We start from the raw sequence: 56,555 nt of genomic DNA on the forward strand, positions 1-56,555 counted from the left end.
GAGCAAAACTATGCGCCGGGATTAACGGAACAGCAGCCTGAAGGTGAACGGGAGATGAACGGCGTATAACGGCTGGCGACGCACGGTAACTTTTAAACGCACAGCGCTTAAAGTCGTGGGGCGTGTGTTTCGATCGCGATGATGCCCGCACTCGGGTTCTCGGCCGAGAGGTGAACGACGCTGAATCCGCCGGTGTCGAGGCTCGCCGCATCCGTCAGATACGCGCCGTGCGTCGACCCGGTCGCGAGCGCGATCTCGCGCATGATCTCGGGCAGCACCGGTCCGTGGCTGCACAGCACGGCGGTCTTGCGCGAGCGGATGCGCTTGCCGATCACCGTTCGCACGTCGGCGGTGCCGTCTTCGAGGGCGTCCTGGCTGATCAACTCGGTGCGCTTGATCTCGATGCCGGTTGCTGCCGCGAGCGGGGCCACGGTCGTCACGCAGCGCGTCGCGGTGCTCGAGATGATGCGCTGGGGCCGCCACGCGGTGATCGTCTCGACGACGCTCGCCGCCTGCTTCACGCCGCGGTTGGTCAGCGGGCGACTGCTGTCGGGGCCGTCCCAGCTGCGCGGCACGGCTTTGCCGTGGCGCAGCGCGATGAGCGCGAAGGTGCGCGTCACCCCGGCGTCGACGAGGCGTTCGAAGGACTCGAGAATGTCCACATCGGGCTTGTAGCTCAGGTAGGTGCGCGCCTTCTTGATGGTCACCCATTCGATCGCGGCCACCTCGCCGTTGGGCACGAAGGTCGAGCGTTGGATCGCCTCCGGGCTGACCTCGGCCGCCCAGTAGTGCACGATCTTGTCGCGCCCGTCGCTCAGCGGGTAACGGCTGATGCCGAGCGGAACGCCGAGCGCGAGGTCGAGACCGGTCTCTTCCTGTACCTCCCGCACCGCGGTGCGCGGCAGGGATTCGCCCGGGTCGACCTTGCCCTTGGGAATGGTCACGTCGCCGTGCACCGTGCGGTGAATGAGCAGAATCAGGATGCGTCCCTCGACCAGCCGCCAGCACACGGCACCGGCGGCGAAGACGGCCGGCTCACTCATCGGCGGGCAGACGGGCGCTTGCGGCGGGAGATCTGCTGCATCAGCCGATTCTGGATATCGTCGAGCGGGGCGCCGTTGTCGTCCCTGTCGTGACGGGTCCACTGCCCGGTGTTGCCGTCGAGCCACCACGATGAGGTGCGCTCGTCCATCGCGCGGTCGAACAGGTTGTCGACCTCGGACAGGTGGGCCGGGTCGATCAGCCGAATCAGCGCTTCGACGCGGCGGTCGAGGTTGCGGTGCATCATGTCGGCACTGCCGATGAAGAGCTGCGTGTCGCCGAGGTTGTGGAACGAGAACACCCGCGAGTGCTCGAGGTACCGGCCGAGGATCGACCGCACCCGGATGCTCTCGCTCAGGCCGACGACACCGGGCTTCAGGCTGCAGATGCCGCGCACCCAGATGTCGATGGGAACCCCGGCCTGGCTGGCCCGGTACAGGGCGTCGATGATGTCCTCGTCGACCATCGAGTTGACCTTGATGCGGATGCCGGAGGGCTTGCCCTCGAGGGCAAAGTCCATTTCGGTCGCGATGTTCTTCAACAGCGCCTTGCGCAGGTGCAGCGGCGCCACGAGCAGGCGCTTGAACTTCTTCTCGATCGCGTACCCGGAGAGCTCGTTGAACAGCCGGGTGAGATCCTTGCCGACCTGGGCATCCGCGGTCAAGAGGCCGAGGTCTTCGTAGATGCGGCTGGTCTTGGGGTTGTAGTTTCCGGTGCCGACGTGGCTGTAGTGGCGCAGCACACCCTTTTCGTAGCGCACCACGAGGGCGAGCTTGCAGTGCGTCTTGAGGCCGACGAGCCCATAGACCACGTGCACGCCGGCCTTTTCGAGCTTGCGGGCCCAGGTGATGTTGGCCTGCTCGTCGAAGCGGGCCTTGATCTCGACGAGGGCGAGCACCTGCTTGCCGGCGTCGGCGGCAGCGATGAGCGCGTCGACGATGGGGCTGTCACCGCTCGTGCGGTACAGCGTCTGCTTGATGGCGAGCACGTTCGGGTCGGCGGCGGCCTGTTCGAGAAAGGCCTGCACGCTCGTCGCGAACGACTCGTAGGGGTGGTGCAGCAAAATGTCGCGCTGCGCGATCGACGTGAAGATGTCGGGTTCCGCGTTGGGTTCGCCCGGCAGCAGCTGCACGCTCGTGGTCGGTACGTGCTTGGCGTAGTGCAGTTCGGGGCGGTCGATGCGCAGCGAGAACAGCCCGCCGAGGTCGAGCGGCGCCGGCAGGTGGTAAACCTCCTGCTCGGTGACGTCGAGCTCGCGCACGAGCAGGTCGAGGGTGACCTCGTCCATGTCCTCGGTGACCTCGAGGCGAATGGGCGGGCCGAACCGGCGGCGCAGCAGCTCCTTCTCGAGGGCCTTGATCAGGTTCTCGGTCTCGTCCTCGTCGATTTCGACGTCTTCGTTGCGGGTGACGCGAAAGACATGGTGCTCGAGAATTTCCATGCCCGGAAACAGGTCGCCGAGCTGGTTGGCGATGAGGTCTTCGAGCGCGATGTAGCGGATGCTGTCGGGCGACTCCGTGCGGTCCACCCGCACGAAGCGCGGCAGCATGGGCGGCACCTTGAGGCGGGCGAACTCCTGCTTGCCGGTCTTGGAGTTGCGCACCCGCACGGCGAGGTTGAGCGAGAGCCCCGAAATATAGGGAAACGGATGCGCCGGGTCGACCGCGAGAGGCATCAAGACCGGGAAGATCTGGTTTGAGAAGTACGTGCGCAGAGAGCGGCGGTCGGCGTCGTTCAGACTCTGCCAGTCGACCACATCGATGCCGGCCTCGGCCATTGCCGGGCGAACGAGGTCGTGAAAGGCGAGGGCGTGGCGGGCCTGCAGCGCGTGAGCGTGGGTGGAGATGTCCGTCAGAACGTCTTGGGGGGCGCGGCCGACGTTGGTGGGCACGGCCAGACCGGTGAGAATGCGGCGCTTCAGCCCGGCGACGCGCACCATGAAGAACTCGTCGAGGTTGCTCGCGAAGATCGCGAGAAAGTTTGCCCGCTCGAGCACCGGCAGGGTGGGGTCTTCGGCCAGTTCGAGCACCCGCTGGTTGAACGCGAGCCAGCTCAGCTCCCGGTCAAGGTACCTCTCGCTCGGTAGTGCCGGGTCGAGCTTTCCGATCAGTGGGTCGAAATCATCATCAAAGTCTGTCCCGAGACCGGAGTCTGCCTGGGTAGTGTCGCCGTCCATTTGTCCATCCTTACACCGTGCGTCGTTCTCGTTAGCCGATCTGAGTGAACATCTCACTAACCCGTGCGGCGGTCGGTGCTCCGAAGGTACTGAACGTCGACCGTGAAGTCGGTGAATCCCAGAGACCGGTAGAGGTGCACCGGTCCGAGGCTGTCGGCCTCGACGTAGAGCGCGGCGTTCGTGCAGCCGCGCTCGCGCAGGCGGGCCAGACCGGCCTGCATCAGGGTGCGGCCGAGGCCCTGTCCGGCGGCTCGCGGATGTACGCCGATGACGTAGATTTCGCCGAGGTCCTGCTCGATCTTGAGCCAGTTGTAGCCGATCATGCGGCCGGAATCATCCCGCATGATCAGAAAGTCGTCGGCCTCGAACCACGACTCGTGCTGCCGGTCCGCGAGGTCGGTGAGGGTGAGGGCTCCCTGCTCGGCGTGCTCGGCGAAGACGAGGGCGTTGAGCTCGACCCAAGCGGCGTCGTCGGAGCCCGGGTGAAACGCCCCGATGGTCACGCCGGGAGCCGCACGGGGAGCCGCACCGGGCTGTACCTCGTTTTGGGGTGTCGACGCGGGGGCGGCGGCCGCGAGCCGGAGGCGCATCTGCAGCAGGGTACGAGCGGCCTCGAATTGGTAACGATTCGCGAGCGCTCGCGCGCCCGGATGGTCGCCGTGTGCCCACGCCGTGCTCACGGGCTCGATCTTAACGGGCGCGGTCTTACCGGGCTCGGTCTTAACAGGCTCGGCCTTACCGGGCTCGGTAACGGCCTCGGTCTTCTGGGCTTCGGCACCGTTCGAGCCCTGCCCGTCGAGCACCTGGCTCAGGATTGCCGTTGCCACGCCCTGGCGGCGGTGGTCGGGGTGCACCACCAGATCGAGTTGCCCGCCGCCGAGTACCAGGAGGGCGGTGTCCAGGGCAACGCCGTCAACGTCGGCGGTGGCGATCCACACGTCCCTGGTGCCGGCCGCGAGGTCGAAGAGTGCCTGCTCGTTGAGTGGGGCATAACCGTCGACGTGTTGCGCCGCGGTGGCGAGGTGGTGCACGCGGGCCGCGGAGGCGGCATCCGTGTAGCTGAGGGGGGTGAGGCTAAGCAACAGAGTGGGGAACCCGTTCGTCGTTTTCTTCGTGCAGGTTGAAGCGGTACCCCACGTTGCGCACGGTGCCGATGAGCGATTCCTGGTCGCCGAGCTTGGCGCGCAGGCGCCGAACGTGCACGTCGACGGTGCGGGTGCCCCCGAAGTAGTCGTAGCCCCAGACCTCACTCAGCAGCTGTTCCCGCGTGAACACCCGCGAGGGGTGCGCGGCGAGAAAACGCAGCAGCTCGAACTCCTTGTAGGTGAGGTCGAGGGGTTTGCCGTGCACCTTGGCGGAGTAGCTCGCCTCGTCGATGACGACCCCGGCGGCCCGAATCGTGTTGCTCGTCGAGGTCTGGGTCACCCGGCCCACGGCGAGGCGGATGCGGGCATCCACTTCGGCCGGGCCTGCCGTGTCGAGGACGACGTCATCGATACCCCAGTCGGGGGAGACGGCGGCGAGGCCGCCCTCGGTGATGACGAGCAGCAACGGTACCGTGATGCCGGTCGTGCGCAGAATCTGGCAGAGCGACTTTGCCGCGGCGAGGCTCATCCGGGCGTCAACCAGAATCAGGTCGGATTCGGGCGCGTTGATGAGCTGATCCGCCTGTGCCGGAATGAAGCGCGTGCTGTGTGAGAGCAGTGCAAGGGCGGGGAGTACGTCACTGTGGACCGCCGAGGTCAGGACTAAGAGCTGCGCCACGGGGCCTCCAAACGTCTTGACGTCATCCTAGCGTGCCGAAAATTCACCCCCCGGCAGGCACAATAGAAGGGTGAAGGTGCAGCAGAGCAACGAGCAGAGCAATCAGCGCAGACGTCAGCAGCGGAGTCAGCAGCGATCGATCGTGGCGGTCTGGCTGCTGGCCGTCATCGGCGCGGTGCTGACCGCGGTGCTGTCCGAACCCGGTGAACACCTCACCTGGATCGGCCTGACCATGGCCGGCTGTACCCTCGCGACGCTCAGCCTGCAGCTCGCGACCGGTGAAAAGGTCGGCTACGTCAGCCGGGTCACCTCGAGCCTGACCGGGGCGGTTGTCGTGCTCGCCGTCGCCACCGGCGTCGTCACTCTTCTGGACCTCGTCGCGTAGCCGAGCGCCCGTCGCACGCACGTCGCCCCGCGACGCCGGGACACCACTAGACTCCAAACATGTCGCTGCTCGCAATTGAACTCTTCTTCCTGGGTCTCCTCGCACTAGCCAGCCTGTCGATCGCCTGGGTTTCCGGCCTCGTCGTGGTCAAACTTTTCCGGGGGCAGCGGTAACGCACGATGCGTGAACTGCCTGTCGGCCTGCCGAGTGAGCTGGTCCCGCTGTCCTGGCTCATCGGAGTCTGGGAGGGTAGCGGTGTACTCGAGTACAAGATCGGCGAGAAGTCGGTCAGCCGTACCTTCGGTCACCGTCTGAGCTTCAGCCACGACGGCCTGCCGCACCTCAACTACAGCTCCTACACCTGGCTCGAGCCCGAAGAGCCCGCTGCGCCCGATGCCGGGGACGCGGCGACGGATGTCGCACCCGTCGACCTCGACGCCCGGCCGGCTTCGGCCTCGGCCGAGCAGCCCGACTTCGGCTCCGAGGTCGACAGCGACGGCAAGACCCCGCTCGTCACCGAGACCGGCTACTGGCGCCTGAGCCGCCCGCAGGGCGACGGTGACCCGGGCCCCGGCATGCTGCCGGCCCGAGGCGAGCGCCCGTTCACGTCGGCGGCTGCGGTCGAAACCCTGCGCAATCGCGACGGTGGTTTCGACATCGAGGTGTCGCTCGTGCACCCCGGCGGCGTCGTCGAGCTCTACCTCGGCCAGGTCAAGGGGCCCCGCATCGACCTGGCGACGGATGCCGTGCTGCGCACCGCCGGTGCCAAGCCGTATGTGGCCGCCACCCGGCTCTACGGACTCGTCGACAACCACCTGCTCTGGGCCTGGGACATCGCCGCCCTCGGTCAGGACCTGCGCACCCACGCCTCCGGACGTCTCGCCCGCACAGAATAATTCGCCCGACCCCCCTCGACTTTTCGCGAGTGAGTGGGTCGCCCTCACTCCACTGTCAGTGGCGCGGGGCAGAATAGAGGGGTGCCCGGGCCAGCGACAACCGGGCGGAAGCGAGCGTCATGACCGAGGCATCCGTCACCCCCACCGACAACAGCGGCAGCGCCGCCGTGTCACCGCTGCTGCAACTCGACGGCGCCGTGCAGGCGCAGGGCGCCGACGCCGGCGTCGCCGCGCACTACGGCAACCCCATGATCGAACAGCGCTCGCTGCTCGCCGGCACGGCCATCGTCGACCTCTCGCAGCGCGGCGTCTTGAGCGTGTCCGGGCCCGATCGCCTGACCTGGCTGAACTCCATCGCGAGCCAGGAGGTGCGCACCCTCGCGCCCGGCGTCGCGACCGAGATGCTGCTGCTCGACCCGTCGGGGCACCTCGAATACGCCATGCGGGTCGTCGATGACGGAGTTGAAACGTGGCTTCTCGTCGAAGCCGCCGAGCTGCCGGGCCTGCACGCCTGGCTTGACCGCATGCGTTTCATGCTGCGGGTGCAGGTCGTCGACCACACGCTCGCCTACGCCACGATCGGCACCATGGCGAGCGCGCCCGTCGCGGTGGGACTCACGCCGGCCGCCCCCAACGGCGTTCCGCTCGTGTGGACCGACCCGTGGATCGGCGTCACTCCCGGCGGCTACCAGTATGCCGAAGCGGCGACCCATCCAGGGGCGAGCTGGCACTACACCGAGCTGCTCGTGCCGCGCGCCACGCTCGGGGCGCTGCGCGACAACCTCGCGGCGGGCAACCTCGCCCACGAAGCCCCTGTCGTGCCCGCCGGTCTGCTGGCCCTCGAGGCTCTGCGCATCGCCGCGTGGCGCCCCCGACGAGCGATGGAGGTCGACGACAAGACCCTCCCGCACGAGCTGGACTGGCTGCGCACCGCGGTGCACCTGAGCAAGGGCTGCTACCGCGGGCAGGAGACCGTCGCGAAGGTGCATAACCTGGGGCATCCGCCGCGCCGACTCGTCATGCTGCACCTCGACGGCTCCGAGGGGGTGCTGCCCGTGCACGGCGACCCGGTACAGGCCGACAAATTGCGGCCGGAGGGTGAGGCCGAGCGGGTCGTGGTCGGGCAGATCACCTCGAGCGCGATCCACTACGAGCTCGGCCCGATCGCCCTCGCCGTCATCAAGCGCACGGTGCCGGCGACGAGCACGCTCTACGTCACGTCGCAGGGCGTGTCGATTTCGGCCGGCCAGGAGGTCATCGTGCCGCAGTCCGCGGGCAGTGTCGCCGACATCCCGCGCCTGCCTCGCCTCGGCCTGCGCCGTTAGAGAGCGCCGGGCCGTTAGAGAGCGCCGGGCCGTTAGAGGGCGCCGCTAGAGTGGGGAGCATGGCTGCTCCCTACACACTCATCCTTCTTCGTCACGGACAAAGCACTTGGAATCAGGAGAACCTGTTCACCGGCTGGGTGGACGTTCGCCTGAGCGAACAGGGGGTCACCGAAGCCAAGCGCGCCGGTGTTCTGCTGAAGGACGCGGGCCTGCTGCCCGACGTTCTGCACACCAGTGTGCTGTCGCGTGCGATTCAGACCGCGAACCTCGCCCTCGAAAGCGCCGACCGCATGTGGATCGACGTGAAGCGTTCCTGGCGCCTCAACGAGCGTCACTACGGCGGCCTGCAGGGCCTCGACAAGGCCGCCACCCAGGCCAAGTTCGGCCAGGAGCAGTTCATGCTCTGGCGCCGCTCGTACGACACCCCGCCGCCCGTTCTGGCCGACGACTCCGAGTTCTCGCAGGTCGCCGACCCCCGCTACGCCGGCCTCGGCGACGCCGTGCCCCGCACCGAATGCCTCAAAGACGTCGTCGAGCGGATGCTGCCGTACTGGCACGCGGACATCACCGACGACCTCCGCGCCGGTAAGACCGTTTTGGTGACCGCGCACGGCAACTCGCTGCGCGCGCTCGTGAAGCACCTCGATGGCATCTCCGATGACGCCATCGCGGGCCTCAACATCCCCACCGGTATCCCGCTGGTCTACAAGCTCGGTGACGACTTCATGCCGCTCGCACCGGGGGAGTACCTCGACCCCGAGGCCGCCGCCGCCGGCGCTGCCGCCGTCGCGGCCCAGGGCGCCAGCAAGTAGTATCCCGCCGCACACAAAAATCCCCGTTCTCGACGAGAACGGGGATTTTGTCGTGCGGGGCGAAACTAGTGCGTGTGAGCTTCGACTTCTTCTTGCTTCCATTCACCGGTGTACAGGTACTGCACCTTTTTGGCGATCGAGACGGCGTGGTCGGCGAAGCGCTCGTGGTAGCGGCTGGCGAGCGTGGCGTCGACGGTGTCGCTCGCCTCGCCCTTCCAGGTTGCGCCGAGCACGGCATCGAACACGCTCAGGTGCAGGGCGTCGACCTTGTCGTCCTCGTTGCGGATGATGTCGGCGAGCTTCACGTCCTGGGTCGAGAGCATCTCGGTCAGCATCGTCGCGATGACGACGTCGAGTGCGCCCATCTCGGCGAAGGTGCCGCGCAGGTTCTTCGGAATCACCTTGTCGGGAAAACGGTACCGAGCAAGCTGGGCGATGTGTGTGCTGAGGTCGCCCATCCGCTCGAGGGAGGCGCTGATACGCAGCGCGCTGACGACGATGCGCAGGTCGCGGGCGACCGGCTGCTGGCGGGCGAGGATGGTGATGGCGAGTTCGTCGAGCTCGATCGACAGCTTGTCGATCTGCTCGTCTGCCGTGATGGCCTCTTCGGCGAGGGCGACATCGGACTCGTTGAACGCCCGGGTGGCCTTCTCGATCGAGACGGTGACGAGAGCCGAGATCTCGGCGAGACGACGCTGAACCTCCGCCAGCTCCTGCTGAAATACTTCACGCATGGGTGTAATCCTTCCTGTGCGCGCACGACGTGCGAGCCTGTGAGACCCGCGGGCCCGAACGAGTCGGCGAGATCACATCCTGCCGACTAAAGCTTCTTACCGGCCAATTCTGCCGACTGGAAGTTAACAGTTGGTGCCGGGAATCTGAACAGTATCAACCGTAGTGTGCCCCAGCAGCAGGTGCTGCAGTAAGTCCCACGGAAAGATCAGTAATCTGGACTAATGGAATCGACGTGGCTGGTGCTGCTGCTATTGGCACTCGGACTGATCGTCGGCGCCGGGTTCGTCACGCTGCTGCACATGGCCGAACGCCAGGGCCGTCGCGCGGTCAACGTCGTGCGACCGATCGTGCCCGACGGCATCGATCAGGTGCTCGACGCCCTCGAGAGCGCCGGTATGGTGCTCGACCCGTCGAACAACGTCATCAAGACCTCACCGGGCGCCCTCACGATGGGGCTCGTGGTCAACCAGCAGCTGGTGCACCCCCAACTGACCGAACTCGTCGGCCGCGTGCGGCGCACCGGCGAGACCCTGTCGGAGGACATCGTGCTGTCTCGAGGGCCATTCGGCGACGGCAGCATGCGGTTTCGCGTGCGCGTCGCTCGGCTCGGCACCCGATTCGTGCTGCTGCTGGCCGAGGACCGCACCGAGTCTTTCCGCCTCGATGAGGTGCGCCGTGACTTCGTCGCCAACATCAGTCACGAACTCAAGACCCCGATCGCGGCCGTCGGCCTGCTCGCTGAGGCGCTCAGCCACGCGGCGGATGAACCGGTGCAGGTTCGCCGCTTCGCCACCCGGTTGACGACGGAGTCCGCCCGGCTCGGCCGCCTGACGCAGGAGATCATCGAGCTGTCCCGGCTGCAGGCGCAGGATGTGCTCGCCGAACCCGAGTATCTCTCGATCGATGACATCGTGACGGCCGCTGTCGACCAGAACCGGGTCGTCGCGGAGATGGAACAGATCACCATCGTGATCGGCAAGAAGTCCAAGGCGCAGGTCTACGGCGATGAGCAGCTGCTCATCGTGGCGATCCACAACCTCGTGGCCAATGCCGTGCACTATTCCGGCGAAGGGTCCCGCGTCGGCGTGGGCGTGCGCCGCAACCAGGGCATCGTCGAGATCACCGTCACCGACCAGGGCGTCGGCATTCCCGAGGCCGACCTCGACCGCGTGTTCGAGCGCTTCTTTCGGGTCGACTCGTCGCGGTCTCGGCACACCGGCGGCACCGGCCTTGGCCTGTCGATCGTCAAGCACGTCGTGCAGAACCACGGCGGCGACATTCGCGTCTGGTCGCAGTCCGGCAGCGGCTCCACCTTTACCATCCGCCTCCCAGAGGCCACCCCACCCGCTCCGGCGGCGACAGGAGAAACCCCGTGACACGCATCCTTTTGGTCGAAGACGAGAGTGCGCTCAGCGAACCGCTGAGCTTTCTGCTCGAACGTGAGGGGTACGAGATCACCGTGGCCGAAGACGGTCCGAGCGCGATCGCGGAGTTCGACCGGGCCGGCACCGACCTCGTGCTGCTCGACCTGATGCTCCCGGGCATCCCGGGCACCGAAGTGTGCCGGGAGATTCGCGGCCGGTCAACCGTGCCGATCATCATGCTGACGGCCAAGGACTCCGAGGTCGATATCGTCGTGGGCCTCGAGCTCGGCGCCGACGACTACGTCACCAAGCCGTACTCCACGCGTGAGCTGCTCGCGCGCATCCGTGCGGTGCTGCGGCGACGCCTCGATCAGGGCAGCGACGACGAGAACGTGCTGAGCGCCGGCACCGTGCGCATGGATATCGAACGGCACACGGTCGCCGTGTCGGGCGAGCTCGTCAATATGCCGCTCAAGGAATTCGAACTGCTCGAGTTTCTGCTTCGCAATGCCGGTCGGGTGCTGACCCGCGGTCAGCTCATCGACCGGGTCTGGGGCACGGACTACTTCGGCGACACCAAGACGCTCGACGTGCACATCAAGCGCATCCGCTCGCGCATCGAGGCCACCCCGTCAGACCCCGCGATGCTCGTCACCGTGCGCGGCCTCGGCTACCGCTTCGAGGCCTGACCCGCCCGGGGAGCCCGCGCCTGTATGACTCGGCGCGCGGTCCCACGAGTGGGCGCATAACGCCCCTTGGCGCGCAACGCGGTCCCGTGAGTGGGCGCATAACGCCCCTTGGAGCGCGACCAAGGGGCTATTCAGGCCCACTCGTGAGACGCATGGGGTTATTTGGGCCCACTCGTGCGCGCCCGTGCCGGTGCGCTCGGGCAGCGGATGCCGCGGGTCGACCCCGCAGGCGAGGTGGGCTCGCCGGCGAGGCAGGCTAGCCGGCGAGGCGGCCTCGCCGGGGCGCGGGCTACGGAGCGGTCGTGGCGGTCGGCGTCGGCGTAGCAGCGGGCGTCGCGGTCGTGGCGGGCGTCGCCTTCGGTTCAACGGGCACGAGCGTCGAGTACTCGGTGAGGCTGCCGTCGAGCACCGGCAGCAGCAGTTCGACGCCGGTCTCATCGCCGTACTGCATGAACACGGGGAAGAGCGCACCGGGCTGAGAGTCGATGTTTTCGAGCACGATTTCGGGCTCATCAGTCGAGCCGAGAGTCACGGTGGTCAGGGCGGCGATGGTCTCGCGAGCGGTGACCTTCTCGCCATCCGCTTCGTACTGCACGTTCAGCTGGATGGCCTTGTCGCTGAGGTTGACGACCGAGAGCAGCAGGTTGGCGGTTTCTCCATCGTCGGAGAGCAGAAGCGCGTTGCGTAGCTCGAGTTCGCCGACGGTTCCGCTGATTCCGTCGCTCGCGTCGTAGGCAATCGACGTGGCCTGGGTGGCGGTGAAGCCGCACCCGGCGGTGCCGAGGGCAACGCCCGCCATGAGAACAACGGATGCCGCGATTCGCGTCTTCACGGATCGAGTCAACACGGATCGAGTCAACACAGCTCGAGTCAACACAGAGAGACCTCCACAACCGTGCGGCGTTCGACCGGGGTGGCGAGGGCGCGACAGAATTTGATTTAACTGTAGCCTAGCGGCGCACGGCAGCTCGGAGCCAACCGCCGACACGGCCGGCACGGATGGTGGAGAGCGCACCTTACCATCTCCGGATGTGGTATCCTAGACGTCGCTGAAGGGATATCCATACATGCTGTTTGAGGTTGGCGAAACTGTCGTATATCCCCATCACGGAGCTGCGACCATCACCGAGGTGAAAACCCGCATCATCAAGGGTGAAGAGAAGTTGTACCTGAAGCTCAATGTCACTCAGGGCGACCTCACCATTGAAGTGCCGGCCGAGAACGTCGACCTCGTCGGTGTGCGTGATGTCATCGGCCAGGACGGCCTCGACAAGGTCTTCGAAGTGCTGCGGGCCCCCTTCACCGAGGAGCCCACGAACTGGTCCCGCCGGTACAAGGCCAACCTCGAAAAGCTCGCTTCCGGCGACGTGATCAAGGTGTCCGAAGTCGTGCGTGACCTCTGGCGCCGCGACCAAGACCGCGGCCTCTCCGCCGGCGAGAAGCGCATGCTCGCCAAGGCCCGCCAGATTCTGATCAGTGAGTTGGCTCTCGCCGAGAAGACCGACGAAGAGAAGGCCTCAACCGTTCTCGACGAGGTTCTCGCGTCCTGACCCGTTTCGTTCCCGTTTTCGCTGAAGGCGGCGCCGGAAGGTGCCGCCTTTTGCATGCCCAGCCCGTTCTTCCGCCCAGCTCGCCCCGCCCCAGCCCGGTCACTCCAACCAGATAGCCTCCCGCCATGACTGATTCATCCGCTCCGCTCGTCGCGGTCATTGTGGTCGCCGCCGGCAGCGGAACCCGGCTCGCGCTGGGCCAGCCGAAGGCATTCGTGCCGCTGCAGGGCCGCCCGATGCTGACCCACGCGCTGCAGGGCGTCGCCGGCATGCGTGAAAGCGCGCAGATCATCGTCGTCGTGCCCGAAGACCGCGTGGCGCAGGCCCGGCTGATCGCCGCTCAGGTCAGCGCCGAGTGCGCAGCGGATGCCCCAGCCCGAGCTTCCGCACCGGCCATCGAGATCGTCGTGGGCGGCAGCAGCCGTCAGGAGTCCGTGCAGCGTGGACTGGCCCGACTGCACCCGAGCGTCGAAATCGTGCTCGTGCACGATGCCGCCCGGGCGCTCACACCCGCGGCGCTGGCCGACGCCGTCGTCGACGCGGTGCGCACGACCGGCCACGGAATCATTCCGGGCCTCGCCGTGAGCGACACCATCAAGCGCGTTGCTGTCGCTGTCGCTGTCGCCGATGCCGTTCCGGGGGCGCGCCTCGGCACGGTGCTCGGCACCGTCGACCGCTCCGAACTCGCTGCCGTGCAGACACCGCAGGGGTTTCCGCGTCACGTGCTGACCGCCGCCGTCGCCGCGGCATCGCCCGAGATGACGGATGACGCGGCCATCGTCGCCGCCGCCGGCCACCCTGTGCGCGTCATCGACGGGCATCCGCTCGCCTTCAAAATCACGACCAGAGCCGACCTCAACCGCGCCGAACACCTGCTGGCCGCCGCTGGCGAACCGGCACCGGCCGCCGACACCACCCCACGCATCGGCACCGGCCTCGACGTGCACGCCTTCGACGATGCCTCACCGCTCTGGCTCGCCGGCCTGCACTGGCCGGGGGAGCGCGGCCTCTCCGGCCACAGCGACGGCGACGCGGCCGTGCACGCGATCTGCGACGCGCTGCTCGCCGCCGCCGGCCTCGGCGATATCGGCAGCATCTTCGGAACCGCCGACCCCCGCCTCGTCGACGCGCACGGCGACGTTTTCCTCACCGAAACCCTCGCCCTGGTGCACGCGGCCGGCTTTCGCGTCGGCAACGTGTCGGTGCAGATCATCGGCAACCGACCCAAGCTCAGCCCCCGCCGGGCCGAAGCACAGAACCTGCTGAGCGGCCTCCTCAAAGCCCCCGTCACCGTGTCGGCGACGACGACGGATGCCCTCGGCTTCACCGGGCGCGGTGAGGGCATCGCCGCCCTCGCGAGCGCGGTGCTCGTGCCGCGCGGCCCCGCGCTCTCCGTGCCCCGCGCGGCCGACGACCTAAACTTGGGCCTGTGACTATGCGACTCTACGATTCGAAGGCCCAGGCGCTTCGCGACTTCATCCCCCTCATCCCGGGCAAGGTCGGTATCTACGTCTGCGGTCCCACCGTGCAGTCGAGCCCGCACATCGGACACCTGCGCAGCGCGCTGGTCTACGACCAGCTGCGCCGCTGGCTCAACTACCGCGGCAACGACGTCACCTTCGTGCGCAATGTCACCGACATTGACGACAAAATCCTCGCCAACGCCGCCGGCAACGACAACGCCGCCGGCAACGACAGCGCCGCCGGCGGTGACAGCGAGAGCGGGTCAACCGAGCAGTGGTGGGCTCTCGCCTACCGTTTCGAGCTTGAATTCACCTCGGGCTACCAGCGCCTCGGCATTCTGCCGCCCACCTACGAACCCCGAGCCACCGCGAGCATCCAGCAGATGCAGGACATCATCGCGCGCCTCATCGAGCGCGGCCACGCCTACCCGGCCGCCGACGGGTCGAGCGACGTGTACTTCGACACCCGCAGCTGGCCCGCCTACGGCGAGCTCACCCGCCAGGGCCTGGACAACATGGAACAGGCCACGGATGCCGACCCGCGCGGCAAACGCGACCCCCACGACTTCGCCCTCTGGAAGGGCCACAAACCGAGCGAACCGGTCTCGGCCGCCTGGCAATCCCCGTGGGGCGCCGGCCGCCCGGGCTGGCACATCGAGTGCTCGGCCATGTCGGCCCGGTACCTCGGCGCCGAATTCGACATTCACGGCGGCGGCCTCGACCTGCGCTTTCCCCACCACGAGAACGAACTAGCCCAATCCACGGCGGCCGGCGACGGTTTCGCCCGCTACTGGGTGCACAACGGCCTCGTCAACGTCAACGGGCAGAAGATGAGCAAGTCGCTGGGCAACTCGGTGTTCGCCGCCGAACTGCTCGACCAGGCCCGCGCGATCGTCGTGCGCTACTACCTCGGCGCGGCCCACTATCGCTCCACGATCGACTACCACGACGGTTCCCTCGTCGAGGCAGAGGCCGCGCTCGAACGCATCGAGAGCTTTCTCGACCGGGCCGACCGGCGCCTGGCCGACACCCGCTTCGCCGGCTCCGGAGCGGAACGCGTTCCCGACGACTTCGCCGAGGCGATGGACGACGACCTCGCCGTGCCGCAGGCTCTGGGAGTGCTGCACGACACGGTGCGGGCCGGCAACGCCGCGCTCGATTCCGAGGACTGGCGCGAGGCCGCATCCGCTCGCGGGGCGGTGCTCGCGATGAGCGAGGTGCTCGGCATCAACCCACTGGCGCCGGGCTGGGCGGTCGCCACCGATCAGCCCGCGATGATCGCACTCACCGCGCTCGTGGAGCGACTGCTCCAGGACCGCGATACCGCCCGTCAGGGGCGCAATTTTCAGGCAGCAGACCGAATCCGGGACGAACTCGTCGCCGCCGGAATTACTATCGAAGACACCCCCTCGGGTGCGCATTGGAGTTTTGACTAATGAAGAACACAGACCGCAAGGCACGCACCGGGTCCGTGCGCAAGGGCAGCCGCGGCGGCCAGGTCGGCTCCGGCGGCCAGGGACGCCAGGCTCTCGAAGGCCACAAGCCCACGCCGAAGGCGGAGGACCGCCCCTACCACCCGGCCGGCAAGCGGAAGGCCGCCGCCGAACGCTTCACCGCGGCCGGCGGCACCCGCTCCGGCGGCGGCGCGGGCGGCGGCTCGTACGGCAACTCCGAGGGTTCAGGCGACGGCGGCAGCCGCGGCGCCGCACCGTCCAGAGGCTACAAGGGCAACGCGTCTCGCGGCGGCACCCGCGGCGCCAGCCAGGGTGCCCAGCGCGGCACCGGCAACACCGGTGGCGGCGGCGCATCCACTCGTCGCGCCAAGCAGATCGACGAGCACGAAATCGTCACCGGCCGCAACTCGGTCGTCGAGGCGCTGCGTGCCAAGATCCCCGCGAACACCCTCTACATCGCCGCCCGCATCGAAATGGATGAGCGTGTCAAAGAGGTGCTGCTCATGGCGACCAGCCGCAACATCCCGATTCTCGAGGTCATGCGCCCCGAGCTCGACCGCCTCGCCGGTCGCGACGCCGTGCACCAGGGCCTCGCGCTCAAGGTTCCGGCCTACGAGTACGCGCACCCGATGGAGCTGCTCGAACTGACCATCAGCCGCGGCCACAAGCCGCTGTTCGTGGCCCTCGACGGCATCACCGACCCGCGCAACCTGGGCGCCATCATCCGCTCGACCGCGGCCTTCGGCGGCCACGGCATCATCGTTCCGCAGCGCCGCTCCGTCGGCGTGACGGCGTCGGCGTGGAAGACCTCGGCCGGCGCCGCGGCCCGCACCCCCGTCGCGATGGCGAGCAACCTGACCCAGACGCTCAAATCGCTCAAGGAGCAGGGCGTGTTCGTGCTCGGCCTCGACGGCGGCGGCGACGTGCAGCTTCCCGAGCTCGGTCAGGGCTTCGCCGAGCGCCCCATCGTGATCGTCGTCGGCAGCGAGGGCAAGGGCCTGTCGCGCCTCGTGACCGAGACCTGCGACGCGATCGTCTCCATTCCGATCAGTGCCTCGACCGAGTCGCTCAACGCCGGAATAGCCGTTGGCGTCACGCTCTACGAGGTGTCCCGACTGCGCGCGCAGATCAAGGCCGCGAAGGATGCCGCCAAACTCGCCAAGTAGCACCAGCACCAGCACCAGCACCAGCACGAGCACCACTGGCCGGCCGGGTCTGTCCCGGCCGGCCGTGAGCCGATCAGGCCTGTGTCCCCGTGGGACGCATCCGTGTACCGACGTCAGGATCTACCCGTGAAAGCCCTTCGACTGTTCATCGATGTCATTCGGGGGGCCCTGATCGGCATCGCCGAAATCATTCCGGGCGTGAGCGGCGGCACCATCGCGCTCATCGTCGGCGTCTACGGGGTGCTGATCGAATCGGCCGGGCACCTGGTGCGCGGGATCGTGCGCGGCGTGCTCGACGGTCTGCGCGGACGCGGCTTCGCGGCCGCGAAGCAGCACCTCAGCCAGGTTGAGCTGCGGGTGCTGCTGCCGGTTGCGATCGGTATGGTCGCCGCGGTCATTGTGGCCGCTCGACTGCTCGCGCCGCTCATCGACGAGCACCCGGAAGAGACCAGGGCGCTCTTCGCCGGCCTGATCATCGCCTCACTCGTGGTGCCGATCCGCATGGTCGGTGGGCGCTGGAGCGGCCGTGAGGTGTTCGCTGCGGTGGCGGCGGCCATTCTGACGTTTGGGCTGACGAGCATTCCCTCGGCCGACACCGGTGACCCGAACCTCGTCGTGGTGGCTCTCGCCGCGGCCGTCGCCGTGTGCGCGCTCGTGCTGCCCGGTGTCTCCGGATCGTTTCTGCTGCTCACGGTCGGACTCTATGCGCCCACCCTGGACGCCCTCAACAACCGCGACCTGGCCTATATCGGCGCCTTCGCGCTCGGCGCCGTGATCGGCCTCAGCCTGTTCGTGTCGGGCCTGCAGTGGCTTCTCGAGCACAAGCACCGCATCACGCTTGCGGTCATGACCGGCCTGATGGTCGGTTCGCTGCGCGCCCTGTGGCCGTGGCAGGGGCAGACGGGCGAACTGCTGCCGCCCGGCGACAACGTCGGTCTGGCCGGCCTCATGTTCGCAATCGGCATTCTCATCGTGCTCGCGCTGATCGTGGTCGAGTCGGTGCTCGTGCGCCGCCGCATCGCCGACGGCGACGACGTGTTGGAGTCCCACGATCGGGACTCGGCTCGGCCGTCGGTCTGAGACCGGCCCGACCCCGGACGCGCCGGGCACCTCGGGGCTCGCGGCACTCGTTGCGCTAGCCGGCACTCCGTGCACGGAGTGCCGCGTGACCGAGCGAGTGCCGCGACCGACCTGACCGACCCGAGCGAGTGCCGCGACCGACCTGACCGACCCGAACGAGTGCCGCGACCGACCTGACCGACCCGAGCGAGTGCCGCGACGCACGCGCGAGTGCGGTTAGACCTTGAGCTTCCAGTCCTCGTCGGGGGTGGCGCCACCGATCACGTTGATGGGCATGGTGATCGAACCGGTCGGCGGATTCATCACGGTGGCCTCATCGCGTCGGTGACGCAGCACGTCCTGCACGTATGAGGTCACCGCCTCAGCCAGGGGGATGTCGCGGGACTGGTTCTGCGCCATGTACCAGCGGTGGTCGAGCAGCTGGTGAAAGACCTCGGCACGTTCGAGCTTGCCGCGCAGCTCAACCGGAATCGCACGCACGACCGGTTCGAAGACCCGCACGAGCCACTCGTGGGCGACCATTTCCTCGTCGCTGTCGGGCTCCCCGTAGGTGGCCCGGTAGGAGTCGAGGTCGTTGAGCAGGCGGCGGGCCTGGTTTTCTTCGGCGTCGAGCCCGGTCAGGCGCAGCAGGCGTCGCTGGTGGTGCCCGGAGTCGACGACCTTGGGCTGGATGCGCACCTTGGTGCCCGCATCATCCGTTTTGATCGAGAGTTCTTCAATGTCGAAGCCGAGGTCGTTGAGGCGATCCACGCGCTCCGCGATGCGCCAGCGCTCGGTGCTCGCGAAGGATTCCGAACTCGTCAGTTCCTTCCAGAGCAGCCGATAGGCGGCGACGATGCCGTTGCTGACCCGGATGGGGTCCAGCTCGTCGGCGACCCGGCCGCCGGCCTCGAGGTCCATGAGCTCCCCGGCAATGTTGACCCTGGCGATTTCGAGGTCGTTCTCTCGCTGGCCGTTCGAGAGGCCGCCGCTGTAGAGCTGGCCGGTCTCCGCGTCGACCAGATAGGCGGCGAAGGCGCCGGCGTCGCGGCGAAAGAGCGTGTTCGACAGGGACACATCGCCCCAGAAGAAGCCGATCATGTGCACGCGCACGAGCAGCACGGCGAGGGCGTCGACGAGGCGGGTCGCCGTGTCGGGCCGCAGGGTGTGGGAGTAGAGGGCGCGGTAGGGCAGCGAGAATTTGAGGTGCCGGGTGACGAGCACCGAGTTCAGCGGCTCGAGGTCTTCATCGCTGCGGTTGGTGATGAAGGCGACGGGCTCCACACACGGAATTTCGAGGTTCTGCAACCGACGCAACATGTCGTACTCGCGCTTGGCCATCTCGGCCGTGGTCTCTTTGATGGCCACGACGTGGCCGCTGAGGTGCGCGAACCGCACGAGGTGCCGGGAGATGCCCTTGGGGAGCGACGCGATGGACTCATTCGGCCAGGCGTCGAGCGGCAGGTGCCAGGGAAGGTCGAGAAGCGCCGAATCGGCCAGCGCTGAGGTGATGCTGAGGGAACCGCTCATGAAAAAAGCCTAACTGCTGACCCAAATGACTCGTTCTGGCCGCGAGTGAGCAGTTTGTGCTCTTCCCGAGGTCGGGAAGAGCACAAACTGCTCACTCGCGTGAGGTGGAGTGCCTAGTCGGTGACGGCGCCGCCGAGGCGCAGGCCGGTTTCGGCGTCAAACACGTGCAGGTGGTTCGGCGTCGCCGTGAGGTACACGGTCTCGCCGGCGTTCGGGTGCGAGCGGCCGTCGACGCGGGCGACGATGTCGGTGCGCTTACCCTCGATCGTGGAGTGGCCGTACAGGTAGCCGTCGGCGCCGAGCTCTTCGACGAGGTCGACCTCGATCTGCAGGCCTTCGCCGGCCGTGGTCGACATCTGAATGTCCTCGGGGCGGATGCCGACGGTGACCTTCTTGCCGGTGGAGCTGGCGAGGGTGTCGCGCTGCACGGGAACCGTGGCGGTACCGAACCGGATACCGGACTCGACGGTGTCGGCCAGGAACAGGTTCATGGCCGGGCTGCCGATGAAGCCGGCGACGAACACGTTCTGCGGCTTTGCGTACAGGTCGCGGGGGGAGCCGACCTGCTGCAGGATGCCGTCTTTCAGTACCGCGATGCGGTCGCCCATGGTCAGGGCTTCTGTCTGGTCGTGGGTCACGTAGACGGTCGTGACGCCGAGGCGACGCTGCAGGCTGGCGATCTGGGTGCGAGTCTGCACGCGCAGCTTGGCGTCGAGGTTCGAGAGCGGCTCGTCCATCAGGAACACCTGCGGCTGACGCACGATCGCGCGGCCCATCGCGACGCGCTGACGCTGGCCACCCGAGAGGGCCTTCGGCTTGCGGCTGAGGTAGGGCTCGAGGTCGAGCAGCTTGGCGGCTTCGAGCACGCGGGCGGCGCGCTCGTCCTTGTTGATGCCGGCGATCTTCAGCGCGAAGCCCATGTTCTCGGCAACGGTCATGTGCGGGTACAGCGCGTAGTTCTGGAAGACCATGGCGATGTCGCGGTCTTTCGGCGGGACATCCGTCACGTTGCGGGCGCCGATGAAGATGTTGCCGTCGTTGACCTCTTCGAGGCCGGCGAGCATGCGCAGCGAGGTGGACTTTCCACAGCCGGACGGGCCGACCAGAACGAGGAATTCGCCATCGGCGACCTCGAGGTCGAGCTTGTCAACGGCCGGGCGCGTGGATCCCGGGTAGAGCCGAGTTGCCTTGTCAAAGGTCACTGAAGCCATGATTATTTCTCCTTCACCGGCAGGAACGTGCCGGACGATCCGTTGTGAATAGGATGTGTGCGCGATGAATCGACGCACGTCTCGTATTATGTCACAACAGCGGATGTCCACCACCGAACCACGGGTATTCGCCCCCAGTACGAGGGCTGGCGAACCGCCCTCGCGGCCGTCGTTTGGCCGATTCACAGTCTGTCGATCTAGTATCTGGAGAGCACCAGCATAAACACTGCGGTGACAGACACTTCGGAGCGAACATTCCATGACACCTGGCGGACTCAGTGACAGTCGTCCTTCCAAGAACGAGCGACGCGAAGTGGCCCGTGAAAAAGCCAAGCAGCTGCGTATCGACCAGAAGAAGAAGGACCGCCGCAACCGGGTTCTGCTGCAGGGCAGCATCGGTGTCGTCGCGATCGCGATCGTCGTCATCGTCGCCGTCGTGATCATGGGTTCCATCCGGCCGGCCGGGCCCGGCCCCGCCAACATGGCCAGTGACGGCATCCTGATCGGTGAGGGCATGACCGCCGTGGAGACCACGGCACTGCAGCCCGACGCAGCAGCCCAGGCCTCGGAACCCGACGCGACCGGCACCGTGGCCAATATTCGGGTCTACGTCGACTACCTCTGCCCGTTCTGTGGCCTGTTTGAGCTCACCAACGGCGAGCAGATCCAGAGCTGGGTCGAATCCGGCGCCGCCACCGTCGAGATCCACCCCATCGCGATCCTCACGAGCAAGTCGGCCGGCAGCCAGTACTCGCTGCGAGCCGCGAACGCCGCCGCCTGTGTGGCCAGTTCCGCCCCGAACGACTTTTACGCTTTCAACGCGGCCCTGTTCACCGATCAGCCCGAAGAAAACACCACGGGTCGCAGCGACGCTGAACTCAAAGAGGTGGTGGCGGCATCCGGTGTGACCACGAACGTCAGCGAGATCGAAACCTGCATCGACGACACCACCTACAAGACCTGGGTGCAGGAGGCGACCGAACGGGCGCTCTCCGGCCCCATCGCCAACTCCGAGCTGGAAAAGATCACCGGAACCCCGACCGTGCTCGTCGACGGAAAACAGTATGTGGGCGCCCTCGACGACCCGAACGAGTTCAGTGCCTTCGTGCTGCAGGCCGTCGGCGAGAGCTACTCCACGTCGACGCCGACACCCACCCCGACCCCGGAAGCCACTCCGGCCGGTTAGGATGGGAAATCGAGGCTTACGCCTCATGCCGGCCTGGCGCAATTGGTAGCGCACCACTCTTGTAAAGTGGGGGTTACGGGTTCAAGTCCCGTGGCCGGCCCTCTCGCCCCCTACTCCCCACCGGGATGTAGGGGGTTTTTGCGTGTGGCCCAGCTGACCGCGGGCTCAGCGACGGCGCAGGCCGAAGCGCGCGCCGGGGCGGGCCGGCTCGGGGCCTTTGAACAGCAGAACGAGCCAGACATAGCCGCCCACTAGCTGCCACGCCCCGCGCAGCGCCAGATCGGCGACGGATGTTGTGCCTCGGCGGCCCGAAATGGCCAGCGCGGCGCGAATGGGTACGGTACGACGAATTCTCACAATTTCGCTCACGCCGCAAGGCTAAGCGTCGCCGGTGACGAGCACGTGTCCAACCGGCGAACTCACGGCGCTGTTGCCCCGTTAACTAGGTCAGGGCAGGGCGCTGAGGTGATCGTTGGGTTCGATGGGCAGACGCACGCCCGGCCGGCAGCCCTCCGGCACTCCGCCGACGTACAGCCAGCCGAGCAGGTCCTCGGTCTCGGCCAGGTCGTGCAGCTCGCGCACGGGCCGGGAGCGGGTGTGGCTGCCCGTGCGCCACATGACGCCCCAGCCGGCATCGGTCAGCAGCAGGCTCAGCAGGTGTGCGACACCGGCCGCCGTGGCGTCCTGTTCCCACGTCGCGACCTTGTCGCTGGGCACCCGGCGCGCCACGATCGCGAGCAACAGCGGGGCGCGCAGGGGTTTACCCGCGAGCTTGACGGCGTCCGCTCCGGTCAGACCGCTCGCCTCGACGAACGCGGCGCCCAGACGCTCGCGGCTGCTGCCACGCAGTTCAATCAGCCGCCACGGCCGCAGGGCGCCATGGTCGGCGACCCGGGCCGCGGCGCACACGAACGGCAACAGCTCGGCGCGGGTGGGGGCATCCGTCGTCACCCTGGAGTGCGACCGACGCGCCTGCACCGCGTCGAACGTTGCCGTCACCGTTAGTCGACGGGCTTGAAGTTGAGCGAGATCGAGTTCATGCAGTAACGGTCGCCGGTCGGGGTGCCGAAGCCGTCGTCGAAGACGTGGCCGAGGTGCGAGCCGCAGTTGGCGCAGCGCACCTCGGTGCGCACGGTTCCGAGCGAGCGGTCTTCGATGAGTTCGACCGCTTCGGGGCGCACGGACTCGTAGAAGCTCGGCCAGCCGCAGTTCGAGTCGAATTTGGTGCCGCTCTTGAACAGTTCGGCGCTGCAGGCGCCACAGGTATAGACCCCGGCACGGCTTTCATCGAGAAGTTCGCCGGTCCAGGCGCGTTCCGTGGCGGCAGTGCGCAGCACCGCGAATTTTTCGGCGCCGAGTTCCTCGCGCCACTCACTGTCAGACTTTTCGACCTTGTAATCCATGGTGGTCCCTTCATTTCCGGCGCACGACGTCCGGTTTCGCGTCTCCCCAGCCTAAACTCGCGCGGGCCATAGTTCATTCCCTACCCCTCGAATGGGAGCACATTCTCACGTCTTCGGCTCGCGGCCCCGCGGTGCGGCGAGGCGAACATCCAGCCGGGCACAAATAGGATGACGGGGCACGCATTCAGGACTATGGATCATCGAACAGGGGACTCTGGTGGCGAACTCACGCGAACCGCACGCCGCCGCAGCACTCCTCGGCGCCGCATCCGTCGCCACGGCCACCCGGGTGATTGCCGGTGAAGAGGATGGTCGCGTGACTGCCGCTCTGTCCGAACGCGACATTACGATTTTGGCTTTTGAACGGCAGTGGTGGCGTCACGCGGGCGCGAAGGAGCAGGGAATTCGAGCCGAATTCGGCCTCTCCGCCGCCCGCTACTACCAGCTGCTCGGAGCCCTGCTGGATTCCCCGCAGGCCCTCGTCCACGACCCCATGCTGGTGAAACGCCTGCAGCGGATGCGCGAAGCCCGCGCCGAGGCACGGGCGCGGCGTTCGATTCCGGTGCCCTGACACCCGTCACCCCGTCTGACTCCCACACCAACCGAGGACCACACCACACACACCATGGCGCGCACCTACCCGCATGACCGATTCGACGACCTCTCCCACGGCAACCGGGTCGGCGCGCACCGTGCCCCGGCGAAGAAGGGCCGTGGCTGGGTGCCGTTCTGGTGGGCGCTGGGCGCGACACTGTTGCTCATCGGCATCGGAATTGTCATTCTGGTCACCCTCACGAACCGGTTGAGCTTCACCATTCCCGGCCTGCCGACGGATGCGGCGACGTCTGCTCCGACATCCGAAGCGGTTCCGACCGCGGTGCCCACGGTCGACCCGACGCTCAGCGTCACGGTGCTGAACGGCACCCCTGACGGCGAATTGGCGGCATCCGTCACCGAGATCCTGACCATCGCCGGATGGGACGTCGGCTCCACGCAGGAGTCAGACGCCGACGGCGTGGAGACCACGTTCGTGTACTACTCGGACCCGGTACTCGAAGGCGCTGCACGCGGTGTGGCCGCGTCGCTGCCCGGATCTGAGCTCACCCTCTCGGATGACTTCGCCGAAACCGGCGCGTCGATCACCGTCATTGTAGGCAATGACTACCTGGCGGCGCAAGGCTAACAAAACTGGGGGTGTCAAGCCCCTTTTCTTTGGCAACAGCTTCGCTAACATCTGGAATTGGTCGTACATTTCGGTCGATCGCGATACCTCCCCGGTACCGTCTGTCGACCGGAAACATCGCAGTCACTGCGGCAGGCCCGGGACAGCCAATGGGCGGTTGCCGAAGATATTTAGCAATAGGAGCATCAGATGGCGAACGGAACCGTGAAATGGTTCAACGCTGAAAAAGGTTTCGGCTTCATCACCGTTGATGGAGGAGGACAGGACGTTTTCGTTCACTACTCCGCCATCGACATGAGTGGATACAAGGTTCTCGAAGAAGGCCAGCAGGTCGTCTTCGAGGTCGGTGCGGGGGCCAAAGGCCCCCAGGCTGAATCGGTCCGTCCGGCCTGACAGTTGTGAATCACACGTCTGCACTAACGCCGTCCGCAGCAGTGGGCGGCGTTAGGGTGTGGGGGTGAAGAAATTCGTGACCTCCCGCCGCCCCGCCCGCTCGGCCTGGAGCTGCCGCCCGGCCTGGATCGCGGCGGTCATCGTGCCGGCCGTGCTGCTGACCGGGTGCACGGGTGACAGCCCGGTATCAACCGATTCGCCGACGAAACCATCGTCGACGTGGGATTCACGCTACGTCGCCCCCGAGGCCACCAAGCTGTCGGCGCTGCGCGGGGTGACCGTTCCGGCCGGTAGCCTCATGAATCCGGCGCTTTCGGTGAAGATCGACAACCATGAGGCCGCCCGACCTCAAATCGGTCTCGAGCGGGCCGACATCGTCTTCGAGGAACTGGTCGAGGGCGGCCTGACCCGCTACCTCGGAGTCTGGCAGTCCGATATTCCCGACACTCTGGGACCGGTGCGGTCGATTCGCCCGATGGACCCCGACATCATGACCCCGTTCGGCGGTATCGCGGCGTATTCCGGCGGGCAGCAGCAGTTTCTCGACATGATGAACGCGACCCCGCTGCTGAGCGTGATCTTCGACTATGACACGAGCGGACTGTTCTCCCGCACGGGCGACAAGTCGGCGCCCCACAACGTGATCCTGCAATCGGCCAGTGTTGTCGCCGCGCACACCGACCTCGCGCCGCCCGCGCAACAGTTTGCCTATGCGCCGACCGTGGCGGCGTCATCCGCCGTCATCGACGGCACGCCCATCAACGCAATCAATACCCGGTTCTCGAACGCACGCTTTCCGAGCTGGGCCTGGAACGGTGAGGCCCAGAGCTATCTGCGGTCGCAGGAGGGCGCGGCCGACTTCGACAGCAACGGCACGCAGTTGCGCGCGACCAACGTGGTGGTGATGCGCGTGGACATCGATGACAGCTTTGGGGAGGTGCCCAAGACCACGATGGTCGGGTCGGGGGATGCCTCGGTCTCCACCGGAGGCAAGTCGATTCACGCGACCTGGAGCAAGGCGTCCCAGGCGGATCCGATCCGTCTGGTCGACGACAACGGCGTGACGATTCGGCTGGGTCCGGGCAACACCTGGATCGAGCTCGTTCCCAACGGCCGCGGATCGTTCGAGCTCGTTCCCTGACCACCCCCCGAGTCCCTCCCCGTTCACTTGCACTCTCAGCATCAGAGTGCCAGAATCGAATTAGCACTCTCATCATTTGAGTGCTAACCCCCATCATCGTTTGGAACGTCCGGGAGGGACGAGTTACACATATGGCAAAAATCATTGCATTCAATGAAGAGGCCCGTCGTGGGCTTGAGCGCGGCCTGAACATCCTCGCCGACACGGTCAAGGTCACCCTCGGCCCGCGCGGCCGCAACGTCGTTCTGGAGAAGAAGTGGGGCGCCCCCACGATCACCAACGACGGCGTCTCCATCGCCAAGGAGATCGAACTCGACGACCCGTACGAGAAGATCGGTGCCGAGCTCGTCAAGGAGGTCGCCAAGAAGACCGACGACGTCGCCGGCGACGGAACCACCACCGCAACCGTTCTCGCCCAGGCTCTGGTTCGCGAAGGCCTGCGTAACGTCGCGGCCGGCGCCGACCCGATCAGCCTCAAGCGCGGCATCGAGAAGGCCACGGCTGCTGTTATCGCCGAGCTCATCGCCAGCGCCAAGGAGATCGAAACCAAGGAAGAGATCGCGGCCACGGCTTCCATCTCCGCCGGAGACGCCGAGATCGGCGCCATCATCGCCGAGGCGATCGACAAGGTCGGCAAGGAGGGTGTCGTCACCGTCGAGGAGTCGAACACCTTCGGCACCGAGCTCGAGCTCACCGAGGGCATGCGCTTCGACAAGGGCTTCCTGTCGGCGTACTTCGTGACCGACCCCGACCGTCAGGAAGCGGTCTTCGAAGACCCCTACATCCTGATCGTCAACTCCAAGGTCTCCAACATCAAGGACCTGCTCCCCATCGTGGACAAGGTCATCCAGACCGGCAAGCAGCTCCTCATCATCGCGGAAGACGTCGACGGTGAGGCCCTGGCCACGCTCGTTGTGAACAAGATCCGTGGCATCTTCAAGTCCGTCGCCGTCAAGGCTCCCGGATTCGGCGACCGTCGCAAGGCGCAGCTGCAGGACATCGCCATCCTCACCGGCGGACAGGTCATCTCGGAAGAGGTCGGCCTCAAGCTCGAGAACGTCACCCTCGACCTGCTTGGTAACGCCCGCAAGGTCGTCATCACCAAGGACGAGACCACGATCGTCGAGGGTGCCGGCGACGTCGAAGCCATCGCCGGTCGCGTGTCGCAGATTCGCGCCGAGATCGAGAACACCGACAGCGACTACGACCGCGAGAAGCTTCAGGAGCGCCTCGCGAAGCTTGCTGGCGGCGTTGCTGTCATCAAGGCCGGCGCCGCGACGGAGGTTGAGCTCAAGGAGCGCAAGCACCGCATCGAGGACGCCGTTCGTAACGCGAAGGCAGCCGTCGAAGAGGGCATCGTCGCCGGTGGTGGCGTTGCGCTGATCCAGGCCGGCAAGACCGCATTCGAGAGCAAGGCCATCCTTGACCTCGTGGGCGACGAGGCAACCGGCGCGAACATCGTGCGCGTTGCCATCGACGCTCCGCTCAAGCAGATCGCGCTCAACGCCGGCATGGAGCCGGGCGTTGTCGCCGACAAGGTGCGCAACCTGCCCGTCGGATTCGGCCTGAACGCCGCAACCGGTGAGTACGTCGACATGATCGCTGCCGGAATCAATGACCCGGTGAAGGTCACCCGCTCCGCGCTGCTCAACGCATCGTCGATCGCCGGACTGTTCCTCACCACCGAGGCCGTCGTTGCCGACAAGCCCGAGAAGAACTCGGCTCCGGCCGGCGACCCCTCGGGTGGCATGGACTTCTAAGCCTCACCGCTTCGTAAGCACCGCCAGTACGGCATGAGTGGGCGTCTCCCCCCGGGAGGCGCCCACTTTTTTGCATCCGCTCGGAAGACGGCAACCGTGGGCGCTTCGAGGGCGCTCGGCCGGGTTCGGAGATTTTCTCGCGAGGTCTCGAGACGCGCGCGAAGTGCGTGCGCGCTCCTCGACCAGCAGAGGCCGCGCTGATGCCGTCACGCTGGTCGAGGAGCGGGCGCGCCGGTTGCTGAGCCTGCCGAAGCATGCCCGCGTCAAGTGTCGCTGGTCGAGGAGCGGGCGCGCCGGTTGCTGAGCCTGCCGAAGCATGCCCGCGTCTCGAGACCCGGTGGGCCAGACCTCAGACGCGGGCGGTGCGGGCGGCCTTCACGAGCAGGGCACAGCGTTCGCCGATCATCATGGTGGTGATGTTCGGGTTGACCGTGACGAGTTCGGGCATGACCGAGGCGTCTGCGACGCGCAGGCCGGTGACGCCCTTGACGCGCAGCTCGGGGTCGAGTGGCGACCCGAGGTCGTCGACGGCTCCCATGCGCACGGTGCCGGCGGGGTGGTAGACCGTGTTGTGGGTCTTCTCGATGTAGTCGGTGATCTCGGCATCCGTCTGTACGGCATCACCGGGATACAACTCGACCCCGGCCCAGTCGGCCATGGCCGGCTGCGCCACGATTTCACGGGCCTTGCGGATGCCCGCTACCATCACGCGCATGTCGTGCGGGTCGGTGAAATACTGCGGGTCGACCATCGGCTTGTCGCGGTAGTCGCTGCTGCGCAGCTTCACCGTGCCACGGGAGCGGGCGTGCGTAACGTTCGGGGTGAGGCAGAAGCCGTTCTCGGTGGTCGGGTAGCCCTGACGCGCGGTGTGCATGTCGAAGGGCACCGAACCGTAGTGGAACATGAGGTCGGGGCGGTCGAGGCCCTCCTCGGTCGTCGTGAAGATGCCGGCCTCCCACCACTGCGTGGAGGTGTCGGTCATCGGCTGCTTGGCCTCCCACTGGATGACGCCTTCGGGGTGGTCCTGCAGGTTCTCGCCGACGCCGGGGGAGTCCACGAGCACCTCGATGCCGTACTGCGCGAGCTGCGCGGCCGGCCCGACGCCGGAGAGCATGAGCAGTTTGGGGCTGTCGATCGCACCGGCCGAGAGGATCACCTCGGCGTGGGCCGTGAGGCGGTGCGTCTTGCCGAAGCTCGCGTCAACGACATCGACGCCGGTGCAGCGCTTGTCGGCGTCGAAGACGAGCTTGCGGGCGCGCATTCCGGTCAGCAGGGTGAAGTTCGTACGCTCCATGATCGGGTGCAGGTACGACACCGAAGAGGATGCCCGGGTGCCGTCGGCCTGACGGTTGATCTGGAAGAAGTTGGCTCCGTTGGTCACCGTGGTGCCGGAGTTGAACGTGACGCGGGGGATGCCGGCCTGCTCGCAGGCGTCGAGCAGGGCGATGCCGCACGGGTCGTTGGCCGGCACGTTCATGAGGTGCACGGGGCCGTCCTGGCCGTGGTGCGGGGACTGGTCTTCGTTGGTCTCCAGCTTGGTGAACAGCGGGAGGGTGTTGGCGGCCTCCCAGCCGGTCGCGCCGTGCTTGCCGGCCCAGTCGTCGAGGTCTTCGGCCGGGGCCCAGAAGGCGATGCAGGAGTTGTGGCTCGAGCAGCCGCCGAGCACTTTGGCGCGGGCGTGCCGCATGAAGGAGTTGCCGTGCTCTTGCGGTTCGATCGGGTAGTCCCAGTCGTAGCCGCTCTCGAGCAGTTCCATCCAGCGATCAAGTTTGAGGATCGCGTCGATGCCGCGGTCGTCGGGGCCGGCCTCGACGAGGGCGACCTGCACGGCGGGGTCTTCGCTCAGCCGGGCGGCGACGGCCGCTCCGGCGGAGCCGCCGCCGATGACGATGTAGTCAAATGTTTTTGTGTCACAGTCCGTACTGTTGAGCTCGGTGTTGGTCCCGGTCCCGGTGTTGAGCTCGGTGTTGGTCTTTTCTGCCTGTGTCATCTGTATCCGTTCCGTTCTTGCGTTCTTGCGTTCTTGCGTGGTGCGTGCTGCCTAGCGGGCCGCGAACCAGCCGGTGACCGAGGGGTTGATGTTCTGATAGATGTGCTTGGCTTCCTGGTACTCGGAGAGGCCGCTCGGGCCGAGTTCACGGCCGACGCCGGACTGGCCGTAACCGCCCCACTCCGCCTGCGGCAGGTAGGGGTGAAAGTCGTTGATCCACACCGTGCCGTGGCGCAGGCGCTTGGCGATGCGCTGGGCGCGCCCGGCGTTCTCGGTCCAGACCGCACCGGCGAGTCCGTAGACGGTGTCGTTGGCGATCGCCACGGCCTCGTCTTCGGTGGTGAACGTCTCGACGGTGACAACGGGGCCGAAGGCCTCGTCGATGACGACGGACATACCGCGAGTCACCTGGTCGAGGATCGTCGGCGTGTAGTAGAAGCCGACACTGAGGTCGCCCTCGCCCCAGGTTCCGCCGGAACGCAGTCGTGCTCCCTCGGCGAGGCCCTTCTCCACGTAGGCGGTGACCTTGTCGCGGTGGGCGGCGCTGATCAGCGGGCCGGTTTCGGCGTCGGGGTCGAACGGGCCGCCGAGGCGGATCTGGTTCGCTCGGCGTACGAGCTCGTCGACGAAGCGCTCGGCAATGGACTCCTCCACCACGATGCGGGCGCCGGCCGAGCACACCTGCCCGGAGTGCACAAAGGCGCCGTTCAGGGCGTTGTCGACGGCGGCATCGAAGTCGGCGTCGGCGAAGATGACGTTGGGGTTCTTGCCGCCGAGCTCGAGGGCGACCTTCTTGACCGTTCCGGCCGCGGCCGCCGCGATCTTCTTGCCCGTTTCGAGTCCGCCGGTGAAGGACACGAGGTCGACGTCGGGGTGGCTCGACAGCGGAGCGCCGGCGACGGCTCCGGCGCCGAGCACGAGGTTCGCCACGCCGGCCGGCAGGCCGAGATCGTCGAGCAGTTCCATCATCAGGATGCTGGTGTGCGGGGTGAGTTCGCTCGGCTTGAGAATGAAGCTGTTGCCGGCGGCAAGGGCCGGGGCGATCTTCCAGGCGGCCTGCAGCAGGGGGTAGTTCCACGGCGCGATCAGGCCGCAGACACCGACGGGTTCGTAGACGATGCGGCTGACCACGTTCTCGTCGCCGGCGTCGACGATGCGGCCGGCATCCTGGCCGGCGAGCTTGCCGAAGTAGCTGAAGCAGTTCGCGATGTCGTCCATGTCGATTTCGCTCTCGACGAGGCGCTTGCCGGTGTCGAGGGTTTCGGCGCGAGCAAACTGTGCGCGGCGCACCCGCAGCTCGGCGGCGACGCGCAGCAGAAAATCGCCGCGGGCCGGGCCGGGGGTACTCGCCCAGGCTCCGCCATCGAAGGCCGCACGGGCCGCGTGGATCGCGGCTTCCGCATCCGCTGTCGTCGCCTCTGACACGCTGCCGACGAACTCTCCGTTGGCGGGGCAGCGGATGGTGCGGGTCGCGTTATCGGAGGCGGGCACCCAGGCGCCGCCAATGAACAGAGTGGCGGTGGCGGTTCCCGTTCGGGCCGCGGTCGTGGTCGGGGTGTCGATCATTTTGTTGCCTCGTCCGATTCAAAATCGGCTTCCCAGTTGTCTTTGGCCACCTGATCTTCGGCGAGGGCGGTATTGCCCGGGTCTTCACGGTTGAGGTGAAGAAAATCAAGGTGGGTTTCGTAGTGGTCGAGCACGTCGGTGATGACCTGCTCCTTGCTGTAGCCCATGAGGTCGTAGCCGTGGCTGCCCTCGAGGGAGAACACCTCCATGCGGTAGTACTTGCCGCTCGCCGACGACGACCGCACCGCGTAGGTCGGAATGTCGAGCTGTACCGGGTAGATCTGGTACTTGAAACCGCGCTCGTCACCCATCGACACCTGCAGGTCGAGGTGCGGAATCTGCAGCCCGTCGACGACGCCCTGGCTGAGGCTCACCTCGGCGCCCTGACTGAGCAGCTCGTCGTGTACCTCCTGCAGCGCGGGCAGCGCGATGCCCGACACGAAGCGTTCGGTCTGCCGCGGGCCGGGGTAGCTCATGGCGCGCTGCAGCCGCTGGCGCCAATTGCGGCCGCGGGCCGGATCGCCGGTGCGGCCGACGAGCAGGCCGGGCAGGCTCGCCCGGTAGCTGTCGCTGAGCGATTGCTCCACCCGCAGGGCCTTGTACAGCCCCAGCATGATGAGCAGCAGTACGAGGGAGAAGGGCAGCCCCATGATGATGGTCGCGTTTTGCAGCGTCGGTATTCCGCCGACCAGCAGCATCGAGAGCGTGAGAACGCCCGTCGTGATCGCCCAGAAGATGCGCAGCCACTTCGGGCCGTCGGAGTCTGCGTCTTTGAGGTGCGAGGTGAAGTTCGCCATCACGAGCGCACCGGAATCGGCGGAGGTGACGTAGAACAGCAGCCCGGTGAAGGTCGCGACCGCGGCGCTGATCGGGGCGTAGGGGAACTGGGCGAGCAGCGAGTAGAACGCCCGCTCGGGCGAGTTCATGGCGACCTCACCGAATCCGGTGTCGCCGCCGATCACGATCGCGAGGGCGCTGTTGCCGAAGACGGCGATCCAGATCAGGATGAACGCGAAGGGCACGATCATGGTGCCGGCGACAAACTCCCGAATGGTGCGGCCGCGGGAGATGCGGGCCAGGAACAGACCCACGAACGGGGCCCAGGCAATCCACCAGGCCCAGAAGAACAGTGTCCACCAGTTGAGCCACTCGTCTGGCCGGTCATAGGCGAAGGTATCGAGCGTCATGGCCGGGAAGCGGCTCAGGGTATCGCCGATGTTGAGCACGATCGCGTCGAGCAGAAAGCTCGTGTTGCCGGCGATCAGAATGAACAGCATGAGGGCGACGGAGAGCAGCACGTTCAGCTCGGACAAGCGACGGATGCCCTTCTCCACGCCAGAGACAACGCTGATCGTGGCCATGATCACGCTCAGGGCGATAAGGGAGGACTGCACGAACAGGTTCTCTGGCGTGCCAAACATGAAGGTGAGGCCGTAGTTGAGCTGCGCGACGCCGATGCCGAGGCTCGTGGCGATGCCGAAGATCGTGCCCATGATGGCGGCGATGTCGACCGCGTGGCCGATGGGGCCGTGGATGCGCTTGCCGAAGATCGGGTACAGCGCCGAGCGGATGCTGAGCGGCAGGTTCTGGCGGTACGCGAAGTAGCCCAGGGCCAGGCCCATCAGGGCGTAGAGCGCCCAGCCGGTGATGCCGTAGTGAAACAGGGTCCAGACCATGGCCTGCCGGGCCGCTTCGAGGGTTTCCCCCTCGCCGGTCGGTGGGGCGAGGTATTGGGTGACCGGCTCGGAGACCGAGAAGAACATGAGGTCGATGCCGATGCCGGCGGCGAAGAGCATTGCCGTCCAGGTGAACAGGCTGAACTGTGGCCGGGAATGATCCGGGCCCAGCCGGGTCTTGCCGACCCGGGAGAGGGCGACGCCGATCACGAAGACCAGCACGACGGTGACGATGAGAAAGTAGTACCAGCCGAGGTTGACCGATACCCAGCCGACGACCGAGCCGATGACGGCGCTCGCGTTGTCGGGCGCGAGGATCGCCCAGAGGGCGATGGCGATGATGCCGGTGGCAGAGCCGAAGAACACGGTCTTGTTGACGCGGGTACGGGGTTCGGCTGTCTCGGTGGTTGGCTTGTCGGGCGGCCCGGTTGCCTCGGGTGACTCGGCGGCGGGTGGGGGAGAAAGAGTCATCTCATCCTTGGTGCTTTGGTGTGACGTCTCGTCCAGAGTTGGCCGCGGTGGCGGCGGGGGGTACGACGGACCAGCTTATCAAAGCGTGCTCCCGCGGAATTCCGGGGTAGACGCGGCGTCTGCTGCTGTGTCATGCCTCGGAATCCGCGGGCGACGAGGGTCACGCAGATCAGCGCGCGAAGAGCCGCAGGTTGGCCTGTTCGATCTCGGCGTACTGCTGACCGGCCATGCCCAGGGCCTGATTGAGGGCGGCGAGGCTCTCTTCGATGCGCTGCTGGGTGACGCGCCAATCGGCGACGGCGCCGTGGAACGCCGTCGCGGCCTGACCGGTCCACGACCCCTCGAGGCCGCTGAGCTGGCCCATCAGACCGCTCACCTCGCCCTGCAGTCGCCCGATCGTTGAGCGGATGCTGGTGGTCGCGGTCAGTACGGCGTCACTGTCTACCTGAAAGCTCGTCATCGGAAACCTTTCGATTGATTCACCGGGAAACTGGAGTGGTGACTCGATCGTAAGATCAGGCTGCGGCATCCGCTCGGCCGAAGCTCGAATTGTGCATAAGCCGCGGGTTGGCCGTGCTGTTAGGGGTTGGCCGTGCTGTCAGGAGCTGAGCGGCTGCGGGGCCTGTGGCGCGTTGGCCAGGGGCAGCGAGACCCGGAAGGTCGCGCCCCCGCCCGGGGTCTCGACGACATCGACGGTACCGTTGTGGCTCGCGACGATCGCGGCGACGATGGCGAGGCCGAGGCCGCTGCCGCCGGTTTCGCGGGCGCGGGAGGAGTCGGCACGCCAGAAGCGCTGAAAGATCTTCTCGCGAATCTGCGGCGGGATGCCCTCACCGTGGTCGACGACGGCGATGGAGGCCCGCTGGGCGGCGCAGTCCACGGTGACCTCGAGCTCGATGGGGCTGTCGGGCGAGGTGAACCGCATGGCGTTGCCCATGAGGTTGGTGATGACCTGTCGGATCTTGTTCTCTTCGGCCATCACGATCGCCCCGGTCGGCACCGGGGTGGGAGCCGCGGCGGTCGGCGCGTCGGGGGCTGCGGCATCCGTTTTGCGCGGTCGGCGGGTGCGCAGGCGGGCGAGGGTCGCGCCGGCGAAGGAGATCGGGCCGGTCGGCGACGATGTCGACGGGCCGGTGAACGCGCCCGGTGCGGTCGTGCCGACGGATGCTCCCACCGGCATGACCTCGCCGGTCTCGGATTCGACCGGCTCGGCCTCGTCATCGTCGTCGACCGGGACCGGCGTGACGACCGACACAACCCGGCCCGGCGAGGACGCCATCGCGTCGAGGGCCGCGTCGCGGGCGAGCGGCACGAGATCGACCGGCTGCAGGGCGAGCGGTTTGGTCTCGTCGAGCCGGGCGAGTTCGAGCAGGTCCTCGACGAGGCCGCCCATGCGGATCGCCTCTTTTTCGATGCGCTGCATGGCCTGCGCGACCTCTTCGGGGGTCTGCAAGGCGCCCATCCGATAGAGCTCGGCATAGCCGCGCACCGAGACGAGAGGGGTGCGCAGCTCGTGGCTCGCGTCGCCGACGAAGCGCCGCATCTGGTCGATCGTGCGCGCACGGTCCTTGAAGGCGCCGTCGATGCGGTTGAGCATGATGTTGAGCGAGCGGTTCAGCCGACCGACCTCGGTGTTGGGTGTGGCGCCGCCGAGTCGCTGGCTGAAGTCTCCGTCGGCGATGGATGCCGCGGTGCGCTCCGTTTCGCGCAGCGGGGCGAAAGTCGTGGTCACGAGAAGGCGCGTCAGCAACGCGCCCAGCAGCACGACGCCGGCCCCGAAGCCGAGAAAGATGGTGAGGTAGGTCGCCATGGTGTTCTCGGTGGGTTTGAGTGACACCGCCATCAGCATGGTGCCGTAGGTGCCCTGTGGGCTGATCACGAAGGGCACGGCAACGGCAAGAAACGTCGTGTCATGCGAGGCGTTGTAGAGCTCGAGCGTGCGGCCGTCCTGCTGGGTCACCGCCTGCAGGTCGAGGGGCATCGACACGACGGGCAACTCGTCGTGCGGCCGGCCGCGCCAGGTACGTTCGACGAGGTTGCCGTTGGCGTCGTAGAGGGCGACGAAATAGTCGGAGGAAACCTCGCTCGGGGCTCCGCTCGCGAGCGCGCTCGCCGTGAACCCGTTGAGTGCCGTCTGCGCTTCGGTCTGCAGGCTCTGGTCGACCTGCTGGATCACATACTGCTTGAGCATGGCCATGGTGCCGATTCCCGACACGAGCAGGCCGACCGTGAGCAGCAGCACCGTAACGCCGGTGATCTTGGACCGGAGAGAGATGCTGCTCCACTTGGCCGTTAGTTTCTCGTGCATGAGAATTCCAGTGTAGGCAGTGGAGCCTGTGACTACGCCTTGGCCGCCTTCAGCATGTAACCGAAGCCGCGCTTGGTCTGGATCAGGGGTTCCGTCGAGTGCACGTCCACCTTGCGACGCAGGTACGAGATGTAGGACTCCACGATTCCGGCGTCGCCGTTGAAGTCGTACTCCCAGACGTGGTCGAGGATCTGAGCCTTGGACAGCACCCGGTTGGGGTTGAGCATGAGGTAGCGCAGCAGCTTGAATTCGGTCGGGCTGAGCTCGATGGCCTCGGCGCCGACGAGTACCTCGTGGGTGTCCTGGTCCATGGTGAGCTCGCCGGCGCGGATGACCGCGTCTTCGTCGGCGTGCATCGTGCGGCGCAGAATGGCCTTGATGCGGGCGACGATCTCGTCGAGGCTGAACGGCTTGGTCACGTAGTCGTCGCCGCCGACGGTGAGGCCGGTGATCTTGTCTTCGGTGTCGTCCTTCGCCGTCAGAAAGAGGATCGGCGCGGTGTAGCCGGCGCTGCGCAGGCGCTTGGTCACGCCGAAGCCGTTCATGTCCGGCAGCATGACGTCGAGAATGATGAGGTCGGGTTCTTCCTCGAGCACGGCGGAAATCGCCGCGGCACCGTTTCCGACGGCCCGCACGGCGAATCCGGCGAAGCGGAGGCTGGTCGTGAGCAGGTCGCGAATGTTCGGTTCGTCGTCAACAATAAGAATGCGGGGGCCATCAGTCATGTCCCCAGTATCTGCGCGTTAGCTGAAGCTTGGCTGTGAGCCAGCGGTACACGGGCAGACGTGAGTAGGGTGAGGGTGCCATCATGCTGCTGACGACGGGAGTTCTTCCATGACCGAAGATCACGCACCCCAGGACACGCCCCGGAACGTGGATCAGAGTTCGGATCAAATCTTCGTCATTGTCGGTGGCGGTCTGGCCGGCGCCCGGGCCGCCGAGACGCTGCGCAGCGAGGGGTTCACGGGCCGCGTCATCATCGTGGCGGCCGAGAAGACCGTGCCCTACATCAGGCCGCCGCTGTCCAAGGGCTATCTGCAGGGTCACGACGACCGGGACTCTCTCGACGTGCACCCCGCGCCCTGGTACGCGACCCAGGGCATCGAGATCGTGCTGGGTATGCCGGCATCCGCTCTCTCACTGGCCCACAAGACGCTCACTCTCGGTGAGGGCACGGTGCTGCACTACGACAAGCTGCTGCTCGCGACCGGCGCCGCGCCCCGCCACTTCGACGAACCGAGCACGCACCTCACGGGCGTGCACCACCTGCGCAGCGCCGACAGCTCAACCCTGCTGCGCGCCGCACTACGGCCGGGCGGTCGCCGGATCGTGATCATCGGCTCCGGCTGGATCGGCCTCGAGGTCGCCGCGACCGCCCGCGGCTACGGCAACACCGTCACGGTGATCGGCCACGGCGCGGTACCGCTCGGTCACGCGATCGGCGATGAGGTCGGTGCGGTCTTCGCCGAACTGCACCGGGACAACGGCGTCAACCTGCTCATGAACACGACCGTGCACGCGATCGTCGGCGGGGAACACGGCGTCACCGGGGTCCGGCTCGGCGATGAGACCCTGGTACCGGCCGACGTGGTCGTCGTGGCCATCGGTGCCGCCCCCAACGTGCAGCTCGCCCGCGCGGCCGGGCTGCCCATTCATCGCGAGATTCCGCACGGACCCATCAGCGGCATCACCGTCGACGCCGGCTTTCGCACGACGGATGCCGACGTCTACGCAGTCGGTGACGCCGCCTCGGTCTTTCACCCGGTTCTCGGCACCCAGCTGCACGTCGAGCACTGGGCGAACGCCGAGAACGCTGGCCCGGCAGCCGCCCGCTCCATGCTCGGCCAGGCCGTGGCCTATGACGCGATTCCGTACTTCTATACCGACCAGTTCGACCTGAGCATGGAGTATTCGGGGTACCCGAGTCTGGCCGCTGGCGCGACCGTGGTGTTTCGCGGTAATCGGACGGCCCGCGAGTTCGTGGCCTTCTGGCTGCGGGAAAACCGCGTCGTGGCGGGCATGAACGTGAACGTGTGGGATGTGAACGAGACCGTGCAGCAGTTGATTGGCACGCGGGTCGTCGTCGATCCGGCCCGACTCGCGGACCTGAGCGTGCCCCTCGAAGAGCTTTTCGAGGCGCGCGGTGCAACCCAACGCGTGACAGATTAGAACCGTGACCCTCTCTTGTGGCAGCGCCCCCGCTCTCGTCGTTCCCCCGCTCGGCCGCCCGCGCCTGATCGGCGGACGCACGTTCGACTTCTCCCGGGAGGTCGCGGTCATGGCCGTCATCAACCGCACCCCCGATTCGTTCTACGACCAGGGGGCGACGTTCGCGCTGGAGGCATCCGTCGCCGCCGCACGCCGGGCGATCGACGACGGCGCCGACTGGGTCGACATCGGCGGGGCCAAGTTCGCGCCCGGACCGCTGATCGCGATTGAGGAGGAGATCGACCGCGTCGTTCCCGTCATTGCGGCCCTGCGCGGCTCCGGCGTGGTGATCTCCGTCGACACCTTCCACCCCGAGGTCGCCAGGGCGAGCATCGCGGCCGGCGCCCACGTCATCAACGACACGACCGGGGTACACGACCCGCGCATGGCGGAGGTCGTCGCCGACAGCGACGCAATCCTCGTGATCACGCACAGCCTGGCGGTGCCCCGCACCCCGTATCCGTCGCCGCACTATGACGACGTGGTCGGCGAGGTCGTGTCTTTTCTGCAGGAGCGCATCGGCCGTGCGGTCGAACACGGGGTTCCGCCCGAGCGCCTCATCGTCGATCCGGGCCATGACCTCAACAAGAACACCCTGCACTCCCTCGAGCTGACCCGTCGCCTCGGCGAGATCAGCGCGCTCGGCTGGCCGCTGCTCGTCGCCGTCTCGAACAAGGACTTTGTGGGGGAGAGCCTCGACCGGCCGCGCGGGCAACGCGTCGAGGGGTCTCTGGCCGCCGCCGTGGTGTGCATTCTGAATGGTGCCCGCATCGTGCGCATGCACAATGTACGCGCGGCCGTTGATGCGGTGCGCATGACCGAGGCGATCCTCGGGTTTCGCCAACCGGCCTATCTGACCCACAACATCTGATGGAACGATCAGACGGATTCAGCCGGGCCGCGCTGTTGGAACGTTACGCCCTGCCCGATCGCATCACCCCCCGAGTCCGCCTGAACTTCGTCGCGAGCCTCGACGGCGCCGCCACCCTCGACGGGGTCAGTGGTGGCCTCGGCACGCCCGCGGACCGCGCCGTCTTCGACACCCTGCGGGTACTGACCGACGTGATCCTGGTCGGAGCCGGCACCGTGCGTGCCGAGGGCTACGGCGGCCCACTGCTCAGCGAAGCGGATGCCGCGTGGCGGCTCGCCCAGGGCCGGTCGCCTCAGCCGCCACTCGCGATCGTGTCGGGGCGGCTCGATCTGCACCCGGGGCATCCGGTCTTCGCCGAAGCCGTGGTGCGCCCGATCGTGGTGACCCACGCCGGGTCACCGGCGACGAAGCGCGCGGCGCTCGCCGAGGTCGCCGACGTGCTGGTCTGCGGCGAAACTGCGGTCGACCCGCGGCTCGTGGTGGCGGCGCTCGGCGACCGCGGGCTCTCGCAGATTCTCTGTGAGGGCGGCCCGAGCCTCGTCGGGGCGCTCATCGAAGCGGATGCCGTCGACGAGCTCTGCCTCACCCTCAGCCCGGTGCTCGAGGGCGGGGCCGCGGGGCGCATCGCGCACGGCGGCGCTGCGGCGCGGCCAATGCGGCTCGTACACGCGCTGCCCGAGGGCGACACCGTGCTGCTGCGCTACGCCCGCGCCTGAGCCGTGCCTTCTCCTGCTTGTGTGTGGATGACCGCGATCGGTGGCGAATTCAGGAGATTCGCCGGTGGGCGGCGTCAGAGCCGCCGGACCACTGCCGCGGATGCGCCGACACCGGGCAGATCTCCTGAATTAGCCACGCGGTGAGGCGCCAGACTCGTTCTGATGACCTCCTCGTGCGGCCGGCCGGCCGACCGGTCAGGCGGCCTCGAGGCTCACGGAATCGAGGATGGTATAGCTGTAGCCCTGCTCGGCGAGGAACCGCTGGCGGTTCTGCGCGAAGTCCTGGTCGACCGTGTCTCGTGACACGAGGGTGTAGAAGTTCGCGGACAGCCCGGACTCTTTCGGGCGCAGCAGGCGGCCGAGGCGCTGGGCCTCTTCCTGGCGGGAGCCGAACGAGCCGGAGACCTGGATGGCGACGGTCGCCTCCGGCAGGTCGACCGAGAAGTTCGCGACCTTCGAGACCACGAGCACCTTCTCTTCGCCGACCCTAAAGGCCTGGTACAGCCGTTCCCGCTCGTCGATCGGGGTCGCGCCGGTGAGCTTGGGCGCGCCCAGGGCCTCGGCGAGTTCCTCGATCTGGTCGAGGTACTGGCCGATCACGAGAATGCGCTCACCGGCGTGCTTCTTCATGAGCGCCTTGACCACGTCGAGCTTCGCCGGTGCGGTCGCGGCGAGGCGGTAGCGTTCGTCGTCGGCGGCGGCCGCATAGCTGAGCCGTTCCGACTGCGGCAGGTCGATGCGCACCTCGTAGCAGCTGGCGGGGGAGATGAAGCCCTGGGCCTCGATCTCCTTCCACGGCGCGTCGAAACGTTTCGGGCCGATGAGGCTGAAGACGTCGCCCTCGCGGCCGTCCTCCCGCACGAGCGTGGCCGTGAGGCCGAGGCGGCGGCGGGCCTGCAGCTCGGCGGTGAGCTTGAAGACGGGGGCGGGCAGCAGGTGTACCTCGTCATAGATCACGAGGCCCCAGTCCATGGCGTCGAGCAGTTCGAGGTGCGCGTACTCGCCCTTGCGCCTGGCCGTGAGAATTTGGTACGTGGCGATCGTGACCGGCTTGACCTCTTTCACCTGGCCGGAGTACTCGCCGATCTCGTCGGGGGTGAGCGTGGTGCGCTTGAGCAGCTCGGCCCGCCACTGCCGCGCCGACACGGTGTTGGTCACGAGAATCAGGGTGTTGGTCTTCGCGGTGGCCATGGCCCCGGCGCCTACGAGTGTCTTGCCGGCGCCACAGGGCAGCACGACGACGCCGGAGCCGCCGTCGAAGAAGCTCTCCACCGCCTTGTTCTGGTAGTCGCGCAGCGCCCAGCCGTCTTCTTTCAGGGCGATGTCGTGCGGGGTTCCCGGCGTGTAGCCGGCGAGGTCTTCGGCGGGCCAGCCGAGCTTGACGAGCTCCTGCTTGAGCTGGCCGCGGGCCCACGGCTCCACGAGAAAGGTGTCGGGTGACGGATGCCCGATCAGCAGTGGCGCGATGCGCTTGGCTCCGGCGACCTCGGTCAGAACCGGCTGGTCGTTGCTCTGCAGCACGAGGCGACCCTCGGTGTCGCGCTCGATGACGAGGCGGCCGTACCGGCCGACGGTCTCGGTGATGTCCACGCTGACCGTCTGCGGAATGGCGAACTTCGAGTAGCGCTCGAGGGTGGCGAGCATGTCGGAGGCATCGTGTCCGGCCGCCCGCGCGTTCCACAGGCCGAGCCGCGTGATGCGGTAGGTGTGGATGTGTTCGGGAGCGCGCTCAAGCTCGGCGAAGACGGCGAGGTCGTGCCGCGCATCCTCTGCCAGAGGGTGGGCAACTTCGAGCAACACCGTGCGGTCACTTTGGACAATCAGGGGGCCATCAGACATAGCGGTCAATTCTACGCCCGTTGCGGTGGCAGACCCGCACGCGGGCCAGCCACGGGGTGCTCAGCGGGGCGATCAGGGCGCGGGGGTGATGCTGATGATGCTCGATAGCGGCAGGGTGCGCTCGATGTCGGCGCGCCGGTCCCTGGCCCGAAACCGGCCGCCGCCGACGCTGGCCGGTTCGAGCAGGTAGTCGACGACGACCCCGCCGGGCATGCTGATGCTCACGGTGACGGTCTGTTTGCCCCGGATCGCGGTGTCGAGCTGCCGGGCGAGCCAGGCATCCGCTGCCATCACTTCGCCGCCGTCACCGGCGCGCAGTGCCTCGACGAGGGTGCGGGCCGGATCGGTGCTGACCACCGCGGCGACGCGGGCGAGCGGATGCCGCCGCAGGTGCACGATCTCGCCGGTGCTGTCTTCGGCCGCGACCGGATAGCGGGCGTCGCTGAGAGCCCAGAACACGGCATCCGCGCTGAAGCTGCTGAGCAGCCGGTCCCCGCGCCGTTCGAGGGCGAGCGGGGCCAGCGTCTGGTCGACGAGGATCGAGCCGAGCAGCCCGATGTCGTCGGAGCGCACGTAACTCTGAGCAGATACCGGGCCGGGGGCCGGCACGGCCTGCGCCGCTGCGGTGGCCAGGGACCCGACCCGCACGCGGCCGTAGCGGGCCGCGGATTCAGTGATGAGGTAGTCGACGGGCTGCGGAATGCCGGTCAGGGAAATTCCGCGCAGAAAATCCAGCAGCGACTCCGCGTTTTCGCCGGCCGCGAGGGCACGGTTGACGGACGCCGAGGTGATGCGGTAACTCGACGCGAGTTCCCGGCTTTCCACGTCGGCGAGACTGCGCAGGCGGGCATCGATTGACGCGGCCAGCGGGCCGGGGGCGACGATCGACAGGTCGTGCTGCAGGTAGACGGCGCCGACCTCTTCCGGCAGGGCCGCCGTCATGATGCCGCGTGCCCCGGCGAGGTCGCCGCCGAGCAGCGCGGCACCCACCGAACTGGTGGCATGGTGTGCGGTGACGCCGAGGATCTCGGCGTCACGGGCGAATTGCGTGACGCGGTCGGCCATCCACTCGCCCCCTGCGGGGTAGAGCCAGGCGACGAACGCGTGCAGGCCGGCCCCCCAGGCCAGGCCGGGGGAACTCGGGAGGATCGCACGCACGTCGAGGGGCACGGCCGCGAACCAGCTCGCGGCGATCGTGGCCCAGCGCTGGGTGGTGGCCTCGAGCAGCCAGGCCTCGCCGGCCTCGGTTTCCATCCAGTAGCCGTCGGACCGGGCGATGAGTTCGGCGCGGGCCGCGAGGTGCACGAGGGCAGGAACGGCCTCGAGTTCGATGCTCATGACGGCGGCCAGGCGCTTGGTGTCGGGAAGCCCGAGCCCGCCGCGGCTGAGTTCGCGCGCCGGTTCCCTGGCCAGTTCGTTGACCAGTTCGGCCACGCTCGACACGGCGGAGAAGGCGCGCTCGGCGGCGAGCCGATCGGTGAAGCCGGTGTCGGCATCCGTCGGCGTGGTGGTGGGCAGGGGAGCCGGGTGCGCGGCGAGGTCGGTGAGGCCAGGCAGCCCCTGGGCCGGCCAGCCACGCAGCACCTCGGAGACGGCGTCGTAGGGGCTCAACCGGCTGGTGTCCGCCTTGGGTTCTGAGGTGTCCCCGAGCAACAGGGAGTCGATGGTGGCGGCCGCGGCCGCGACCGTGTCGGCCTGAGCGCCGGCGAAGCCGAGGGCGTGCAGGTGCTCGGCGATCTGCGCCAGCGTCGGCGCCTGCTCGGCCCCGACCGACCCGGATCGCAGCTCGCCGGCGGCGGCGAGCACGGCGAGGGTTCCGCGGTCGAGGTGGGTCAGCGCCTGCTGCACGCTGACGGGGTCGAGAAGCGCCTCGGCGAGGTCGAAGAAGTCGCGGATTGCCGGCGCCGTCACGGCACGCGCAGCCAGCGCCGCCCGCAGCGTCTCGTCGTCGAGGGAACGCAGGCGGGTAGCGAGGCTGAACATGGTCACTATTGCTCCTTGGCCTCACGGCTGCGACGGATGGCGCTGGTCACCAGCAGGGCGATGATCAGCAGAAACCCGAGTGGCAGGCCGAAGTTGGGCACGGTGATCACGAACGGCCAGAGCCCGGAGCTGAAACCGTCATTGTCGCCGGCGCCGAGAGACGTGCCGATGATGAGCGCGAGAAAGCACAGGATCGACAGGCCCACCACACCCGCGACCATGTACGCGAGAATGCGTTCGAGGCGGTTGGCGGTGTGTGGAATTTGAGTGGTCACCCCTCAAGGATACGGGGCCGAGACGCCTCCGACCGAATATGCTGGAGCATCAGAGAGTGCGCTCCCGCGCGCCCCAAAACCTTATGAGGTTCAGATGCCCACCGGCAAGGTCAAGTTCTACGACGAGGACAAAGGCTTCGGCTTCATCACGTCTGATGAGGGCCACGAAGTCTTTCTGCACGCATCCGCCGTGCCGGCCGGAACCATTGTCAAGGCCGGCATGAAGCTTGAATTCGGCATTGTCGACGGCAAGCGTGGCGCCCAGGCGCTCTCGGTGCGCGTTATCGCAGCGCCGCCGAGCCTCAGCAAACTGAACCGCAAACCGGCCGACGACATGGCGATCATCGTGGAGGATCTCGTCAAACTGCTCGACGGCATCGGAGCCAACCTGCGCCGGGGACGATACCCGGAAAGCTCGCACAGCCACAAGATAGCCGCCATGCTTCGCAAGGTGGCCGAGGAACTCGATGCCTGAACCGCTTAGCCTGCCCGAATCGATCGACCTGCCCGAAACGATCGACCTGCCCGACGCCGACGCCGTGGGCGTCAGCGACGCCGAGCCGGAAAGTGTGGCCGTGGAGGCTCAGGCGGCCGTTGACTACCCCGCCGATGAGGCGCTGCTCGCCGCCGTTGACCTGGCGCGCACGGCGCTGCTCGAGATCACCCCGGCCGACAGCATCGGGGAACCGCTCGGCCACCAGGTGGAAGGCGACCGGGTCGTGTCGCTCTACTTCGCCTGCACCCTGGCCGGTTATCCGGGCTGGCGATGGACGGTCAGCCTCGCCCGCACCGACGAGAACGCCGAGCCCTCGGTGCTGGAAACCGAGTTGACTCCCGGCGACGGCTCACTGCTCGCGCCGGAGTGGATTCCGTGGTCGGACCGACTGGCCGACTACAGCGCCGCCCAGGACGTGCTCACGACGGAGGCCGCCGTCGCCGCACTCGCCGCTCTCGAGGGCATCGACGACGACGATGACGACGACGACGACGACGATGACGACGATGACGACGACGACGATTCCGACGACGACCACGGTGTTGACGACGATTCGTATGAGGATGACGACGCGGACGACGACGAGTCAGACGAAGACGAAGAAGACGAAGACGAAGACGACGAAGACGACGACGACGACGACGAAGACGACGACGACGAAGACGACGGCATCAGCGACGACGACGCCCGGTCGGTTAGTTTGAGCCGCGCCGCCACTGCACCCAGGCGAGCCCGAGTACGCCGAGCGCAAGGCCGATAGCCGAACACCAAAACCACCAGGTCAGGCCCTGCCCGCTGATCGCTCCAACGAGGAGCGCCGCGAGCAGGGCCAGCAACCACGCGACCGACCCAACGACGAGTGCCTTACGGGCATCCGTTCGAACCGGCTGAGGGTCCGGCCGGCGCTCGCTGTCCTTGAGCCAGAGTCGCATCCGCGCTAGTTTCCGAGACGCCCGGTGACGTATTCGATCGATGCGACGAGCTGGCGCACATCGGCGGGGTCGATCGCCGTGAAGGTGGCGATGCGCAGCTGGTTGCGGCCGAGCTTGCGGTAGGGCTCGGTGTCGAGCACGCCGTTGGCGCGCAGGGCCTTGCTGATCTTCGAGGCGTCGATCGCGTCGTCGAAGTCGATCGTGACGACGACCTGCGAGCGGTGTTCCGGGTTCACCACGAACGGGGTCGCGTAGTCGATGCCGGTGGCCCAGTCGTACAGAACAGATGACGACTCCCGCGTGCGCGCAGCGGCCCAGGTGAGTCCGCCGCTCGCGTTCATCCAGTCGATCTGGTTTTCCATCAGCAGCAGGGTCGCCACCGCAGGGGTGTTCAGGGTCTGGTTGAGGCGCGAATTGTCGATCGCGTTCTTCAGGCTCAGGAACTCCGGAATGTAACGGCCGCTCGCCGCGATGCGCTCGACGCGCGCAATCGCTGCTGGGGAGAACAGGGCAAACCAGATGCCGCCGTCGGAGGCGAAGTTCTTCTGCGGGGCGAAGTAGTAGACATCCGCCTGGCTCGCATCGAAGTCGATTCCGCCGGCCGCGCTCGTGGCGTCGATCACCGTGAGGGCGCCCTCGTCGGCGACGACGCGGGTGACGGGCGCCATGACGCCGGTCGAGGTCTCGTTCTGGGGCCAGGCGTACACGTCGATGCCGGGGGTCGGCACGAACTCGCTGCGCGATCCGGTGTCGGCCTTGATCACATCGGGGGTCTCGAGCCACGGGGCGGCGGCGGCCTTGGCGAACTTGCCGCCGAACTCGCCGAAGACGAGGTGCTGGCTGCGCTTCTCGATCAGACCGAACGCGGCGGCGTCCCAGAACGCGGTCGAGCCGCCGTTGCCGAGAACAACCTCGTAGCCCGCAGGAATGGTGAACAGCTCGCCCAGACCGGCGCGCACGCGGCCGACGAGGTCTTTCACGCCGGGCTGGCGGTGCGACGTGCCGAGGATCGTGTCGCCGAAGCTGATCAGGTGCTCCAGCTGCTCCTTTCGAATCTTCGAGGGGCCGCAGCCGAATCGTCCGTCGAGGGGCAGGAGGTCTGAAGGTATTACGAGGTCTGACATGAGGCGATTCTACTGGTCTGCCTGATTTGGCTGCCCTGCCCGATTCAGCTGTTCCAGCCGATTCCGTTGCCCCTCCCGGCGGCGGGTAGGCTGAGACGGTTGCTTGACAGGCCGAGCGGGAGGCTGGAGATGACCGATCTGATTGATACCACCGAGATGTATCTCCGAACAATACTCGACCTGGAGGAAGAGCAGATTGTGCCCCTGCGGGCGAGAATTTCGGAGCGCCTCGGGCACTCCGGGCCGACGGTCTCGCAGACCGTGGCACGCATGGAACGAGACGGCCTCGTCGTCGTTTCGGGCGACCGTCACCTCGAACTGACCGTCGACGGTCGCAGCAAGGCCGTTCACGTGATGCGCAAACACCGCCTGGCCGAACGATTGCTCAGCGACGTGATTGGCCTCGAATGGGAGTTCGTGCACGATGAGGCCTGTCGCTGGGAGCACGTCATGAGCGAGCAGGTCGAGCGCAAGATTCTGGATCTGCTCGGGCACCCGACCGAGTCACCGTACGGCAACCCGATTCCCGGCCTCGACGAACTCGGCCACTCGCCGGCCGTCACCTTCATGAACGGGGTCACCAACGTGGTGCGCGTGGTGGCGAGCTCGCTGGATCCCGTGACCGCCGTCATCCGTCGCCTCGGCGAACCGGTGCAGTTCGACCCCGAGCTCTTGCTGCAGCTGAAGCAATCCGGTGTCATGCCCGGCGCGACCGGCGTGTTTTCGGCCGTCGGATCGTACGTTCTTGTACAGGTTGAAGGATTTGGCGACGGACTCGAGTTGCCCAACGAAGTGGCCAGCCACATTTTCGTTGCTACGCCTGCGATTGAGGCCCTACCGGGTGAATGATTACTGCTAGTCAACTTGCCCATAAATCGACTTTTTTGTTATCACTTCGTTAGAAAAGTGGTACCTGAGAATGACAAACAGGTCAGCGTCACGTAACGTCGGGGGAGTCCCACCGACCAGAACACGGTCGAAGGACCCAGATCAAGACGCCTGACTGCCCGTCTCTTGGTTCGGTACACATCCGCGATTGCGAAGTGGACGGGGCAACAACCTAGGTTGCCAAGGCGCCGGAGATAACACTTTGGCAGCATTAGACACACGACGATCCCGACGCGAGCTTGACCGCACGACCACCGCGCTCGACCGCGCTTCGGCCGCCGGATCTCAGGTTCAGCCGCACAGGATGGCGAAACGCCCCATCCGCCGCGGCAAGGTTGGCAACGTCGTGGTGATGAGCCTGGCCTTCGGGCTCATGGCGACCATGTCGATTCCCGCCTACGCCTTCGCGCCCGACGCGCAAGACTCCGCGTTCGCGGCCACCGAGAGCACGCAGCTGTCCAAGACTCAGGCTCAGGCCGTCGAAGTGGATGCCGCCTCCGCCACCCTGACCGTCGCCCGCGACGGGTTCACGGCCACCACCGCCGAAGAGCTTGCCGCCGCCGAGGCCGCAGTCGTCGCTTCAGAGGCCGCTGCCGCTGCCGAAGCCCGCCGCATCGAGGTCTCCTCGCAGCTCACGACCTATGCCACGTCTTACTCCGGCCCGTCTGCGGCCGACTACCTCGCTAACCCGACCTACCCGGAGTTCGACCTGGCCTCGGTCTACAACGTTGCCTCGCAGTATCAGGGCACGCCGTACGTCTATGGCGGCGCCACGCCCGCCGGGTTCGACTGCTCGGGCTTCATCATGTACGTCTACGCCCAGTTCGGCATCAGCCTGCCGCACTCCTCCAACGGCCAGGCCGCCGCGGGCACCCGCATCGCGATCGAAGACGCCGTTCCCGGCGACCTCGTGATCATGCCGGGACACGACGGCTTCTACGCCGGAAACGGCAACATTCTGCACGCGCCCTACACCGGCCAGAACGTGCGGGTACAGCCGATCTGGACGAGCGACTACTACATCGTGCGCATCGGAATCTAGGCCAATCCCGAGCAGCCCGTCACCGGGCTCACCGCTCGTCGTGTGAACACTCGGTTACGACAAGCACAAACTCTTCTGCAAAACCTTTTCGCACACAGATTTGTGGGTTAACCTATTGCCCTGATGTTCTGCGGGTTTTTGGGAGAGCCAATGCGTACGTTTCGCACAATCCATGCCATGGATTGGTGCGAGCGATTCACGCGGCGGCATAGCAGTCAAATTTTCGTGAGCCACACCGTGGCCTGCAGGGCGTTGTCATTCGTGACAGCGCCCTGCGTCGTTAACAGCGCTGTTGTTGATCACGCACTGTGTGACCGCTCCTGTCAGGCCCGTCTGCAACAGACAGGTAGTTCGAATGGCTGGAAGCCGTCCAGCCTCTTTCGAGAGGGAGCGCATGCGCACACTGGTCCTCAACGCAGGGTATGAACCCCTCGCCGTGGTGTCCTTCAAACGGGCGCTCGTGCTCGTCATGAATCAGAAAGCCACGATCGTGCAGTCCGATCAGGGCCACCCCATCTGGGCGGCGTCGGGTGCCTGGGAACGGCCGAGTGTCATTCTGCTGACTCGCTACGTGCGGATTCCGCGCTCGCGGTCGATGCCCGTGAGCCGCCGCGGTGTGCTGCGGCGCGATGAGCACCGATGTTGCTACTGCGGAAAGTCGGCCAACACCATCGACCACGTTCTGCCGCGGTCCCGCGGGGGGCGTGACACCTGGGAAAATCTGGTCGCGAGCTGCCTGCGCTGCAACAACACCAAGAGCGATCACACCCCGGCCGAGATGGGCTGGGACATGCGCTTCACCCCCGGAACCCCACAGGGAACCACGTGGATGGTGCCGGGCGCCGAGCGCCCCCTGCCGCAGTGGGATGCCTACCTGGCCCCCGCTGCGTGAACGGTCCCGAAACGGTCACGGAACGATAACGACGGCGGTAAAAAATACCGTCGGCTTGTCCTAGGCTGGATGTGCCGGACTACCCGAATTCGGCCGTCTCAAAGGATCGCCGTGAGCAATTCCGAGCCTGTCGGCACTGCGCCAGTGCCCGCTGCCGCGACCGAATTACCCTCGCGCCGCGCCCTGCGGGCCGCCCGTGACGCGAACACCGCAGGGACCGCCGTTCCGACCGTGGTGCGCGCTCACTCCCGGCACGCTGCCGCGCCCCCGGTGAACCCACCCGCCGCGCACGCCAACCAGACCGCGCGCACGATCACGACTCAGGTTCCGCGCCGCAGCCCGTTGACGGTTGTGGTGGCGTTTCTGGCCATTCCCGGGCTGCTGCTTACCCTCGCGCTTCCGGCCTACGCCTACGCCCCGGGTTCGAGCGGCACGCAGGACCTCGCGCTGGGTGAGGTTCAGGGGCTGGCCATACCGGCGGCATCCGTCAGCATCAGCCTCAACCGCGACGGCTACACGGCCACGACGGCCGAGGACATTGCGGCGCAGACCGAGGCGGACCGGCAGGCCGCGGACCGTGAGCGTTCGGCCGAGGCCGCCCGGGCGAGTTCGGCGCAGTACGCGAGCAGCGGCATCCGCGTTGAAAACGACGACTATCCGTGGCCGGACGGCGCGGCCGACGGCGCGACGCTCTCGCCGCAGGGCTACTACTTTCGGGAGTGCGTCGATTTCGTGGCCTGGCGCCTGAACCGGGATGCCGGCGCGAGCGCCACCGACCTGCGCTGGACCTGGCAGAACCTCACCCCCGGTGCGGGCAGCGCGCGCAGCTGGTCGAGCGCCTGGTCGAGCCAGGGCCGGGTCACGAGTGACACGCCCGTCGTCGGCGCGGTCGCCTGGTTCACCTATAACCACGTCGCCTACGTACAGTCGGTTCCGGGGGACGGCACCGTGGTGCTCGAAGAGTACAACTGGATGGGCAGCCACGCGTACCATACCCGGGTCGTGCCGATCGGGGACGTTGCGCTCTATCTCTATCCCCCGAGTTAGCTTGGCTCCATCCGCCCGGCTAAACTTGATGGGCACGCCTCTGTAGCTCAGTGGAAGAGCAATTCCGTCCTAAGGAAATGGCCGGGGGTTCGAATCCCTCCAGGGGCACCACACAATTACACTGTCTGTATGGCGACGGATCGCAGAGCACCGGGTTCACCGCGAGCGGTTGCTCACAAGGTGCTCAACAACAACGTCGTCATCTCGATCGACGTGTCCGGGCAGGAACGGGTGCTGATGGGGCGCGGGCTGGGGTTTCAGCTGCTGCCCACCGACACGATCGACCCGGCCAAGGTCGAAAAGACCTTCATCCTCGACCAGGGCAGTGAAGCCGAACACGCCAGGCAGCTGCTGACGTCGGTGCCTTACCCCGTCGTTGAAGCCGTCATGTCGGCCGTTGATGAGGCCGAACGCACCCTGGGACGGAGCCTCGGTCGCCGGCTGCCGCTCGCCATCATCGATCACATCCAGTACGTGCTGGAGCGGCTGCAGAAAGGCATCCGCATCCCCAGCACGTCGATGCCGGAACTGCGCATTCTGCACCCCCAGGAGTTCGCCGCCGCGACGGCGATGTCCCGCTCGGTCAGTGCCAGCCTGCAGACCGCCCTCCCTGAGGAGGAAGCGGTCTTTCTCACGATGCACCTGCTGAACGCCACCCGGGATGAGCCCAACGGAACCGCGGCGCTGCTCTTTCGCCGGGTGCAGCACGTGATCACGACCGTGGAAACAGGGCTCGGAGTTACGCTGGACCCGGGGGGCCCCGACTACGCACGCTTCATTCTGCACGTGCAGTTTCTGCTGCAGCGACTCGTGGCCAACACGATGCTGCGAGGCTCCGAAACCTCATTTTTCGAGTTTGCCAAGCACAGCTACCCGCGCTCCTACGCCATCGCGGTCAACGTCAAGCTGTACGTCTCCGCCGCGACCGGCTCCGACCTCACCGACGAGGAACTGCTCTACGTGATCGTGCACGTGGAGCGGCTGGCCAACTTGGTCGTTGACGGGCGCAGCGTCGACGGAAAAACTGATGCTGGTGCACGCCCCTGACGGTGTGGTAGCGTCAACGACGTAGGGCGATGATGCCCAACGGAATCATCTTGGATTGTTACCGCGTCAGCGGGCAAAACCTGAGCTCATGTTGTTGTTGTGACTTATGTCACCGTGGCAGCACACGAGTTCAGGTCTTTTTTTTGCCCAAATGCCAGGCAGTCACGTGATTCCTCACAATGGATGCCGCGATGTCGCGGCTGAAGGCGAGTGACTGATGGACTACTCCAAGACTGCTGCGGCAGTCCTCAAGGGTGTCGGTGGCGAGGACAACGTTTTGTCGCTCGTGCACTGCGCGACACGGCTGCGATTCGTCATCAGGGATGACGCCAAGGTCGACAAGGCGGCCGTCAAGGCCGCTCCCGGCGTCATCGCCACGGCCGAAGCCGGCGGCCAGTATCAGGTCGTCATCGGCAACGAGGTGCCCGAGGTTTTCGCTGCGATCAGCACGATCTCGAAGCTCGGTGGTGGCTCGCACGGAGACGGCCCCTCTGGTGCCACGTCCGGTGCGCCCAAGGGCAACCCGCTCAACCGCTTCATCGCGATGATCTCGGCGATCTTCACGCCGTTGCTCTGGGCTCTCGCTGGAACCGGCCTGCTCAAGGCGTTCCTCGCCGCGGCGGTCACCTTCGGCTGGCTCGACAACACGACCACCACGTACACGATTCTGAACGCGCTCTCGGATGCGTTCATCAACTTCCTGCCGCTCGCGCTCGCGATCACTGCGGCGAAGTACTTCAACGCTGCCCAGTTCACCTCGCTCGCCATCGCCGGTGCCTTCGTCTATCCCTCGATCGTCGCCCTCAACGGCGTGCCGGACATCACCTTCTTTGGCATCCCCGTCACGATGGTCAGCTATGTCTCGAGCGTCATTCCGATCATCGTCATCGTCTGGCTGCAAAGTCACGCCGAGCGGTTCCTCTACGCCAAACTCCCGTCCGCGATCCGCCGCTTCGTGACCCCGATGCTGCTGGTTCTGATTCTCGTTCCGCTGACCTTCCTGCTCATCGGCCCGCTGTCCAACCTGGTCAGCGGCGGCCTGGCCGGCGGCATCAGCTGGGTCTTCACGGCCGTGCCGTGGCTCGGCGGCGCCATCATGGGCGGCCTGTGGCAGGTCTTCGTAATCTTCGGCCTGCACTGGGGCTTCGTACCGATCATGACCGCTGAGCTGCAGACAGGCGGCTACGTCTTTCTGATCGCACCGCTGTTCGCCGCCGTGCTGGCCCAGGCCGCGGCCGTCACCGGAGTCTGGGTGCGCACCAAGGACAAGAACCTGAAGTCCCTCGCCGCCCCGGCGGCCCTGTCCGGCTTTCTCGCCGGTGTCACCGAGCCGGCGATCTACGGAGTCAACCTGCCGCTCAAGCGCCCGTTCGTGTACGGCGTTATCGGCGGTGTGCTCGGTGGTGGCCTGATCTCGGCCGGCGGCATCGCCAGCAACGCTTTCGTTCTGCCGTCTGGCCTGGCAATTCCCGCGCTGCTCAGCACGGGCAACCTGGTCCTGCTGTTCATCGGCCTCGCCGTCGCCATTATTGTGCCGTTCCTGCTCACCGTCATCGTCGGATTCAAGGACCCGGTCGCCGAGCCGGCAGCCCCCGCCGAAGGTACCGATGTTGACGTGCTCAGCCCGCTGGACGGCACCGCCATCGCGCTCACCGAGGTCGCCGACGCCGCCTTTGCGGGAGGAACGCTGGGCAAGGGGGTCGCGATCATCCCCCGCGTCGGAGCTCTCTATGCCCCGTTTGACGCCGTGGTGGTTGCAGCTTTCCCGACCGGACATGCCATCGGGCTGCGGCATGCTGACGGCGCCGAAGCGCTGATCCACATCGGAATCGACACCGTCAAGCTCGCCGGCCAGCACTTCACGGTGAAGGTCGACAAAGGCCAGCAGGTGAAGGCCGGCGATCTTCTGGTGGAGTTCGACGTGGCCGCGATCACCGCAGCGGGCTACGACGTGACGACCCCCGTCATCATCACGAACCCCAAGAAGTACCCGACCATCGCCGCGATGGCGTCTGGCCCGGTCGCGCACGGCGATTCGCTCTTCCTCGCCATCGCTCAGGAAGAACGGGCCTTGGTCTAAGCACCACACACTACGACCCGGTGGAGGAGCGTTCCGGCGCTCCTCCACCCCCTGCACTGCGCACCTGTACTGACTGCGCACCTGTAATGAATGCGCACCTGTAATGAATGCGCACCTGTAATGAAGGAGTACCAGAATGACCACTGCCACACCACACACCTTTCCCACGGATTTTCTCTGGGGTGGCGCCACGGCCGCGAACCAGATCGAGGGCGCCTATAACGAGGGCGGCAAGGGCCTGTCGATCCAGGACGTCATGCCGCACGGCATCACCACCCCGCGCGCCGACGGGCCGACCGACGACAACCTCAAGCAGGTCGCCATCGACTTCTACCACCGCTATGCCGAAGACATCGCCCTCTTCGCCGAGATGGGCTTCAAGACCTTCCGCTTCTCGATCGCCTGGAGCCGAATCTTTCCGCTCGGCGACGAAACCGAGCCCAATGAAGAGGGCCTCGCGTTCTACGACCGCGTGATCGACGAGTGCGAGAAGCACGGCATCGCGCCCCTCGTCACGATCTCCCACTACGAGACGCCGCTGCACCTCGCCGACACCTACGACGGCTGGGTCAACCGCGACCTGATCGGCTTCTACGAGCGTTACGCCCGCGTGCTGTTCGCCCGGTACGGTGCCCGGGTGAAGTACTGGCTCACCTTTAACGAGATCAACTCGGTGCTGCACGCCCCGCTGCTGTCGGGCGGCATCAACACCCCGAAGGACCAGCTCACCAAGACCGACCTCTATCAGGCCGTGCACAACGAGCTGGTCGCGAGCGCCTTGGCCACTAAGGCAGCCCGTGAACTCGCCCCCACCGCCCAGGTCGGGTGCATGATCCTCGCGATGCCCGCCTACCCCTTGTCGCCCGACCCCGACGACGTCTTCGCGGCGCTCACCACCGAACGCACCAACCTCGCTTTCGGCGACATCCACGTGCGCGGCGAATACCCCGGCTACTACCTGCGGAGCCTGCGTGACCAGGGCGTCGAGCTGGTCATCACCGACGAAGAGCGCGCGTTGCTCAAGGAGTACACCGTCGACTTCGTCTCCTTCAGCTACTACGTGAGCGTGGCCGAGACCGCCGACGTGTCGCAGCGTGTCGTGGGGGAGGGCAACATCTTCCCCGGAGTGCGCAACCCGACGCTGAAAGCATCCGAGTGGGGCTGGCAGATCGATCCCGTCGGCCTGCGCACTGTACTCAACCAGTTCTGGGACCGCTGGCAGAAGCCGCTCTTCATCGTGGAGAACGGTCTGGGCGCCAAGGACGAACTCATCACGGTCAACGGCCGCAAGACCGTTATCGATGACTACCGCATTGCGTACCTGAACGACCACCTCGTGCAGGTCGGCGAGGCCCTCGCCGACGGGGTAGACGTCATGGGGTTCACGCCGTGGGGCTGCATCGACCTGGTCAGCGCCAGCACGGCGCAGATGAGCAAACGGTACGGCTTCATCTACGTGGACCGCAACGACGACGGCACCGGCACCCTGGACCGCTTCAAGAAGAAGTCCTTTGGCTGGTATGCCGAGGTCATTGAGTCGAACGGTGCCAGCCTCAGCCGCTAGCGTCGAAGCTACCGACCTACAACTCAGGTGGTCTCCGGGAAGCATTCCGGAGACCACCTCGTCTGGAGAGCACCATGGTTTCCCCCCGTATCGCGTTTCTTGACGTCGACGGCACCCTCATCGATTCCGGCGAGGTGATCGCTGATTCGACGATCGATGCGGTGCAGACGGCCAGGGCCAACGGGCATCTGGTCTACCTCAGCACCGGTCGGGCATCGGTGGAGATCTACCCCGTCATCAGTGATATCGGATTCGACGGCGCCGTCAGCGCCGGGGGAGGCTTTGCGCAGATCGGCGACGAGCTGGTGATCGAACGCACCATGCCCGCAGCAGCGGTGGCCCGCATGGTCGATTTTTACGAGGCCTCGGGGTTCGACTTCTATCTGCAGGCCTTCGACGAGCTCTACCCGAGTCCCGGAGTACGTGATCGATTCGCCGCGTACTTCCACTCCGATGCCGAGCAGACCGTGCACACCGGGGGGCATGGCGTCGCGATCGCCGACGAACACCCCGCCCTGCGCGCCTTCGCCGATGTGCGCGCGTACAGTTTCTCCGGCATCGCCAAGTCCGTGTTTCTCGGCGGCGACCAGACGGCCTACGATCGGGTGGCCGAGGCGCTCAGCGACGACTTTCACGTCATCACCGGAACCATCCCGCACATGGGGCGTGGCAGCGGTGAGGTCACCCTCGACGGGGTGAACAAGGGGTCCACGATTCTGCAGCTACTGGACCGGCTCGGCCTCCCCGCCGCATCCGCCATCGGCATCGGCGACAGCACCAACGACATCGAGATGCTCCAGGTCTGCGGGGTGGGCATTGCCATGGGCAACGCGACGGATGCGGTCAAGGCCCACGCCGACGAGGTGACCACGGCCGTGCTTGATGATGGCGTCTGGAACGCCTTTCGCCGCCACGGTCTGATCTGACCCAGGGTTGCCGGGCGGCGCGGGGTTGAGTCACGAACATCGCGCCCTCGTTGTGCTGACGAGGGTGCGATGTCCGTGACTCACCAGCGACTCACCCGCGACTCGCCTCAGGCGCACCACGCGGGAGTTCATCTGCACGTCACAGGCAGGCTCTAAACTGACAGATCGCGTGGAGTGCCAAGATCTGCGCGATTAGGGGAGCGTACGTGGAACAGCTAGACCGCGAGCAGCAACAGCACCAGCAACATCCGCACACCCAAGAGAGCCTGCAGGCGGCCTCCCGGGTCACCCCGGCCCGCACCCTCGCCGATATTCTCGCGGCCACCGCCGAGCTGCATCCCGACGCCCTCGCCCTCGAAGACGCCGCCGGCCCCATCAGCTACAGCGGACTGCTTCGCCTGGTCACCGAGCAGGCCAACGACCTGAGCCGTCAGGGCGTGCGGCGCGGCGACAAGGTCGGCATCCGCATTCCCTCCGGAAGTCGTGAACTATACGTCTCCATTCTCGCGACCCTCGTGCTGGGCGCCGCCTACGTTCCCGTCGACGCCGACGACCCCGAAGAGCGCGCCCGCCTCGTCTTCGGCGAGGCCCATGTCATCGGCGTGATCGGCGACCACGGCGTGTTCGCCCTGCGCGGCGAGATCGACGCCGCGAGCGTGCGTGAGCGGATGCTGCCCCCCGGCGACGACCCGGCCCTGGTCTTTCCCGACGGCGTCATTCCGACCCCCGACGACGACGCCTGGGTCATCTTCACGAGCGGCTCCACCGGCGTGCCCAAGGGTGTCGCCGTCACCCACCGCTCCGCGGCGGCCTTCGTCGACGCCGAGGCGCGCCTGTTTCTGCAGGCCGAACCGATCGGCCCGGGCGACCGGGTGCTCGCCGGCCTGTCGGTCGCCTTCGACGCGTCGTGCGAGGAGATGTGGCTCGC

Annotated in this window: 53 protein-coding genes and 2 tRNA genes (1 of these 55 only partly in view); 33 read left to right on the plus strand and 22 right to left on the minus strand. The window is 66.7% G+C overall.

Features of this window, described 5'->3' with window-relative positions; translation table 11 throughout:
* Positions 1–107: 107 nt before the first annotated feature.
* Genes E3T55_RS13720 through E3T55_RS13735 form a run of 4 tightly spaced genes read right to left on the minus strand, consistent with a single transcriptional unit; the run spans position 108 to position 4,981 of the window.
* Positions 108–1,043, minus strand: a complete 936-nt coding sequence (locus E3T55_RS13720) for an NUDIX hydrolase (protein WP_134520128.1) — start codon at positions 1,041–1,043, stop codon at positions 108–110.
* The gene (locus tag E3T55_RS13725) at positions 1,040–3,217 is read right to left on the minus strand and encodes an RNA degradosome polyphosphate kinase (RefSeq protein ID WP_134520129.1); all 2,178 of its coding nucleotides are present in this window, start codon (positions 3,215–3,217) and stop codon (positions 1,040–1,042) included. Before E3T55_RS13725 ends, E3T55_RS13720 begins: the two co-directional genes overlap by 4 nt.
* A gap of 56 nt (positions 3,218–3,273) precedes the next feature.
* Complete coding sequence (gene mshD / locus E3T55_RS13730) at positions 3,274–4,299, minus strand: mycothiol synthase (protein WP_166791793.1); 1,026 nt, start codon at positions 4,297–4,299, stop codon at positions 3,274–3,276.
* Positions 4,292–4,981: a response regulator transcription factor gene (locus E3T55_RS13735; protein WP_134520131.1), complete on the minus strand. Its 690-nt coding sequence runs from the start codon at positions 4,979–4,981 to the stop codon at positions 4,292–4,294. The genes mshD and E3T55_RS13735 overlap by 8 nt, the downstream gene beginning before the upstream one ends.
* A 70-nt stretch (positions 4,982–5,051) precedes the next feature.
* On the opposite strand from E3T55_RS13735, the gene E3T55_RS13740 reads away from it, so the two are divergent.
* From E3T55_RS13740 to E3T55_RS13755, 4 genes are all read left to right on the plus strand, one after another.
* Positions 5,052–5,366, plus strand: coding sequence for a hypothetical protein (locus E3T55_RS13740; protein ID WP_134520132.1), 315 nt, complete (start codon positions 5,052–5,054; stop codon positions 5,364–5,366).
* Positions 5,367–5,545: 179 nt separating this feature from the next.
* A complete protein-coding gene (locus E3T55_RS13745; protein WP_134520133.1) occupies positions 5,546–6,262 on the plus strand; it encodes a heme-binding beta-barrel domain-containing protein in 717 nt (238 codons plus the stop codon).
* 119 nt (positions 6,263–6,381) lie between these two features.
* Positions 6,382–7,587, plus strand: coding sequence for a CAF17-like 4Fe-4S cluster assembly/insertion protein YgfZ (ygfZ, locus tag E3T55_RS13750; RefSeq protein WP_134520134.1), 1,206 nt, complete (start codon positions 6,382–6,384; stop codon positions 7,585–7,587).
* Positions 7,588–7,646: 59 nt separating this feature from the next.
* The gene (locus E3T55_RS13755; protein WP_134520135.1) at positions 7,647–8,399 is read left to right on the plus strand and encodes a phosphoglyceromutase; all 753 of its coding nucleotides are present in this window, start codon (positions 7,647–7,649) and stop codon (positions 8,397–8,399) included.
* Between the two features lie 65 nt (positions 8,400–8,464).
* Here E3T55_RS13755 and phoU read toward each other — a convergent pair whose 3' ends face one another.
* On the minus strand, positions 8,465–9,133 hold the full coding sequence (gene phoU / locus E3T55_RS13760; protein WP_134520136.1) for a phosphate signaling complex protein PhoU: 669 nt from the start codon (positions 9,131–9,133) through the stop codon (positions 8,465–8,467).
* 222 nt (positions 9,134–9,355) lie between these two features.
* Here phoU and E3T55_RS13765 point away from each other — a divergent pair, with 222 nt between their 5' ends.
* Both E3T55_RS13765 and E3T55_RS13770 read left to right on the plus strand, forming a co-directional pair.
* Complete coding sequence (locus E3T55_RS13765; RefSeq protein ID WP_134520137.1) at positions 9,356–10,510, plus strand: sensor histidine kinase; 1,155 nt, start codon at positions 9,356–9,358, stop codon at positions 10,508–10,510.
* Entirely contained in the window at positions 10,507–11,187 is a 681-nt protein-coding gene (locus E3T55_RS13770) for a response regulator transcription factor (protein ID WP_134520138.1), read from the plus strand. The genes E3T55_RS13765 and E3T55_RS13770 overlap by 4 nt, the downstream gene beginning before the upstream one ends.
* 289 nt (positions 11,188–11,476) lie before the next feature.
* On the opposite strand, the gene E3T55_RS13775 is transcribed toward E3T55_RS13770, so the two are convergent.
* On the minus strand, positions 11,477–12,019 hold the full coding sequence (locus E3T55_RS13775; RefSeq protein ID WP_134520139.1) for a hypothetical protein: 543 nt from the start codon (positions 12,017–12,019) through the stop codon (positions 11,477–11,479).
* Between the two features lie 235 nt (positions 12,020–12,254).
* On the opposite strand from E3T55_RS13775, the gene E3T55_RS13780 reads away from it, so the two are divergent.
* The 5 genes from E3T55_RS13780 to E3T55_RS13800 all read left to right on the plus strand — a co-directional run bounded on the left by E3T55_RS13780 (position 12,255) and on the right by E3T55_RS13800 (position 17,900).
* Positions 12,255–12,737 (plus strand): CarD family transcriptional regulator, encoded by a 483-nt coding sequence (locus E3T55_RS13780; RefSeq protein ID WP_066597369.1) that lies wholly within the window; start codon positions 12,255–12,257, stop codon positions 12,735–12,737.
* A gap of 125 nt (positions 12,738–12,862) precedes the next feature.
* Entirely contained in the window at positions 12,863–14,170 is a 1,308-nt protein-coding gene (ispD, locus tag E3T55_RS13785; protein ID WP_134520140.1) for a 2-C-methyl-D-erythritol 4-phosphate cytidylyltransferase, read from the plus strand.
* Positions 14,167–15,636, plus strand: coding sequence for a cysteine--tRNA ligase (gene cysS, locus E3T55_RS13790; RefSeq protein ID WP_134520141.1), 1,470 nt, complete (start codon positions 14,167–14,169; stop codon positions 15,634–15,636). The genes ispD and cysS overlap by 4 nt, the downstream gene beginning before the upstream one ends.
* The gene (gene rlmB / locus E3T55_RS13795) at positions 15,636–16,820 is read left to right on the plus strand and encodes a 23S rRNA (guanosine(2251)-2'-O)-methyltransferase RlmB (protein ID WP_134520142.1); all 1,185 of its coding nucleotides are present in this window, start codon (positions 15,636–15,638) and stop codon (positions 16,818–16,820) included. The genes cysS and rlmB overlap by 1 nt, the downstream gene beginning before the upstream one ends.
* Before the next feature lie 126 nt (positions 16,821–16,946).
* Positions 16,947–17,900, plus strand: coding sequence for a DUF368 domain-containing protein (locus E3T55_RS13800; protein WP_134520143.1), 954 nt, complete (start codon positions 16,947–16,949; stop codon positions 17,898–17,900).
* Positions 17,901–18,116: 216 nt separating this feature from the next.
* Here E3T55_RS13800 and E3T55_RS13805 read toward each other — a convergent pair whose 3' ends face one another.
* The gene (locus tag E3T55_RS13805) at positions 18,117–19,409 is read right to left on the minus strand and encodes a DUF4032 domain-containing protein (protein ID WP_134520144.1); all 1,293 of its coding nucleotides are present in this window, start codon (positions 19,407–19,409) and stop codon (positions 18,117–18,119) included.
* Positions 19,410–19,522: 113 nt separating this feature from the next.
* Positions 19,523–20,620: an ABC transporter ATP-binding protein gene (locus E3T55_RS13810; protein WP_134520145.1), complete on the minus strand. Its 1,098-nt coding sequence runs from the start codon at positions 20,618–20,620 to the stop codon at positions 19,523–19,525.
* Between the two features lie 313 nt (positions 20,621–20,933).
* On the opposite strand from E3T55_RS13810, the gene E3T55_RS13815 reads away from it, so the two are divergent.
* The gene (locus E3T55_RS13815; protein ID WP_241993062.1) at positions 20,934–21,806 is read left to right on the plus strand and encodes a DsbA family protein; all 873 of its coding nucleotides are present in this window, start codon (positions 20,934–20,936) and stop codon (positions 21,804–21,806) included.
* Positions 21,807–21,833: 27 nt separating this feature from the next.
* Positions 21,834–21,906: transfer RNA gene (locus tag E3T55_RS13820), tRNA-Thr, on the plus strand.
* Between the two features lie 65 nt (positions 21,907–21,971).
* On the opposite strand, the gene E3T55_RS13825 is transcribed toward E3T55_RS13820, so the two are convergent.
* The 3 genes from E3T55_RS13825 to msrB form a co-directional block, all read right to left on the minus strand.
* A complete protein-coding gene (locus tag E3T55_RS13825) occupies positions 21,972–22,175 on the minus strand; it encodes a hypothetical protein (RefSeq protein ID WP_134520147.1) in 204 nt (67 codons plus the stop codon).
* Between the two features lie 78 nt (positions 22,176–22,253).
* Positions 22,254–22,805, minus strand: a complete 552-nt coding sequence (locus tag E3T55_RS13830; RefSeq protein WP_241993063.1) for a nitroreductase family protein — start codon at positions 22,803–22,805, stop codon at positions 22,254–22,256.
* A 2-nt stretch (positions 22,806–22,807) separates the two neighbouring features.
* Positions 22,808–23,209, minus strand: a complete 402-nt coding sequence (gene msrB, locus E3T55_RS13835) for a peptide-methionine (R)-S-oxide reductase MsrB (RefSeq protein WP_134520148.1) — start codon at positions 23,207–23,209, stop codon at positions 22,808–22,810.
* A gap of 289 nt (positions 23,210–23,498) precedes the next feature.
* Between msrB and E3T55_RS13840 the strand changes: the two genes are divergently transcribed.
* From E3T55_RS13840 to groL, 5 genes are all read left to right on the plus strand, one after another.
* The gene (locus E3T55_RS13840; RefSeq protein WP_134520184.1) at positions 23,499–23,780 is read left to right on the plus strand and encodes a DUF3263 domain-containing protein; all 282 of its coding nucleotides are present in this window, start codon (positions 23,499–23,501) and stop codon (positions 23,778–23,780) included.
* A 54-nt stretch (positions 23,781–23,834) separates the two neighbouring features.
* Entirely contained in the window at positions 23,835–24,392 is a 558-nt protein-coding gene (locus E3T55_RS13845) for a LytR C-terminal domain-containing protein (protein WP_134520149.1), read from the plus strand.
* A 189-nt stretch (positions 24,393–24,581) separates the two neighbouring features.
* The gene (locus E3T55_RS13850) at positions 24,582–24,785 is read left to right on the plus strand and encodes a cold-shock protein (RefSeq protein ID WP_035834941.1); all 204 of its coding nucleotides are present in this window, start codon (positions 24,582–24,584) and stop codon (positions 24,783–24,785) included.
* A 64-nt stretch (positions 24,786–24,849) separates the two neighbouring features.
* Complete coding sequence (locus E3T55_RS13855) at positions 24,850–25,926, plus strand: DUF3048 domain-containing protein (RefSeq protein ID WP_134520150.1); 1,077 nt, start codon at positions 24,850–24,852, stop codon at positions 25,924–25,926.
* Between the two features lie 131 nt (positions 25,927–26,057).
* A complete protein-coding gene (groL, locus tag E3T55_RS13860) occupies positions 26,058–27,686 on the plus strand; it encodes a chaperonin GroEL (protein WP_134520151.1) in 1,629 nt (542 codons plus the stop codon).
* A 349-nt stretch (positions 27,687–28,035) separates the two neighbouring features.
* Here the strand turns inward: groL and E3T55_RS13865 are convergent, their stop codons facing one another.
* The 6 genes from E3T55_RS13865 to E3T55_RS13890 all read right to left on the minus strand — a co-directional run bounded on the left by E3T55_RS13865 (position 28,036) and on the right by E3T55_RS13890 (position 36,422).
* Positions 28,036–29,676, minus strand: a complete 1,641-nt coding sequence (locus E3T55_RS13865; protein WP_134520152.1) for a GMC family oxidoreductase — start codon at positions 29,674–29,676, stop codon at positions 28,036–28,038.
* A 51-nt stretch (positions 29,677–29,727) separates the two neighbouring features.
* Positions 29,728–31,242 (minus strand): aldehyde dehydrogenase family protein, encoded by a 1,515-nt coding sequence (locus E3T55_RS13870; RefSeq protein ID WP_134520153.1) that lies wholly within the window; start codon positions 31,240–31,242, stop codon positions 29,728–29,730.
* Complete coding sequence (betT, locus tag E3T55_RS13875) at positions 31,239–33,389, minus strand: choline BCCT transporter BetT (protein ID WP_134520154.1); 2,151 nt, start codon at positions 33,387–33,389, stop codon at positions 31,239–31,241. The genes E3T55_RS13870 and betT overlap by 4 nt, the downstream gene beginning before the upstream one ends.
* A gap of 169 nt (positions 33,390–33,558) precedes the next feature.
* On the minus strand, positions 33,559–33,849 hold the full coding sequence (locus tag E3T55_RS13880) for a WXG100 family type VII secretion target (protein WP_134520155.1): 291 nt from the start codon (positions 33,847–33,849) through the stop codon (positions 33,559–33,561).
* Between the two features lie 138 nt (positions 33,850–33,987).
* Positions 33,988–35,697, minus strand: coding sequence for a sensor histidine kinase (locus E3T55_RS13885; RefSeq protein ID WP_134520156.1), 1,710 nt, complete (start codon positions 35,695–35,697; stop codon positions 33,988–33,990).
* A gap of 32 nt (positions 35,698–35,729) precedes the next feature.
* Complete coding sequence (locus E3T55_RS13890; RefSeq protein WP_119976077.1) at positions 35,730–36,422, minus strand: response regulator transcription factor; 693 nt, start codon at positions 36,420–36,422, stop codon at positions 35,730–35,732.
* 109 nt (positions 36,423–36,531) lie between these two features.
* Here E3T55_RS13890 and E3T55_RS13895 point away from each other — a divergent pair, with 109 nt between their 5' ends.
* The 3 genes from E3T55_RS13895 to E3T55_RS13905 are packed head-to-tail and all read left to right on the plus strand — an operon-like array spanning position 36,532 to position 39,492.
* A complete protein-coding gene (locus E3T55_RS13895) occupies positions 36,532–37,866 on the plus strand; it encodes an NAD(P)/FAD-dependent oxidoreductase (RefSeq protein ID WP_134520157.1) in 1,335 nt (444 codons plus the stop codon).
* Positions 37,867–37,870: 4 nt separating this feature from the next.
* Positions 37,871–38,776, plus strand: a complete 906-nt coding sequence (gene folP / locus E3T55_RS13900; protein ID WP_241993064.1) for a dihydropteroate synthase — start codon at positions 37,871–37,873, stop codon at positions 38,774–38,776.
* Positions 38,776–39,492: a pyrimidine reductase family protein gene (locus E3T55_RS13905; RefSeq protein WP_134520158.1), complete on the plus strand. Its 717-nt coding sequence runs from the start codon at positions 38,776–38,778 to the stop codon at positions 39,490–39,492. The genes folP and E3T55_RS13905 overlap by 1 nt, the downstream gene beginning before the upstream one ends.
* Before the next feature lie 195 nt (positions 39,493–39,687).
* Here the strand turns inward: E3T55_RS13905 and E3T55_RS13910 are convergent, their stop codons facing one another.
* From E3T55_RS13910 to E3T55_RS13920, 3 genes are all read right to left on the minus strand, one after another.
* Positions 39,688–41,331, minus strand: coding sequence for a DNA repair helicase XPB (locus E3T55_RS13910; RefSeq protein WP_134520159.1), 1,644 nt, complete (start codon positions 41,329–41,331; stop codon positions 39,688–39,690).
* Between the two features lie 72 nt (positions 41,332–41,403).
* Positions 41,404–43,314: a helicase-associated domain-containing protein gene (locus E3T55_RS13915; protein WP_241993066.1), complete on the minus strand. Its 1,911-nt coding sequence runs from the start codon at positions 43,312–43,314 to the stop codon at positions 41,404–41,406.
* A 5-nt stretch (positions 43,315–43,319) separates the two neighbouring features.
* Complete coding sequence (locus E3T55_RS13920; RefSeq protein ID WP_134520161.1) at positions 43,320–43,589, minus strand: multidrug ABC transporter ATPase; 270 nt, start codon at positions 43,587–43,589, stop codon at positions 43,320–43,322.
* A gap of 94 nt (positions 43,590–43,683) precedes the next feature.
* Between E3T55_RS13920 and E3T55_RS13925 the strand changes: the two genes are divergently transcribed.
* Positions 43,684–44,064 carry a cold-shock protein gene (locus tag E3T55_RS13925; protein WP_134520162.1) on the plus strand — a complete coding sequence of 127 codons (381 nt, stop codon included), beginning with the start codon at positions 43,684–43,686 and terminating at the stop codon, positions 44,062–44,064.
* Positions 44,057–44,845 (plus strand): DUF3027 domain-containing protein, encoded by a 789-nt coding sequence (locus E3T55_RS13930; protein ID WP_134520163.1) that lies wholly within the window; start codon positions 44,057–44,059, stop codon positions 44,843–44,845. Before E3T55_RS13925 ends, E3T55_RS13930 begins: the two co-directional genes overlap by 8 nt.
* Here the strand turns inward: E3T55_RS13930 and E3T55_RS13935 are convergent.
* Both E3T55_RS13935 and serC read right to left on the minus strand, forming a co-directional pair.
* Positions 44,781–45,017 carry a DUF2530 domain-containing protein gene (locus E3T55_RS13935; RefSeq protein ID WP_134520164.1) on the minus strand — a complete coding sequence of 79 codons (237 nt, stop codon included), beginning with the start codon at positions 45,015–45,017 and terminating at the stop codon, positions 44,781–44,783. The two genes, E3T55_RS13930 and E3T55_RS13935, sit on opposite strands and share 65 nt — an antisense overlap.
* A gap of 5 nt (positions 45,018–45,022) precedes the next feature.
* Positions 45,023–46,141 (minus strand): phosphoserine transaminase, encoded by a 1,119-nt coding sequence (serC, locus tag E3T55_RS13940; protein WP_134520165.1) that lies wholly within the window; start codon positions 46,139–46,141, stop codon positions 45,023–45,025.
* Between the two features lie 129 nt (positions 46,142–46,270).
* On the opposite strand from serC, the gene E3T55_RS13945 reads away from it, so the two are divergent.
* The 10 genes from E3T55_RS13945 to E3T55_RS13990 all read left to right on the plus strand — a co-directional run.
* Entirely contained in the window at positions 46,271–46,990 is a 720-nt protein-coding gene (locus tag E3T55_RS13945) for an iron-dependent transcriptional repressor DtxR (RefSeq protein ID WP_134520166.1), read from the plus strand.
* A gap of 343 nt (positions 46,991–47,333) precedes the next feature.
* Positions 47,334–48,071, plus strand: a complete 738-nt coding sequence (locus E3T55_RS13950) for a C40 family peptidase (RefSeq protein ID WP_134520167.1) — start codon at positions 47,334–47,336, stop codon at positions 48,069–48,071.
* Positions 48,072–48,465: 394 nt separating this feature from the next.
* Positions 48,466–48,963, plus strand: a complete 498-nt coding sequence (locus tag E3T55_RS13955) for an HNH endonuclease (protein WP_134520168.1) — start codon at positions 48,466–48,468, stop codon at positions 48,961–48,963.
* A 111-nt stretch (positions 48,964–49,074) separates the two neighbouring features.
* The gene (locus E3T55_RS13960; RefSeq protein ID WP_166791794.1) at positions 49,075–50,010 is read left to right on the plus strand and encodes a CHAP domain-containing protein; all 936 of its coding nucleotides are present in this window, start codon (positions 49,075–49,077) and stop codon (positions 50,008–50,010) included.
* A gap of 36 nt (positions 50,011–50,046) precedes the next feature.
* Positions 50,047–50,121 (plus strand) — tRNA-Arg (locus E3T55_RS13965).
* A gap of 18 nt (positions 50,122–50,139) precedes the next feature.
* A complete protein-coding gene (locus tag E3T55_RS13970; RefSeq protein WP_134520170.1) occupies positions 50,140–51,057 on the plus strand; it encodes a PRD domain-containing protein in 918 nt (305 codons plus the stop codon).
* Between the two features lie 217 nt (positions 51,058–51,274).
* Positions 51,275–53,137 carry a beta-glucoside-specific PTS transporter subunit IIABC gene (locus E3T55_RS13975; RefSeq protein WP_134520171.1) on the plus strand — a complete coding sequence of 621 codons (1,863 nt, stop codon included), beginning with the start codon at positions 51,275–51,277 and terminating at the stop codon, positions 53,135–53,137.
* A gap of 136 nt (positions 53,138–53,273) precedes the next feature.
* Positions 53,274–54,701 (plus strand): glycoside hydrolase family 1 protein, encoded by a 1,428-nt coding sequence (locus tag E3T55_RS13980; RefSeq protein WP_134520172.1) that lies wholly within the window; start codon positions 53,274–53,276, stop codon positions 54,699–54,701.
* 74 nt (positions 54,702–54,775) lie between these two features.
* On the plus strand, positions 54,776–55,627 hold the full coding sequence (locus E3T55_RS13985; protein WP_134520173.1) for a Cof-type HAD-IIB family hydrolase: 852 nt from the start codon (positions 54,776–54,778) through the stop codon (positions 55,625–55,627).
* A 206-nt stretch (positions 55,628–55,833) separates the two neighbouring features.
* Positions 55,834–56,555, plus strand: partial view of a Pls/PosA family non-ribosomal peptide synthetase gene (locus tag E3T55_RS13990; RefSeq protein ID WP_134520174.1) — the 5' end (the start) only. It continues 3,289 nt past the right edge of the window; only the first 722 of its 4,011 coding nucleotides appear in the window; its start codon is at positions 55,834–55,836; the stop codon falls past the right edge of the window.

This window comes from Cryobacterium frigoriphilum (genome assembly GCF_004403305.1).
Lineage (GTDB): Bacteria > Actinomycetota > Actinomycetes > Actinomycetales > Microbacteriaceae > Cryobacterium > Cryobacterium frigoriphilum.

Coding starts and splice junctions, on each gene's coding strand:
- E3T55_RS13720 (WP_134520128.1), bottom strand. CDS start 1,043: ATGAGTGAGCCGGCCGTCTTCGCCGCCGGTGCCGTGTGCTGGCGGCTG.
- E3T55_RS13725 (WP_134520129.1), bottom strand. CDS start 3,217: ATGGACGGCGACACTACCCAGGCAGACTCCGGTCTCGGGACAGACTTT.
- E3T55_RS13745 (WP_134520133.1), top strand. CDS start 5,546: ATGCGTGAACTGCCTGTCGGCCTGCCGAGTGAGCTGGTCCCGCTGTCC.
- ygfZ (WP_134520134.1), top strand. CDS start 6,382: ATGACCGAGGCATCCGTCACCCCCACCGACAACAGCGGCAGCGCCGCC.
- E3T55_RS13755 (WP_134520135.1), top strand. CDS start 7,647: ATGGCTGCTCCCTACACACTCATCCTTCTTCGTCACGGACAAAGCACT.
- phoU (WP_134520136.1), bottom strand. CDS start 9,133: ATGCGTGAAGTATTTCAGCAGGAGCTGGCGGAGGTTCAGCGTCGTCTC.
- E3T55_RS13765 (WP_134520137.1), top strand. CDS start 9,356: ATGGAATCGACGTGGCTGGTGCTGCTGCTATTGGCACTCGGACTGATC.
- E3T55_RS13780 (WP_066597369.1), top strand. CDS start 12,255: ATGCTGTTTGAGGTTGGCGAAACTGTCGTATATCCCCATCACGGAGCT.
- ispD (WP_134520140.1), top strand. CDS start 12,863: ATGACTGATTCATCCGCTCCGCTCGTCGCGGTCATTGTGGTCGCCGCC.
- rlmB (WP_134520142.1), top strand. CDS start 15,636: ATGAAGAACACAGACCGCAAGGCACGCACCGGGTCCGTGCGCAAGGGC.
- E3T55_RS13805 (WP_134520144.1), bottom strand. CDS start 19,409: ATGAGCGGTTCCCTCAGCATCACCTCAGCGCTGGCCGATTCGGCGCTT.
- E3T55_RS13810 (WP_134520145.1), bottom strand. CDS start 20,620: ATGGCTTCAGTGACCTTTGACAAGGCAACTCGGCTCTACCCGGGATCC.
- msrB (WP_134520148.1), bottom strand. CDS start 23,209: ATGGATTACAAGGTCGAAAAGTCTGACAGTGAGTGGCGCGAGGAACTC.
- E3T55_RS13845 (WP_134520149.1), top strand. CDS start 23,835: ATGGCGCGCACCTACCCGCATGACCGATTCGACGACCTCTCCCACGGC.
- E3T55_RS13850 (WP_035834941.1), top strand. CDS start 24,582: ATGGCGAACGGAACCGTGAAATGGTTCAACGCTGAAAAAGGTTTCGGC.
- groL (WP_134520151.1), top strand. CDS start 26,058: ATGGCAAAAATCATTGCATTCAATGAAGAGGCCCGTCGTGGGCTTGAG.
- E3T55_RS13865 (WP_134520152.1), bottom strand. CDS start 29,676: ATGACACAGGCAGAAAAGACCAACACCGAGCTCAACACCGGGACCGGG.
- E3T55_RS13870 (WP_134520153.1), bottom strand. CDS start 31,242: ATGATCGACACCCCGACCACGACCGCGGCCCGAACGGGAACCGCCACC.
- betT (WP_134520154.1), bottom strand. CDS start 33,389: ATGACTCTTTCTCCCCCACCCGCCGCCGAGTCACCCGAGGCAACCGGG.
- E3T55_RS13880 (WP_134520155.1), bottom strand. CDS start 33,849: ATGACGAGCTTTCAGGTAGACAGTGACGCCGTACTGACCGCGACCACC.
- E3T55_RS13885 (WP_134520156.1), bottom strand. CDS start 35,697: ATGCACGAGAAACTAACGGCCAAGTGGAGCAGCATCTCTCTCCGGTCC.
- E3T55_RS13890 (WP_119976077.1), bottom strand. CDS start 36,422: ATGACTGATGGCCCCCGCATTCTTATTGTTGACGACGAACCGAACATT.
- E3T55_RS13895 (WP_134520157.1), top strand. CDS start 36,532: ATGACCGAAGATCACGCACCCCAGGACACGCCCCGGAACGTGGATCAG.
- E3T55_RS13905 (WP_134520158.1), top strand. CDS start 38,776: ATGGAACGATCAGACGGATTCAGCCGGGCCGCGCTGTTGGAACGTTAC.
- E3T55_RS13910 (WP_134520159.1), bottom strand. CDS start 41,331: ATGTCTGATGGCCCCCTGATTGTCCAAAGTGACCGCACGGTGTTGCTC.
- E3T55_RS13915 (WP_241993066.1), bottom strand. CDS start 43,314: ATGTTCAGCCTCGCTACCCGCCTGCGTTCCCTCGACGACGAGACGCTG.
- E3T55_RS13925 (WP_134520162.1), top strand. CDS start 43,684: ATGCCCACCGGCAAGGTCAAGTTCTACGACGAGGACAAAGGCTTCGGC.
- E3T55_RS13930 (WP_134520163.1), top strand. CDS start 44,057: ATGCCTGAACCGCTTAGCCTGCCCGAATCGATCGACCTGCCCGAAACG.
- E3T55_RS13935 (WP_134520164.1), bottom strand. CDS start 45,017: ATGCGACTCTGGCTCAAGGACAGCGAGCGCCGGCCGGACCCTCAGCCG.
- serC (WP_134520165.1), bottom strand. CDS start 46,141: ATGTCAGACCTCGTAATACCTTCAGACCTCCTGCCCCTCGACGGACGA.
- E3T55_RS13945 (WP_134520166.1), top strand. CDS start 46,271: ATGACCGATCTGATTGATACCACCGAGATGTATCTCCGAACAATACTC.
- E3T55_RS13950 (WP_134520167.1), top strand. CDS start 47,334: ATGGCGAAACGCCCCATCCGCCGCGGCAAGGTTGGCAACGTCGTGGTG.
- E3T55_RS13955 (WP_134520168.1), top strand. CDS start 48,466: ATGCGCACACTGGTCCTCAACGCAGGGTATGAACCCCTCGCCGTGGTG.
- E3T55_RS13970 (WP_134520170.1), top strand. CDS start 50,140: ATGGCGACGGATCGCAGAGCACCGGGTTCACCGCGAGCGGTTGCTCAC.
- E3T55_RS13975 (WP_134520171.1), top strand. CDS start 51,275: ATGGACTACTCCAAGACTGCTGCGGCAGTCCTCAAGGGTGTCGGTGGC.
- E3T55_RS13980 (WP_134520172.1), top strand. CDS start 53,274: ATGACCACTGCCACACCACACACCTTTCCCACGGATTTTCTCTGGGGT.
- E3T55_RS13985 (WP_134520173.1), top strand. CDS start 54,776: ATGGTTTCCCCCCGTATCGCGTTTCTTGACGTCGACGGCACCCTCATC.